Annotated in this window: 57 protein-coding genes and 1 tRNA gene (1 of these 58 running past the window's edge); 16 read left to right on the top strand and 42 right to left on the bottom strand. The window is 42.1% G+C overall.

Annotated elements, in window-relative coordinates:
- The 3 genes from AACZ11_RS03955 to AACZ11_RS03945 all read left to right on the top strand — a co-directional run.
- Window positions 1–833 carry the 3' portion of an AMP-binding protein gene (locus tag AACZ11_RS03955; protein ID WP_290626927.1) on the top strand. It extends 247 nt beyond the left edge of the window, so 833 of the gene's 1080 nt are visible here — the last part of the coding sequence; the start codon falls outside the window, past its left edge; its stop codon occupies window positions 831–833.
- Between the two features lie 123 nt (window positions 834–956).
- Window positions 957–2804 carry a von Willebrand factor type A domain-containing protein gene (locus AACZ11_RS03950; protein WP_290626925.1) on the top strand — a complete coding sequence of 616 codons (1848 nt, stop codon included), beginning with the start codon at window positions 957–959 and terminating at the stop codon, window positions 2802–2804.
- A 97-nt stretch (window positions 2805–2901) separates the two neighbouring features.
- Window positions 2902–4218 carry a M24 family metallopeptidase gene (locus AACZ11_RS03945; protein ID WP_290626923.1) on the top strand — a complete coding sequence of 439 codons (1317 nt, stop codon included), beginning with the start codon at window positions 2902–2904 and terminating at the stop codon, window positions 4216–4218.
- Window positions 4219–4221: 3 nt separating this feature from the next.
- Here the strand turns inward: AACZ11_RS03945 and AACZ11_RS03940 are convergent, their stop codons facing one another.
- The 3 genes from AACZ11_RS03940 to AACZ11_RS03930 all read right to left on the bottom strand — a co-directional run bounded on the left by AACZ11_RS03940 (window position 4222) and on the right by AACZ11_RS03930 (window position 7775).
- A complete protein-coding gene (locus AACZ11_RS03940) occupies window positions 4222–4644 on the bottom strand; it encodes a DoxX family protein (protein WP_290626920.1) in 423 nt (140 codons plus the stop codon).
- A gap of 87 nt (window positions 4645–4731) precedes the next feature.
- The gene (locus AACZ11_RS03935) at window positions 4732–6033 is read right to left on the bottom strand and encodes an MFS transporter (RefSeq protein WP_290626918.1); all 1302 of its coding nucleotides are present in this window, start codon (window positions 6031–6033) and stop codon (window positions 4732–4734) included.
- 113 nt (window positions 6034–6146) lie between these two features.
- Window positions 6147–7775, bottom strand: coding sequence for a carboxyl transferase domain-containing protein (locus tag AACZ11_RS03930; protein ID WP_290626916.1), 1629 nt, complete (start codon window positions 7773–7775; stop codon window positions 6147–6149).
- A gap of 225 nt (window positions 7776–8000) precedes the next feature.
- Between AACZ11_RS03930 and AACZ11_RS03925 the strand changes: the two genes are divergently transcribed.
- Together AACZ11_RS03925 and ettA are read left to right on the top strand one after the other, a co-directional pair.
- A complete protein-coding gene (locus AACZ11_RS03925; RefSeq protein WP_233273971.1) occupies window positions 8001–8177 on the top strand; it encodes a CAL67264 family membrane protein in 177 nt (58 codons plus the stop codon).
- Between the two features lie 120 nt (window positions 8178–8297).
- Window positions 8298–9989, top strand: coding sequence for an energy-dependent translational throttle protein EttA (ettA, locus tag AACZ11_RS03920; RefSeq protein WP_339831540.1), 1692 nt, complete (start codon window positions 8298–8300; stop codon window positions 9987–9989).
- Window positions 9990–10067: 78 nt separating this feature from the next.
- Here the strand turns inward: ettA and AACZ11_RS03915 are convergent, their stop codons facing one another.
- Window positions 10068–12605, bottom strand: a complete 2538-nt coding sequence (locus AACZ11_RS03915) for a T9SS type A sorting domain-containing protein (protein ID WP_290628123.1) — start codon at window positions 12603–12605, stop codon at window positions 10068–10070.
- Between the two features lie 90 nt (window positions 12606–12695).
- On the opposite strand from AACZ11_RS03915, the gene AACZ11_RS03910 reads away from it, so the two are divergent.
- The gene (locus AACZ11_RS03910; RefSeq protein ID WP_290628125.1) at window positions 12696–14732 is read left to right on the top strand and encodes a S9 family peptidase; all 2037 of its coding nucleotides are present in this window, start codon (window positions 12696–12698) and stop codon (window positions 14730–14732) included.
- Window positions 14733–14743: 11 nt separating this feature from the next.
- Here AACZ11_RS03910 and AACZ11_RS03905 read toward each other — a convergent pair whose 3' ends face one another.
- From AACZ11_RS03905 to hutI, 5 genes are all read right to left on the bottom strand, one after another.
- Window positions 14744–15655, bottom strand: a complete 912-nt coding sequence (locus AACZ11_RS03905) for a DUF4350 domain-containing protein (RefSeq protein ID WP_290628127.1) — start codon at window positions 15653–15655, stop codon at window positions 14744–14746.
- 4 nt (window positions 15656–15659) lie between these two features.
- A complete protein-coding gene (locus tag AACZ11_RS03900; RefSeq protein ID WP_290628128.1) occupies window positions 15660–16454 on the bottom strand; it encodes an MBL fold metallo-hydrolase in 795 nt (264 codons plus the stop codon).
- Window positions 16455–16516: 62 nt separating this feature from the next.
- Window positions 16517–16972, bottom strand: coding sequence for a GNAT family N-acetyltransferase (locus AACZ11_RS03895; protein ID WP_290628130.1), 456 nt, complete (start codon window positions 16970–16972; stop codon window positions 16517–16519).
- On the bottom strand, window positions 16969–17982 hold the full coding sequence (locus AACZ11_RS03890) for a formimidoylglutamase (RefSeq protein ID WP_290628132.1): 1014 nt from the start codon (window positions 17980–17982) through the stop codon (window positions 16969–16971). Before AACZ11_RS03890 ends, AACZ11_RS03895 begins: the two co-directional genes overlap by 4 nt.
- A complete protein-coding gene (gene hutI / locus AACZ11_RS03885; protein ID WP_290628134.1) occupies window positions 17979–19214 on the bottom strand; it encodes an imidazolonepropionase in 1236 nt (411 codons plus the stop codon). The genes AACZ11_RS03890 and hutI overlap by 4 nt, the downstream gene beginning before the upstream one ends.
- Window positions 19215–19273: 59 nt before the next feature.
- Between hutI and AACZ11_RS03880 the strand changes: the two genes are divergently transcribed.
- From AACZ11_RS03880 to AACZ11_RS03870, 3 genes are all read left to right on the top strand, one after another.
- Window positions 19274–20455, top strand: coding sequence for a PLP-dependent aspartate aminotransferase family protein (locus AACZ11_RS03880; RefSeq protein ID WP_290628136.1), 1182 nt, complete (start codon window positions 19274–19276; stop codon window positions 20453–20455).
- Window positions 20452–21168: a bacillithiol biosynthesis deacetylase BshB1 gene (gene bshB1 / locus AACZ11_RS03875; protein ID WP_290628138.1), complete on the top strand. Its 717-nt coding sequence runs from the start codon at window positions 20452–20454 to the stop codon at window positions 21166–21168. Before AACZ11_RS03880 ends, bshB1 begins: the two co-directional genes overlap by 4 nt.
- A gap of 76 nt (window positions 21169–21244) precedes the next feature.
- A tRNA-His gene (locus AACZ11_RS03870) sits at window positions 21245–21320 on the top strand.
- Between the two features lie 82 nt (window positions 21321–21402).
- Here the strand turns inward: AACZ11_RS03870 and AACZ11_RS03865 are convergent.
- Both AACZ11_RS03865 and AACZ11_RS03860 read right to left on the bottom strand, forming a co-directional pair.
- On the bottom strand, window positions 21403–22425 hold the full coding sequence (locus AACZ11_RS03865; RefSeq protein WP_290628140.1) for a M28 family metallopeptidase: 1023 nt from the start codon (window positions 22423–22425) through the stop codon (window positions 21403–21405).
- A 6-nt stretch (window positions 22426–22431) separates the two neighbouring features.
- Window positions 22432–22761 (bottom strand): hypothetical protein, encoded by a 330-nt coding sequence (locus AACZ11_RS03860; protein ID WP_290628142.1) that lies wholly within the window; start codon window positions 22759–22761, stop codon window positions 22432–22434.
- 139 nt (window positions 22762–22900) lie between these two features.
- Between AACZ11_RS03860 and AACZ11_RS03855 the strand changes: the two genes are divergently transcribed.
- On the top strand, window positions 22901–24286 hold the full coding sequence (locus AACZ11_RS03855) for an MBL fold metallo-hydrolase (protein WP_290628144.1): 1386 nt from the start codon (window positions 22901–22903) through the stop codon (window positions 24284–24286).
- A gap of 115 nt (window positions 24287–24401) precedes the next feature.
- A complete protein-coding gene (locus AACZ11_RS03850) occupies window positions 24402–25412 on the top strand; it encodes a DUF4397 domain-containing protein (protein WP_290628146.1) in 1011 nt (336 codons plus the stop codon).
- A gap of 82 nt (window positions 25413–25494) precedes the next feature.
- Here AACZ11_RS03850 and AACZ11_RS03845 read toward each other — a convergent pair whose 3' ends face one another.
- Complete coding sequence (locus AACZ11_RS03845; protein WP_290628148.1) at window positions 25495–25980, bottom strand: PA2169 family four-helix-bundle protein; 486 nt, start codon at window positions 25978–25980, stop codon at window positions 25495–25497.
- A gap of 169 nt (window positions 25981–26149) precedes the next feature.
- Here AACZ11_RS03845 and AACZ11_RS03840 point away from each other — a divergent pair, with 169 nt between their 5' ends.
- Both AACZ11_RS03840 and AACZ11_RS03835 read left to right on the top strand, forming a co-directional pair.
- A complete protein-coding gene (locus AACZ11_RS03840; RefSeq protein WP_290628151.1) occupies window positions 26150–26305 on the top strand; it encodes a hypothetical protein in 156 nt (51 codons plus the stop codon).
- A gap of 10 nt (window positions 26306–26315) precedes the next feature.
- Complete coding sequence (locus AACZ11_RS03835) at window positions 26316–26456, top strand: hypothetical protein (RefSeq protein ID WP_290628153.1); 141 nt, start codon at window positions 26316–26318, stop codon at window positions 26454–26456.
- 368 nt (window positions 26457–26824) lie between these two features.
- On the opposite strand, the gene AACZ11_RS03830 is transcribed toward AACZ11_RS03835, so the two are convergent.
- Genes AACZ11_RS03830 through AACZ11_RS03815 form a run of 4 tightly spaced genes read right to left on the bottom strand, consistent with a single transcriptional unit; the run spans window position 26825 to window position 31932 of the window.
- Window positions 26825–28324, bottom strand: coding sequence for a TolC family protein (locus AACZ11_RS03830; protein ID WP_290628155.1), 1500 nt, complete (start codon window positions 28322–28324; stop codon window positions 26825–26827).
- The gene (locus AACZ11_RS03825; protein WP_290628157.1) at window positions 28246–29601 is read right to left on the bottom strand and encodes a biotin/lipoyl-binding protein; all 1356 of its coding nucleotides are present in this window, start codon (window positions 29599–29601) and stop codon (window positions 28246–28248) included. Before AACZ11_RS03825 ends, AACZ11_RS03830 begins: the two co-directional genes overlap by 79 nt.
- A complete protein-coding gene (locus AACZ11_RS03820; RefSeq protein ID WP_339831531.1) occupies window positions 29594–31267 on the bottom strand; it encodes an ATP-binding cassette domain-containing protein in 1674 nt (557 codons plus the stop codon). The genes AACZ11_RS03825 and AACZ11_RS03820 overlap by 8 nt, the downstream gene beginning before the upstream one ends.
- Window positions 31264–31932, bottom strand: a complete 669-nt coding sequence (locus AACZ11_RS03815) for a TetR/AcrR family transcriptional regulator (RefSeq protein WP_290628162.1) — start codon at window positions 31930–31932, stop codon at window positions 31264–31266. Before AACZ11_RS03815 ends, AACZ11_RS03820 begins: the two co-directional genes overlap by 4 nt.
- 117 nt (window positions 31933–32049) lie before the next feature.
- Here AACZ11_RS03815 and AACZ11_RS03810 point away from each other — a divergent pair, with 117 nt between their 5' ends.
- Complete coding sequence (locus tag AACZ11_RS03810; RefSeq protein ID WP_290628164.1) at window positions 32050–32367, top strand: hypothetical protein; 318 nt, start codon at window positions 32050–32052, stop codon at window positions 32365–32367.
- Window positions 32368–32389: 22 nt separating this feature from the next.
- Here AACZ11_RS03810 and AACZ11_RS03805 read toward each other — a convergent pair whose 3' ends face one another.
- Window positions 32390–32695: a hypothetical protein gene (locus AACZ11_RS03805; protein ID WP_290628166.1), complete on the bottom strand. Its 306-nt coding sequence runs from the start codon at window positions 32693–32695 to the stop codon at window positions 32390–32392.
- A gap of 754 nt (window positions 32696–33449) precedes the next feature.
- Between AACZ11_RS03805 and AACZ11_RS03800 the strand changes: the two genes are divergently transcribed.
- Window positions 33450–34250 (top strand): hypothetical protein, encoded by an 801-nt coding sequence (locus AACZ11_RS03800; protein WP_290628168.1) that lies wholly within the window; start codon window positions 33450–33452, stop codon window positions 34248–34250.
- A gap of 184 nt (window positions 34251–34434) precedes the next feature.
- Here the strand turns inward: AACZ11_RS03800 and AACZ11_RS03795 are convergent, their stop codons facing one another.
- The 20 genes from AACZ11_RS03795 to AACZ11_RS03700 all read right to left on the bottom strand — a co-directional run bounded on the left by AACZ11_RS03795 (window position 34435) and on the right by AACZ11_RS03700 (window position 52753).
- Window positions 34435–35223: a hypothetical protein gene (locus tag AACZ11_RS03795; protein WP_290628170.1), complete on the bottom strand. Its 789-nt coding sequence runs from the start codon at window positions 35221–35223 to the stop codon at window positions 34435–34437.
- 171 nt (window positions 35224–35394) lie between these two features.
- Window positions 35395–37401, bottom strand: coding sequence for an ATP-binding protein (locus AACZ11_RS03790; protein ID WP_290628172.1), 2007 nt, complete (start codon window positions 37399–37401; stop codon window positions 35395–35397).
- Between the two features lie 137 nt (window positions 37402–37538).
- Window positions 37539–38195 carry an MAE_28990/MAE_18760 family HEPN-like nuclease gene (locus AACZ11_RS03785; protein ID WP_290628174.1) on the bottom strand — a complete coding sequence of 219 codons (657 nt, stop codon included), beginning with the start codon at window positions 38193–38195 and terminating at the stop codon, window positions 37539–37541.
- On the bottom strand, window positions 38195–39304 hold the full coding sequence (locus AACZ11_RS03780; RefSeq protein ID WP_290628176.1) for a DUF262 domain-containing protein: 1110 nt from the start codon (window positions 39302–39304) through the stop codon (window positions 38195–38197). The genes AACZ11_RS03785 and AACZ11_RS03780 overlap by 1 nt, the downstream gene beginning before the upstream one ends.
- Before the next feature lie 159 nt (window positions 39305–39463).
- The gene (locus AACZ11_RS03775) at window positions 39464–40261 is read right to left on the bottom strand and encodes a hypothetical protein (protein ID WP_290628178.1); all 798 of its coding nucleotides are present in this window, start codon (window positions 40259–40261) and stop codon (window positions 39464–39466) included.
- 133 nt (window positions 40262–40394) lie between these two features.
- Window positions 40395–40958: a tetratricopeptide repeat protein gene (locus tag AACZ11_RS03770; RefSeq protein WP_290628180.1), complete on the bottom strand. Its 564-nt coding sequence runs from the start codon at window positions 40956–40958 to the stop codon at window positions 40395–40397.
- 666 nt (window positions 40959–41624) lie between these two features.
- On the bottom strand, window positions 41625–42401 hold the full coding sequence (locus tag AACZ11_RS03765; RefSeq protein WP_339831522.1) for a methyltransferase domain-containing protein: 777 nt from the start codon (window positions 42399–42401) through the stop codon (window positions 41625–41627).
- Window positions 42368–43105 carry a DUF2071 domain-containing protein gene (locus tag AACZ11_RS03760; protein ID WP_290626638.1) on the bottom strand — a complete coding sequence of 246 codons (738 nt, stop codon included), beginning with the start codon at window positions 43103–43105 and terminating at the stop codon, window positions 42368–42370. Before AACZ11_RS03760 ends, AACZ11_RS03765 begins: the two co-directional genes overlap by 34 nt.
- A gap of 1 nt (window position 43106) precedes the next feature.
- Window positions 43107–43541, bottom strand: coding sequence for a DoxX-like family protein (locus AACZ11_RS03755; protein WP_290626640.1), 435 nt, complete (start codon window positions 43539–43541; stop codon window positions 43107–43109).
- Window positions 43542–43550: 9 nt separating this feature from the next.
- Window positions 43551–44147 (bottom strand): hypothetical protein, encoded by a 597-nt coding sequence (locus AACZ11_RS03750; protein WP_290626642.1) that lies wholly within the window; start codon window positions 44145–44147, stop codon window positions 43551–43553.
- A 362-nt stretch (window positions 44148–44509) separates the two neighbouring features.
- Window positions 44510–45034: a permease prefix domain 2-containing transporter gene (locus AACZ11_RS03745; protein WP_290626644.1), complete on the bottom strand. Its 525-nt coding sequence runs from the start codon at window positions 45032–45034 to the stop codon at window positions 44510–44512.
- A complete protein-coding gene (locus AACZ11_RS03740) occupies window positions 45035–45367 on the bottom strand; it encodes a helix-turn-helix transcriptional regulator (RefSeq protein WP_290626646.1) in 333 nt (110 codons plus the stop codon). It lies immediately after the preceding gene.
- Window positions 45368–45669: 302 nt separating this feature from the next.
- On the bottom strand, window positions 45670–46542 hold the full coding sequence (locus tag AACZ11_RS03735; protein ID WP_290626648.1) for a T9SS type A sorting domain-containing protein: 873 nt from the start codon (window positions 46540–46542) through the stop codon (window positions 45670–45672).
- Entirely contained in the window at window positions 46539–46829 is a 291-nt protein-coding gene (locus AACZ11_RS03730) for a hypothetical protein (protein ID WP_290626650.1), read from the bottom strand. The genes AACZ11_RS03735 and AACZ11_RS03730 overlap by 4 nt, the downstream gene beginning before the upstream one ends.
- A 17-nt stretch (window positions 46830–46846) precedes the next feature.
- The gene (locus AACZ11_RS03725; protein WP_290626652.1) at window positions 46847–47878 is read right to left on the bottom strand and encodes a serine hydrolase domain-containing protein; all 1032 of its coding nucleotides are present in this window, start codon (window positions 47876–47878) and stop codon (window positions 46847–46849) included.
- Window positions 47879–48112: 234 nt separating this feature from the next.
- Window positions 48113–49846, bottom strand: a complete 1734-nt coding sequence (locus tag AACZ11_RS03720) for a tail fiber domain-containing protein (RefSeq protein WP_290626654.1) — start codon at window positions 49844–49846, stop codon at window positions 48113–48115.
- Between the two features lie 435 nt (window positions 49847–50281).
- Window positions 50282–50713, bottom strand: coding sequence for a hypothetical protein (locus tag AACZ11_RS03715; RefSeq protein ID WP_290626656.1), 432 nt, complete (start codon window positions 50711–50713; stop codon window positions 50282–50284).
- 264 nt (window positions 50714–50977) lie between these two features.
- On the bottom strand, window positions 50978–51190 hold the full coding sequence (locus AACZ11_RS03710) for a helix-turn-helix transcriptional regulator (protein WP_290626658.1): 213 nt from the start codon (window positions 51188–51190) through the stop codon (window positions 50978–50980).
- A gap of 3 nt (window positions 51191–51193) precedes the next feature.
- The gene (locus tag AACZ11_RS03705; RefSeq protein ID WP_290626660.1) at window positions 51194–51739 is read right to left on the bottom strand and encodes a DUF2975 domain-containing protein; all 546 of its coding nucleotides are present in this window, start codon (window positions 51737–51739) and stop codon (window positions 51194–51196) included.
- A gap of 408 nt (window positions 51740–52147) precedes the next feature.
- Entirely contained in the window at window positions 52148–52753 is a 606-nt protein-coding gene (locus AACZ11_RS03700) for a TetR/AcrR family transcriptional regulator (RefSeq protein ID WP_290626662.1), read from the bottom strand.
- 51 nt (window positions 52754–52804) lie between these two features.
- On the opposite strand from AACZ11_RS03700, the gene AACZ11_RS03695 reads away from it, so the two are divergent.
- Window positions 52805–53260, top strand: a complete 456-nt coding sequence (locus AACZ11_RS03695) for a cupin domain-containing protein (protein WP_339831510.1) — start codon at window positions 52805–52807, stop codon at window positions 53258–53260.
- Window positions 53261–53415: 155 nt separating this feature from the next.
- On the opposite strand, the gene AACZ11_RS03690 is transcribed toward AACZ11_RS03695, so the two are convergent.
- From AACZ11_RS03690 to AACZ11_RS03670, 5 genes are all read right to left on the bottom strand, one after another.
- Window positions 53416–54495, bottom strand: a complete 1080-nt coding sequence (locus AACZ11_RS03690) for a two-component regulator propeller domain-containing protein (RefSeq protein ID WP_290626666.1) — start codon at window positions 54493–54495, stop codon at window positions 53416–53418.
- A 250-nt stretch (window positions 54496–54745) separates the two neighbouring features.
- Window positions 54746–55456, bottom strand: coding sequence for a membrane or secreted protein (locus tag AACZ11_RS03685; protein WP_290626668.1), 711 nt, complete (start codon window positions 55454–55456; stop codon window positions 54746–54748).
- 222 nt (window positions 55457–55678) lie between these two features.
- Window positions 55679–56083: a hypothetical protein gene (locus AACZ11_RS03680; protein ID WP_290626670.1), complete on the bottom strand. Its 405-nt coding sequence runs from the start codon at window positions 56081–56083 to the stop codon at window positions 55679–55681.
- The gene (locus tag AACZ11_RS03675; RefSeq protein ID WP_290626672.1) at window positions 56080–57024 is read right to left on the bottom strand and encodes a M28 family peptidase; all 945 of its coding nucleotides are present in this window, start codon (window positions 57022–57024) and stop codon (window positions 56080–56082) included. The genes AACZ11_RS03680 and AACZ11_RS03675 overlap by 4 nt, the downstream gene beginning before the upstream one ends.
- A 448-nt stretch (window positions 57025–57472) precedes the next feature.
- Window positions 57473–57671: hypothetical protein (locus AACZ11_RS03670; protein WP_339831504.1), on the bottom strand; the 199-nt coding region annotated here is incomplete at its 5' end.

The following is a 57671-nucleotide window of genomic DNA, read 5'->3' as shown; positions in this document are numbered from 1 at the left end:
TAGCGACCGGCACGTTCTTTAAATTGGGCGCTAAGACCTCTGCCTTGTTATGTCTACCGCCTAATTTTATTGCCGGAAAGATGATGTTGGTGCGGGCCATGGTTTTGGGTTGGGAACTTCATGTCGTGGCACCGGAAAAAGATGCACTCACACAATACGACAACGACTACAATTTTGCAGCCATGGTTCCTTATCAGGTACTCCATTCTATTAAAGCATTAGCCAAGGTCAAAAAATTGATCATTGGTGGCGGCCCCATCTCTGCGGCGCTGGAAGAAAAACTGCAACAGGTTCCCACCGAAGCCTTTGCTACCTATGGCATGACCGAAACGAGTACGCATATTGCCGTTCGCAGGGTCAATGGCCCGGCGAAATCTGATCTCTATGCCGCTTTACCCAATGTAAAGTTCGACCTAGATCATAGGGGCTGTCTGGTAATTCATGCCCCCGAGATCCTTTCAGAACCGATCGTCACAAACGATCTGGTGCAGTTAGAATCCCCTTCTTCCTTTCGGTGGTTGGGCAGGTACGACAATCTTATCAATTCCGGCGGAATAAAATTGTTTCCCGAAAAGATCGAAGAAAAACTGTCGGCCTTTATCAAACTCCCTTTTATCATTACTTCGGAAAAAGACCCCGAATTGGGCGAGCGTGTTATCCTTATTTTTGAGAGTGACCGAAGCGGAAGTGTTCCAAACTATTCTGAAGCATTTGCAAGTCTGGACACCTACGAACGCCCTAAAAGGGTATATTCCATTTCAAAGTTCCCGTACACAGAAACCGGGAAGATCAAGCGTGCCGATGTACTGCAAGTTTTGCAAAGATATCGATAGCCCTACGCCTAAACTCATTCGCCGTATTTGTTGACTAATCAAGAATAACGGTTGCCTCAATACTGTTTTTATCCAGATATGTAACAATGTAGCTTTATACCATAACCATAAAACCACAACGTTATGAAATCAACAGTACTCGTATTTATTTTTACATTAGTTGCCTTTCAACTTTCAGCCCAACAAATCACGGTCTCAGGCACTGTCACAGATGATTCTGGGTTGCCTTTGCCTGGTGTAAATATCATTGAAAAAGGAACCCGTAATGGGGGACAGACAGACTTCGACGGACATTACAGCATCACGGTAGCTGTAGGTAATACGTTGGTATTCTCCTACGTAGGATTTAACTCTCAGGAGGTTAAGATCAGTTCTAAAACGCATACCCTGCATATCGTTTTGAATGCGGATAACGCTCAATTGGATGAGGTAGTTGTAACTGGCTACGGTTTTTCGGGAAGATCAAATAAAATAAGAGTTCGGGGAGTAAGTTCATTAAGCGGAAAGACTGCTGGCATTTCAATGACCAGAGCAGAACGGAAGAACATACAACGGTACAGAAATACGAATACAGATAATGAATCGTACGGAAGGATTCAAGAGAACATCTTCAAACGAGTAGAAACAGCTCCGCTTAGCACCTTTTCAATAGATGTAGATAGAGCAGGGTATAGCAATATCCGAAGGTTCATCAATAATGGTCAGGAAATCCCGAAGGATGCAGTGAAAATAGAGGAGATGATCAATTATTTTGATTATAACTACCCGCAACCTGAAGGAGGTGTTCCTTTTTCAATAACTACCGAGATTGCGTCCTCGCCATGGAACAGCGATGCGAAGCTTGTACGAATTGGTCTTAAAGGAAAGGATATTTCGGTATCCGGAGTCCCTGCATCGAACCTCGTTTTCTTATTGGATGTTTCAGGATCTATGGAAAGTCCCAATAAATTACCTCTTTTAAAATCGGCCTTGCAAGTACTCGTCGAACAATTACGAGCAGAAGATAAAGTAGCTATTGTTGTCTATGCGGGTGCTGCGGGATTGGTACTGCCGCCTACGGCAGGAAGCAATAAACAACTTATATTAAATGCTATTGAAAACCTTACCGCAGGAGGTTCTACCGCCGGGGGTGAAGGTATAAAACTGGCATACAGAATAGCAGAAGAGCACTTTATCAAAGGAGGGAATAATAGGATCATTCTAGCTACCGACGGTGATTTCAATGTTGGAGCGTCCAGTGATCGTGCAATGGAAGATCTCATTGTGGAAAAACGAAAAAGCGGTGTGTTCTTAACGTGTTTAGGCTTTGGAATGGGAAATTATAAAGACTCTAAAATGGAGACTTTGGCCGATAAAGGTAATGGGAACTATGCTTATATCGATACCATGCAGGAGGCTCGTAAAACATTGGGCAGTGAATTTTTCGGTACGCTGTACACCATTGCTAAAGATGTTAAACTACAGATTGAGTTCAATCCGAGTAAGGTACAAGCTTATCGATTGATCGGGTATGAGAATCGCTTGCTCAATGACGAAGATTTCCAGGATGATACCAAAGATGCCGGTGAGCTGGGAAGCGGTCATACGGTAACGGCACTGTACGAGATCATACCGGTTGGCGTGAAAAGCATGTATGTAAAGAATGTACCAAAGCTGAAATATACCAATGCGAAGATAGCCGGCGCATCTGATGAAGTCCTTACTGTAAAGTTTCGATATAAAGAACCGGACGGAGAAATAAGCAAACTGATAGAACGAACCGTCTTAGATACCAATACCGCCTTTCAGGCGGCATCCACCGACTTCAAATATGCAGCTTCGGTGGCCTTATTCGGGATGCAATTGAGAAAATCGGTTTTTATCAATACTCAAAGACCGGCAGACGTTATAGCACTTGCAGAGGCAGGAAAAGGAGATGACCCCGAAGGCTATAGAGCAGAGTTTATAAGGTTGGTAAAGAGTTACCAATAGCCTGCATTCAATAAAGATGAAGAAAAGAGGAGTGACTGTGTTCACTCCTTTTTTTATTTCTGAAATCTATTTACTTTTAAGGTGTAAAACTAACACTATGAAAAAGATCGTATTTATTCTCTTGCTGGCTTCATTTTCTCTCAACGCCCAAATTCTTTCAGAACGTGATCGTGCATCTTTAAGAGATGAAATTCTAGCAGACCGATTTACAAACTTGCTTCCTAAATTAATGGATGCTACTCAAATAGACATGTGGTTGGTCATTGCCCGAGAGTATAATGAAGATCCTGTGATGCGAACCATGTTGCCGGCTACCTGGTTGAATGCTCGCAGACGAACGATCTTGGTTTTTTACAGAGACAAAGAGCAAAATACCATAGAAAAATTGGCCGTTGCGCGCTACGATGTTGGAGAGAATATCACATCGGCTTGGGACAAAGAAAAGCAACCCGATCAATGGGAACGACTGGTAGAGATCATCAAGGAACGAAACCCGAAAAGAATCGGAATTAACACTTCAGAACATTTTGGAATTGCAGACGGACTCGTTCAAACCGATTATAAGGAACTAAAGAATGCGCTGCCCGACACCTATAAGGAGCGGCTAGTTTCAGCAGAGAAGTTGGCGATCGCATGGATCGAAACCCGTACACAAAAGGAAATGGACCTTTACAATACCTTGGTCGCCATTACCCACGATATTATTGATGAAGCGTTCTCTGCCAAGGTGATCACCCCGGGTGTGACTACTACAGACGATGTGGTTTGGTGGATGCGTCAAAAGGTAACAGATATGGGTCTGGAGACTTGGTTTCATCCAACGGTGGATATTCAGCGGGACCAAGAAGCACTTAAAAGTCATATTGAGTCCTTCAGTAAGGCAAAAAAGGATGCCGTGATCCAACGTGGAGACCTGCTTCACTGTGATTTTGGTATAACCTACATTGGCCTCAACACCGATTGTCAACAGCATGCCTATGTTTTAAAGGAAGGGGAAACCAAAGTGCCGGGGTTCCTGCAACAGGCATTTTCGAAAGGGAACCGGGTGCAAGATATCTTTACCGCCAATTTCAAAGAAGGGAAGACAGGGAACGAGATTTTACTCACTTCCTTGTCTCAAGGCAGGGAGGAAGGACTTCAGCCCTCTATTTACACGCATCCGTTAGGAACCTACGGGCATAGTGCCGGTACCACATTTGGAATGTGGGACTCTCAAGAAGGTGTTCCGGTGAATGGAGATTATCCACTACACCTAAACACCGTCTATGCAATTGAACTCAATACAACGGTCTACCTGCCCGAATGGGGGAAAGACATACGCATCATGCTGGAAGAGGCCGGGTATTTTGGCCCTGAGGGCTTTCGCTATGTGAACGGCCGACAGGAAGCCATCAAGCCAATACAGGTGAAATAACGCTTATTGTTGCATCTTTAAATATTTGTCTACGGAATGCTTACCCGATCCATAGAATAAAAAGAAGATACAAATAAATAAGACCACCAGTGCCAGTATGAGATTCATGGTGTTCATTTCTCCTAAGAAATTGATGAGTACGGCTCCTATAAGTATCGGTAATTGAGCGATGACTGCCCAGCGTGTCAATAGACCGAAAGCAATCAACAGCCCACCAATAAAGTGTGCCGGAGCCACATAGTGTACAGCGAGCATTCCGCCGGCATAGCCCTGCAAAGGTTTAAACAGTTCCATAAGCATGGCTGCATCTGCCATAAAGTTAATCCCTTTGATAAAAAGGAAAACGCCCAGACCAATACGCAAAATATCCAACGGATAATAGGTGTGTGCATTGGCCCATTTGTTCAATGATTTGATTGTTCCCATGATTGAAAAGATTACGATTGCCTATCTAAGATACTCATTATAAGAACAATACGGAAACAATTTTTGTATTTCTAAAGAAATAGACTTTCAGTCCTGAAGTGTTCTCGTTGGCGATGAACTTTTGGTGAGCCAATAGAATCGAACCGCAGCCAGCAATCCTACCACCGAAAAGCCCGCTAACAACCAGAACACATGTTGATGTCCGGGTTCTCCCGGTGAAGCATCTAAGAGATACCCCATGGCCGGACCCATAAAGATGTCCGGTGTATAGCCGATAAGTGAAATGAGACCCACCGCGGTACCTGTTACCGCAAGCGGAATATAACCTTCCTGCAAGGCTGCGAAATATAATGTTCTAAAGGCATAGACACCCGTAGCGGTAATTAAGAGGGAGAGTAAGAAATAGAATGACAAGGAAGGGCCTAACACTCCCGAAGCAAAGAGGAGTGCGCCCAAAAGCATCACCATAAATCCTAGGATCATCATCAAAGAGGTTCTGGTCTTGTCAGCTAAAAGACCAATTCCTACACCAATGACAGGACGGATGTAAAGCAGATAGGTACCCACTTGAGCCGATTCGATTTCGTTATACAACATTACCTCTCTGGCATAGAGCGAAAAGACATCGGTGATCTTATAACCAACATAGGCGCATAAGATAATAACCATGAGAAGCCACACAGTGGGAATTTTTATGACAATAGCGTAATTAAGGAGAGTTTCACGGAAAGAGTGTCTAGAGCGAGTATGGTTTTCTTCGGAAGGGTCACTTCGCAAGAAAAAAAGCACCAATACACCTATAAAGCCAACCATCGCAGAAGTGATTAGGATTACGTTCCGAAACGCTTCTTTGCGTTCCGAATAAACAGCTTCTGCAATTTCCGAAGTAATGAAAAGAGAAAATATGAACACGCCCAAGGATCCGAAACCTGCGGCTACAAGTCCGCGTCCACCGTCTAAGAAACCAAAAGCCAATCCTTGTCGGTTGCTGCCGCCCCATACACGCGTTGCCTTGATCATGGCCGCCCAAAAAAGGAAAATGGTGGTGAACCCCCAATATCCATAGAGAAGTTGTAAGACCGGATAGGCAGGATAGGTAGCCAAGACTACCCCTCCTGCAGCAGTGAGGAACAATGCGACTGCAATAAGTATCTTAGGTTTAAAGGTATCGGCCAAGCTGCCACCAAAAAGATAGGAGATAAAAGCTACGATACCATACATCGAAAAACAGGTACCCAGTTCCAGATTGTTCAACTGAAAGACATCCAAAAAAGTAGGACGAAAGACCCGCGCGAGGACAAAAGGCAGTATGAACACAGCTTCGCCTGCCAAAATAAGCAGAATGATAGTAAACGTTTTATAAGAGGTAAAGGAACTACCGGTTTTCATCCCTGAAAGATAGTAAAACCGGAACTAGTGATATACCCAGACTTCTAAATCTTCCTCAATTAAAAATCTATGGAGAGCTTACCCACTTTTTCTCGTATTGTAACGATTTAATATCATACTTGTATCACCCCTAAATTAAACGCTTTTTCTATGGGAGCGTGATTGGCCGCTTCAATGCCCATGGAGATCCACTTTCGGGTATCCAACGGATCGATCACCGCGTCTGTCCACAAACGGGAGGCTGCATAATAAGGTGATATTTGTCTGTCATAGCGTGCCTTGATACGATCATACAATTCTTTTTCAACTTCGGGAGTGATGGTCTCGCCCTTCTTTTTTAGCGAAGCAGTTTCAATTTGTAACAATACTTTGGCGGCACTGTTACCGCTCATGACGGCCAATTCGGCACTGGGCCAGGCTACAATAAGACGTGGATCATAGGCTTTTCCGCACATGGCATAGTTACCCGCACCATACGAATTGCCTATAACGATGGTAAATTTAGGAACCACACTGTTGCTAACGGCATTTACCATTTTCGCACCATCCTTAATGATACCACCGTGCTCACTTTTACTGCCCACCATAAAGCCTGTGACGTCTTGCAGAAAGACCAAAGGGATTTTTTTCTGATTGCAATTTGCGATAAAACGCGTGGCTTTATCGGCACTATCACTGTAGATCACTCCACCAAACTGCATTTCTCCTTTGGTGGTCTTTACCAAACTACGCTGGTTCGCCACAATACCCACAGCCCAGCCGTCGATGCGTGCATAGCCGGTTAGGAGGGTCTTGCCGTATCCTTCTTTATATTGTTCGAAGGTACTGTTGTCCACCAACCGTTTGATGATCTCCACCATATCGTATTGGACGGCTCGGGAGCGTGGGAGAATACCGTGAATATCCTCCGGATTCTCCTTTGGCTTAGCCGGAGCCTCCCGGTTATAGCCTGCGGGGGTGTAATCACCGATCTTAGAAACGATATTCTTTATGGTGTCTAAAGCATCTTTGTCGTCTTTTGCCTTATAATCGGTGACACCGCTTATCTCACAGTGCGTGGTGGCACCACCAAGGGTTTCGTTATCGATACTCTCTCCAATTGCTGCTTTTACGAGATAGCTTCCTGCCAGAAAGATACTGCCGGTCTTATCTACGATGAGCGCTTCGTCACTCATAATAGGCAGATAGGCTCCTCCGGCGACACAACTCCCCATGACGGCAGCGATCTGGGTAATCCCCATGCTGCTCATGACAGCGTTGTTCCGAAAAATACGTCCGAAATGCTCCTTATCCGGAAAGATCTCATCCTGCATGGGTAGATAGACACCGGCACTGTCTACGAGGTAGATAATGGGTAAGCGGTTCTCTATGGCAATCTCCTGCGCCCGAAGGTTCTTCTTGGCAGTAATGGGGAACCAAGCACCGGCCTTTACGGTGGCATCGTTCGCAACCACCATACACTGCTTTCCTTTAATATAACCCATCTTTACTACCACACCACCGCTGGGTGCCCCTCCGTGCTCTTCATACATTCCGTCTCCTGCGAAGGCCCCAATTTCAATGGTGGGTTTTTTCTCATCCAAAAGATAATTGATACGCTCCCGAGCGGTCATTTTGCCTTTGGCATGGTGTTTAGCAATACGTTTTTCACCCCCACCTAATTTTACCTCAGAGAGGCGTTTTCTTAAATCGGACAGTAAGAGTTTATTGTGATCTTCGTTTTTGTTGAAGTTAATATCCATGCGTGCTTGAGATTTGTTCAAAAATACAAAAGTATGGTATTTTGCATACTGAAAAATCTATTTTATTACCGATATTTGCGATAGGTTGCCATACGTACCTAATGGCAACAGAGTAGAACTTGCGTTAGCGATCGAGCCATTGTTGAAGCTCTCCGCCCCGGCGGAAGCGACTGGTGAGAGCGCGGTGCGCCTTTGCGCGCAAACGCCCAAAAAACAAATAACATGATGAATAAAAATACAGTATTAGCATGGGCCACCTTTATTATGATCGTGGTTGGCGTTGCCCTTATTGCCATGGGAGCGTTTCGATATGACGATGTGGCGGGCTGGGGCTTTGCTGCCGTTGGGATTGGCTTCTTTGCCATTGCCTGGGTGTTTAACGCCCTAAAAGGGAGAGTGTAGCGGGTTTGATGGTGATAGCTCGAAGCTAAAGAAAGGAAGCAAGAAGCCGTCAAATGCTGTGAGCAGAGAGCTGAACCAAGGCTCCAAGGAACAAATAATCTAAACTAATTTTACAAAAAAATGTCTGACGATAAGAAAGTGATCTTTTCGATGTCCGGGGTGACGAAAACGTATCAAAATGCACAAACACCGGTACTAAAGAATATTTATTTAAGCTTCTTCTACGGCGCCAAGATAGGCATCTTGGGATTGAACGGAAGCGGAAAATCTACCTTGCTCAAAATTATTGCCGGGGTGGAGAAGAACTATCAAGGAGATGTGGTCTTTGCACCCGGTTACAGTGTAGGGTATTTGGAGCAGGAGCCGAAACTGGATGATGACAAGACGGTGCTTGAAATAGTGAGAGAAGGGGCAGCCGAAACGGTTGCTATTTTAGATGAATACAATAAGATCAACGATATGTTTGGTCTGGAAGAGGTATACAGTGACCCCGACAAGATGCAAAAATTAATGGATCGTCAAGCCGTCCTTCAAGATAAGATCGATGCCAGCGATGCCTGGGAACTAGATACGAAACTCGAGATCGCCATGGATGCGCTACGTACGCCGGAACCCGATAAGAAGATTGGGGTGTTGTCCGGTGGGGAGCGTCGCCGAGTGGCGTTATGCCGACTCTTGCTTCAGGAGCCGGATGTTTTGTTGCTTGATGAACCAACCAACCACTTGGATGCCGAGAGTGTACACTGGTTGGAACATCATCTGGCCGCATACAAAGGAACCGTGATCGCCGTGACGCACGACCGTTATTTTCTGGACAATGTGGCCGGATGGATCTTAGAATTGGATCGAGGTGAGGGCATTCCATGGAAAGGAAATTACAGTTCTTGGTTGGATCAAAAATCGAAACGACTGGCACAGGAACAGAAACAAGCCAGTAAGCGACAAAAAACACTCGAGCGTGAGTTGGAGTGGGTGCGGATGGCTCCCAAAGGTCGCCAAGCTAAGCAAAAGGCCCGATTGAACAATTACGATAAGTTGATGAGTCAAGACCAGAAGCAACTGGACGAGAAACTGGAAATCTACATCCCTAACGGTCCTCGTTTGGGAACCAACGTGATCGAAGCCAAGGGTGTGGCGAAAGGGTACGGTGATAAGCTGCTTTATGACGACCTCAACTTCAAACTACCTCAGGCAGGGATCGTGGGAATTATTGGTCCGAACGGAGCCGGAAAGACGACCATCTTTAGAATGATCATGGGTGAGGAGACTCCGGATAAAGGTGAATTTGTGGTGGGAGATACTGCTAAGATCGCGTATGTAGATCAGGCGCATTCCAACATCAATCCCGATAAAAGTATTTGGGAGAATTTTAGCGACGGTCAGGAATTGATCATGATGGGCGGCAAGCAGGTAAATTCCCGTGCGTATCTCAGCCGGTTCAACTTTAGCGGAAGTGAGCAAAACAAGAAAGTTTCTACCTTGTCCGGAGGCGAACGTAACCGTCTACATCTGGCAATGACTTTGAAAGAAGAAGGGAATGTACTCTTATTGGATGAGCCTACCAACGACTTGGATGTAAATACGCTGCGAGCTTTAGAGGAAGGTCTGGAGAATTTTGCGGGATGTGCCGTTGTTATTTCTCACGACCGCTGGTTCTTGGATAGAATTTGTACGCACATCCTTGCGTTTGAAGGAAATAGTGAGGTCTATTTCTTCGAAGGAAGTTTTAGTGACTACGAAGAGAACAAGAAGAAGCGTTTGGGCGGTGATCTTTTACCGAAACGAATCAAGTACAAGAAACTGATCCGATAATTATCTTCTGAAGCTTACTTGATAAACTTTCACATGTCGAAGGCCGAAATGTGACAGTTTGTTTTTATAAAATTTCTGCTACTGAATGATGAGTTTCTTGGTTATTGCGCGTCCGTCACTTATGATAGTAACAAAGTAGATTCCCTCTGAAATACCTTCGGTGGAAAAAGACAGCGGTTCGGGACTGCTGAAGGTTCCTTCGAACAATACTTCAATTAGTTTTCCCCGGAGATCGTACAGTGTGACGGTTCCTTCCGAAGTAAGGGTATGAGATACCGTAAATCTACCACGAGCAGGATTAGGATAGAGTGAAATATTGTTTTCTGAAAGCACCTCTTCTGAAACATCTAAAACGATATTTGAAAGGTCGTATTGATGGATGGACCTTCCAAAGGTTCCGGCGTATAACATATTAGTGGGTTCATGGAGCTTTAAATCTCTGATTACCGTAATAGGCAGGTCGTTACCTAAGATATCCCAGCTTGCGCCATCGTTTGAAGAATACCATACATTGGTATCTGTTGCGGCAAAAAGTAATTGTTCATCTTGGGTGAGTAATATGTCGTTTACGGGAATGCTTGGAAGATTCCCTGAAATATCTGTCCAGTTCTGTCCGGCATCGGTAGTCTTAAAGATATGTGGCGTATAATCCAGCAAACTAAACCCTGAAAAAGTAACATATGCCGTCGCATCGTCACTAGGTGAAATAGCAATAGCGGTTACGTAGCGATCCGGAAGTCCGCCACTCACATTGGTCCATGAAGCTCCTCCGTTTGTGGTGACATGCACATTCCCATCATCACTGCCTGTATAAACAACGTCCAGGTTATTGTAGGAAGGAGCAATGGCTGTTAGGGTCCCATAGGATAAAGAACCACTGGGATGCTGCCCATTGGTGAGATCGGGGCTGATGGCATTCCAAAAGACGGCCCTGTCTGAGATGTACAGCCGATTGGTCCCATAATAAACTTTCTCCGAATTGAAAGGGGAGAGGACTACCGGGGTGTTCCAGTTGTTACGATCACTTCCGCTGATCCCGGCCGTGGCACTTGAAAAGCTAGCCCCGCCATCGGTGGAGCGGCCTAGATTTCCAAATTGAGATTCTACGTATATAAAATTATTATCGACAGGATCCACATTCACGTGGAATCCGTCACCTCCCCAGATCGCATTCCAATCGTTGGTACCCGCTGTTAAGGTTCTGATGGTGTTGTTGTCTTGTGTTCCGCCATAGACACCGTTGGGTTGCAGGTAGTCTACTTCAATATTGTAGAATTGCGTAATGGGAAGATTCGTAAATTTTGTCCATGATGTTCCTCCATCTTGTGAGGTATAAGCACCTCCGTCGTTTCCGGCCAAAAGGAAATTTGGATTTGTGGTAGAATATTCCAGCGCATGATGATCTACGTGCATACCATTGATAGGCTGCCAACTTGCACCACCGTTGGTGGTACGTGAGATACCTTGGCCCAGAACGAATACTTCGTTAGGGTCTGTAGGACTTACCCGTATATTTCCAAAGTACCACCCGAAATTTGCATCAATACCGGCGAGCTCTGAAAGCGTGACCAACGACCACGTAGTTCCGTTATCATTCGAGCGGTAGAGTCCGTTAAACGTATTGGTGATCTCATTGGTGGTATAGCGTGCATAGACGGTAGCAGGATTGGATTGTGAGATCGCCAGTCCGATACGTCCGGTTTGTGCATCTGGGGCGGGAAGTCCGTTCAATGCGCCTAATTGGGTCCAAGTCGTTCCTCCATCTGTAGAACGGTGTATCGCAGAAGTCACACCGCCATAATCGCGTTGCCAAGGCTTGCGCGTTCGTTCCCACATGGCTGCGAAAAGGATATTGGTATTTTGGGGATTCATGACCACATCGATGGCAGAAGTGGAATCGGTAACAAAAAGTACTTGTTCCCAATTAGCGCCGGCATCGGTAGAACGATAGATACCGCGTTCATTGTTATATCCATATAAACGCCCGGTGGCAGCTGCGAAAACCCTGTCGGGGTTTGTTGGGTCTACCACAATACGTGCAATATGATCTGAATCGTTCAAACCTACATTCGTCCAGTTACTTCCGCCATCATCAGACCGATAGATTCCATCTCCAAAATAAGCGCCGTCGGTAGCACTACCGTTTGCTTCACCGGTTCCTACATACAGCCGTTGTGTATTGGAAGGAGCAATGGCGATGTCGCCTATTGAAGGCTTCCCTATTTGATCGAAAATAGGAGTCCAGCTGGAACCTCCGTTGGTCGTTTTAAAGACACCTCCTGTGGCAGCACCCACATACAGAATGTTGTCATTGGTAGGATCGATGGCCACATCGGTAATTCGCCCTCCTGTATTTAGCGGTCCCACAAGCGTCCAGTCGCTTCCGTTACCTTCGGAGCGTGATGAGAGGATCGCTCTTGATTGCTCCAAAGCACGTTCCATGGCGCTCTTATTCATGATATTATTCGGATAGGCACGTTGATTGTACATCCACTCGTGTGGGTATTCTTTAAAATTTTGAGAGGTGATTTCTGTAGCAAGCGGTTCTTTTTCTGAAAATAGAAGAACGCAAAAGACCAACAGAGCAATAGAAACAAGGAAGACACTTTTTTTCATACCATAGCAATTTGTTCAAAGATAGGGGAATACATCTTAATTTGAAAAACCCTAACAAAAGGAGTATCTTTCCGTTCCAAAAATTTATACATGATGCCAACATTGTTCCGTTCCCTTATTATTATTGTCTGCCTTTCCGGTTTTTCTCTAAAGGCACAACTTCAGAAAAATTTCGAATATCTGGATGTATTTCAGTTGGAATATGCAGCCGATCCTCAAATATCGCCAAACGGGGATTACGTGCTGTATAGACGTACGGGATTTGATATCATGAAAGATCGTTCCAGCGGCAATTTATGGCTGCTGAGTACCGATGACCGAAAGATACATCACAAGCTAACCGTCAATGAAGGAAATGAGAGTTCTGCCACATGGTCTCCATCGGGAGATCGTATTGCTTTTGTAAGCAGCACGGACGAAGGCAGTGAAATCTATATCTACTGGACCGCAACCGGTTCCATTGCAAAGCTCACACAGTTAGAAAACAGTCCCGGTTCTCTTACTTGGTCACCGGACGGTACCGAGATTGCCTTTACCCTAAAGATCGATGCAAAACCACCAGTTTTGGCCAAAATGCCGCCGAAGCCTAAAGATGCCAAGTGGGCGGAGGCACCGCGAATTACCGACAGATTAAAGCATGAGGCTGATGGTGCAGGGTACATAAAACCCGGTTTCACACACATTTTTAAAATTCCTTCGGAAGGAGGGACTCCCTTACAATTGACGAGCGGTGATTTTAATCATACAGGGTCATTGTCGTGGACGCCCGACGGAAAAATGATCCTTTTTTCGGCAAATCGGAACGCCGATTGGGAATATGAATTTCGAAATTCGGAAGTGTATGCAGTGAGTACCCGAACGGGTGTGATCACACAATTGACCGACCGAAACGGACCTGACAGTGCGCCGAAAGTTTCTCCGGACGGACGCTACGTTGCCTATACCGGCTTTGAAGATAAAGTGCAAGCATACCAAGTTCAAACCCTGCAACTAATGAAGCTCGACGGTACTGCGAAACGTACTGTTTCTGAAAATTTGGATCGAGATGTGGATGCAGTTGTATGGGCTTCAGATAGCAAAGGAGTCTATTTTATGTACAACGATCTGGGGGTCACGAAGATCGCTTATATGGATTTAAATGGTACCGTGGAGGATATTGTTTCGGATGTAGGCGGAACCACCTTGGGGAGGCCGTATGCTAGCGGGAGTTTTAGTGTTTCAGAAAAAGGAAATATCGCTTATACACGTTCGCGTCCCGATCGTCCTTCCGATGTGGCGGTCACCACATCCAAAGGTAAAAACATACGAGTACTTACCGATCTCAATGCAGACCTTCTCGGTTACCGCACCTTGGGAACCGTTGAAGAAATTTGGTATACGTCCAGTGTAGACGGGCGAAAGATACAAGGATGGGTTGTTTATCCACCCAACTATGTAAAGGGTACTAAAGTGCCCTTATTGGTCGAGAACCATGGAGGTCCCATCTTGAATTACGGGCCGCATTTTTCGGCGGAAATACAACTCTATGCAGCTGAAGGATATGCCGTATTTTACCCAAATCCGCGTGGGAGCACCAGTTACGGGGAGGAGTTTGGTAACTTGTTGTTCAATAATTATCCCGGAGAGGATTATAACGATGTGATGGACGGGGTCGATGAGCTGATCAAAAAAGGCATTGCCGATGAAAACCGCTTGTATGTCACGGGCGGAAGCGCCGGCGGGATCATGACCGCTTGGATCATTGGGAAGAACAATCGTTTTAAAGCAGCTGTAGTGGCCAAACCGGTTATGAACTGGATTAGTAAGACCTTGGTGGCCGACAACTACTACGGCTATGCAAACTCCAGGTATCCGGGTCAGCCGTGGGAGAATTTTGAGAACTACTGGAAATTCTCACCTATTTCATTGGTTGGAAATGTAGAGACCCCAACGATGGTGATGGTAGGAATGAACGATCTACGTACACCGCCAAGTGAAGCCAAGCAATTGTATCATGCATTAAAACTTCGAAAGATCGAAACGGTCTTGGTGGAGATCCCGGAAGCCTCTCACGGTATTGCTTCCCGCCCCAGTAATTTAATTACCAAGGTAGCGCATACCCTAGCGTGGTTTGAGAAGTTTAAGTAAAATAGCATGTTCTATAACTTGCCATCCAACCAATGAATGATATTTAACAGTAGCTGGTAGTTCTGCGGCGCGATGGGGTTGTTCATTCCCATCTTTTCTTGTTCCGGTCCGGCTAATTGAGCCGAGAACATGGCGGCTTCCCCAAAGACCACGAGGCGGCCTTTTCCAACTTTTCGGTAGGCGCCCTGTAACCAGCCATTCGTATTACGTCTTGGCGTATTTTTATGAAAGACCCAGGCCGTATCGGGAAGGAGGTTTACGTAGCGTTCGTCCAATACCAGCACTTCTTTTATGGGAGCGTTGGACCGAAATGCCTGACCTGTGAAACTAACAACCTCTGTTACTTTTTCAGAGTTGAACCTTCCATTTGTGATGGTGTTTGCAATAAGGCTCCCTTCCTTTCGATTGAAGAATGCAGGGCCTTGCGAGATGGTATCAAATACAAACCCATTGGTGAATTCAATATCAAAGGCAGAAGCAAGGCCTGCTGCTGCACCGGCCAATGGCATGTGATCTGCGATCAAGAAGAGGCTTCCACCTTCTTCCACCCAGTTTTTTACTATTTCAATTTCCTCGTTCGTAAAAGCAGATAAGGTAGGGTTGACCCAATTTCCGATGCTCTTTTCATTTAGTGCATTGGAAATGACAAGAATCTTTCCTTTTTGTAAACTTTCTTTGGTAAAGTTTCCTTTGTAACTTTCAACAGTATAGCCGTCTCGCTCTAAAAGATCTGCAAACGCTTTGTACCGGCCTCCCTTCGTATGAAAATTAAAATGGCCCTCGTCAATAAAGATAACAGGACCTGTTCCTTTTTGGTATGCAGGTGTTGAGATGGGAGGATTGTATAATGAATCTGCCACTTGCTGTCCAAAACCGAAGGAAGTGGCCAGCAAGCACAAGAAAACGAAATGCCGGCTTTTCATATCCTTATTTTTTTGGGTACCAGTCCAACTGAGTTACCTTTATATCGTGGTTTTCCATTTCGACCAATCTTTTGAATTTGTCGACATCACTAAGCCCATCTTTCCCGCGATAATGATAAGGATAGACCGTATCGGGTTTAAAATCCAGCACCGCATCGGCGGCACGCTCTACAGTCATAGTATAGGGAAGATTCATACATACAAACGCTATATCGATATTCTCCAATTGGCGCATTTCCGGAATATCTTCGGTGTCACCGGAGATGTAAACGCGGCGCTTGTCCTTTTCGATCACATAGCCGTTGCCACGTCCTTTAGGGTGCCGACTGTCTTCTGATTCCGGTAGGTTGTACATGGGAATCGCCGTAATTGTGAACTCAAGTTTGTTTGCTGAATTTCCATTGTTAAGAACCATGGTTTTTTTCCGAAGCGCTTCAGGAAGTTCATCCACAACCGCCTGCGGGGCAAAGAGATGTGTTTTCTCTTTTACAACAATTTCTAAGGTTTCAATATTAAAGTGATCACCGTGTATATCGGTCACCAGAATAATATCCGGCTCCGCTTGTCCTTCAAAAGCAGCCATACCGCCCACAGGATCGATATATACTACACTTCCATTCCAAGTTAATACCATAGTGGCATGGGAAATGGGTTGAATATTGAATGCGACTTCCTGAGGCTCGAAATCAAGTGTCGTACTGTCCACTACAATGGCGCTGTCTTTTCCTGAAGTAGTATTCTTATTGTTACAGGAAACAAAGGCAATGGCGACGCAGGCAAGAATGCTTATTTTGTGCATAGGTGTTAGTTTTTTCTGAAATTACAAATTTTTCAGAAAATAGATGCCTGTGTTACACTATTTTATGAAAGCAGAAGTTCCATTTTGATATTACTTCGCTCATAAGGACTGTTCGCTTCCACCGGAATTTCAATGAACCCGTATTTTCGATAGATGTAAATAGCGTTTGCTAATTTAGTGTTAGAGTACAAGAAGAGTTTCTTAAACTGCTGCACCTTGGCAAAGTCGATACAGTGTTGCATGAGTTTTTGACCAATCTTTTTACCGCGTTCCTCCGGCCGCACCGCCATTTTGGTCAGCTCATAGATCCCTTCTGCTCTCTTTAATAGTGCTACCGTGCCCAATACGCGATCCTCTTCTATAGCAAAGAAAATGTGTCCTCCGGGATCAAGTATGTAATGTTCGGGGTTGCGTAACACTTCCCTGTCAAAATCCTCTACGTAAAAGAACGTTTCCAGCCACTCGACGTTAAGGTCGTAGAAGTGTTGTTTGTATTGAGGCTTAAAGGAACGTATCATGATGTTTCACCGGAAAGCACATCGCTTATAAAGTAAGCAATGGTCTTTGCAACTTGATTAGGAAAAGATTCTGTTTTCGGATTTCCTTCGCAAATATGAATATAAATGCAGTGTTCTTTTTTAGAAAAATAGCGTAAGAAGTGTCTCGCTTCCGTCACCGAAAACCCGCTGGGCGACTGCGCACTGCTGCCCATCTCTGCAATGGCATCCATGTCCAATTCCAGTCCAAATGGTTTTTGTCCACAAAAGGTATCTGCCTTTTGTAAAAATACTTCAAAGGAATTGCCTTTATCCTGAAGAAGTGAGTCGAAGAGTGCGAACTGGATACGGTCCTTATGTTTTTTCATAGTGTCGAACACCGATTGTGAGGTATAATTTCGGTGCAATCCAAAAACAAAATATTTTTCCAGATACCCTTCATTGTATGCGTAAGAGAATCCGTTGCCGCTGTGCCTGTGTTCCAAGGCCCTGAAATCGGTGTGGGCGTCAAAATTGATACAATTGAGAGGGCCGCCCAAGGCTGTACTGGCTCCGTTTAAGTTACCGTAACTGTTGTTATGTCCGCCGCCAACAAGGATGGGAATTTTACCTGTTTTAATTATAGCAGCTACCGCTTCCGCAACTTTAGTATCTATATTGGATACCAAAGCACCTAATTGTTGCGTGTTCAATGCATCATCTTTTGCAACAACGCCTAGCGCACTTACTTCGTCTCGGCAATCGATCTCACCCAATAGTAATACTTTTTCGGCTTGCGTGAATTCATTCTGCTGAATATTACACAACACTCGCAGTGCTTGTGTCCATGCTTGGGAAGTTCCTGAAATTCCGAAATTAGCACGAACACCAATGTCTTCAGGAATACCCAGCAATACATACGGATGCTTGCTGTTTTGAAGGCTTTGCCAATCATGGGCGATCGACAGAACCTCTCCAAACTTCACTTCTCCGTCTCGCTTATTTACAAGCGAACGAACCTCATCTTCAGCATAAAAGGTCACCGTGCTCATAACCGTTCTCCATTTATAATTACAGTATCGATTAGATTGCTACCAAAAGCGTAGGGGAGATAGCCGTAGGAAGGAACCTCCTTGGTAATAATGATACTTGCCTTTTTTCCTTTTGTAATGCTGCCATGTGTTTGGCTGAGGCCCATAGCATAGGCACCGTTAATGGTAGCTGCATTGATGGCTTCTTCCGGTGTTAGTCTCATTTTGATACAGGCAGTGGCCACTACAAAGTTCATATTCCCGCTTGGTGTCGAACCCGGATTGTAATCTGTGGCAAGCGCTAGCGGTAACCCGGAATCAATGAGCTTACGTCCCGGGGTGTAGGGGATGCTTAAAAAATAGGAGCAGGAGGGAAGTGCGACAGGCATAGTCTTACTGCCATGAAGGGCGGCGATATCAGCTTCGGTGAGTACTTCGAGGTGATCGACACTTAACGCATTGTGTTGAACACCCATGGCGATCCCACCCAACGCCGTGAATTGGTTGACGTGAATCTTGGGGATAAGATGGTATACAGCCGCTTCAGAGAGGAGTCTGTGCGTATCTTCAACTGAGAAATAACCCTCTTCGCAAAAGATGTCTACATAGTCGGCCAGATTTTCAGCAGCCACCTTTGGAAGCATTTCATTACAGATCAGATCCATATATCCCTCTTTGTCTCCTTTGTATTCTGAAGGAATGGCATGTGCGCCTAAAAACGTAGTTCGTACCGAGATTGGATAATTCTCAGCTAATTTTTTGGCTACCCGAAGCATTTTCAGTTCTGCTTCGGTGGTGAGGCCATATCCGCTCTTGATCTCAATGGCACCGGTTCCCAATTGCATCACTTCTTCCAATCGGGCTGCCGACTGGCGGTATAGCTCCTCTTGGGAAGTCTCTTGTAGTTTTTTGGCGCTATTCACAATACCGCCTCCTTTTTGAGCGATCTCTTGATAGCTCAATCCATTTATGCGGTCGACGAACTCTTGTTCCCGATTGCCGGCATAGACCAGATGTGTATGAGAATCGCACCAAGTTGGCAAGACCATTTTTCCGGAGCAATCGATGGTTTCTGAAACCTCCAATTGAGGTAACACATCCATGCTACCGTAGTCTGCGATACGATCTCCATCAAGCAGTAACCAAGCATTTTTTAAAGTTGGGAGCTTCGCCATGTCCTTGCCGGAAACCATAATGGGGGCCGAGTCTCGAACTTGCAACAGTTCTTCGATGTGAGTAAGTAAAACTTTCATTGGCTAAAGATAGCAAACCTTAAAAGGAATTTATACCTTAGAGCTTCAAAAAATTTGAGATGAAGCCAACAAAAAAACTCGGTGTGAATACGGTTTGCACTCACGTGGGTGAGGTTGCGGACAAGCAATTTAAAGGAGCGATCTCCCCGTTGTTTATGTCAAGCTCCTATGCGTATGAGAATGTTGAAATAAAACGCTATCCGAGGTATTTTAACACCCCAAATCAAGAAGCATTGTGTAAGAAGATTGCAATGTTGGAGCACGCCGAACGAGGATTGATCTTCGGAAGTGGTATGGCCGCAGTGAGCACTGCTATGCTTGCCTTTTTAAATAAGGGCGATCACGTAGTCTTGCCAAAGACCTTGTACGGTGGGACGTATAACTTTGTTTCTGAAGAATTTGAAAAATTTGGAATTGAGTATACTTTCGCCGAAGGATTTTCGGAAGAAGATTTCACAAAGGCCATTCAGAAAAATACAAAGGTGATCTATGTGGAAACACCATCCAACCCGTTAATGCTGATCACCGACCTTAAGATGATCGCCCGTATTGCGAAACAACACGGATTGGTGTCTATGATCGACAACACATTTGCTTCGCCAATTAATCAAACCCCATTGGATTTCGGTATCGATATTTCCATTCACAGCGCAACCAAATATATGGGGGGACATAGTGACATTTGTGCAGGAGCGGTTGCAGCAAGCGAAGCACACATCGAGAAAATATGGCATAAAGCAAAGAACTTAGGAGGAAGTCTGAGCGATTACACCGTTTGGTTGTTAGAACGAAGTATGAAAACGCTGGCATTACGGGTGAAGGCACATAATAAGAACGCAAAGAAAATGGCAAAATGGCTGGATAAGCACCCCTTGGTAGCTAAGGTCTATTATCCCGGACTCCCCTCGCATCCCGATCATGCATTGGCTAAAAAGCAAATGCGCGGTTTCACCGGGATGTTGTCTTTTGAATTGATCGATTCTGTGGACGCCGGTGCCTTTATGAATGCTCTTCAATTAGTGAAGCAATCCATGAGTCTGGCCGGTGTTGAATCTACCATCCTCTCGCCCACCAAAACATCTCACGCATTGTTATCTCCCGAAGAACGTAAGAAGCAAGGCATTATGGACGGACTATTGCGCTTTTCGGTAGGTATTGAAGACAAAGAGGACCTTATAACCGATTTTGAACAAGCCTTTGATACGGTTGGAAAGGAACAATTACAAAAATTACTTTCATGAAATTAGATATACTTGCCATTGGAGCACATCCTGATGATGTTGAATTGGGCTGCGGTGCTACACTGGCCAAAGAGATTAATAATGGCAAAAAAGTAGGTATTTTGGATCTCACCCGAGGCGAATTGGGGACAAGAGGTTCTGCCGAGATTCGGGATAAAGAAGCCGGGAGAGCGGCCAAAATACTAGGGGCTTCCGTACGACTCAATCTTGAATTTGCCGATGGCTTTTTTGTGAATAATGCAGCTTCGCAACTGGAAGTCATTAAAATCCTCAGAAAATATCAACCGGATATTGTCTTATGTAATGCCATAGACGATCGTCATATTGACCATGCCAAGGGAAGTCGCCTAGCTAGTGACGCTTGTTTCTTAAGTGGATTGGCGAAGATAGAGACCATCTTTGAAGGCAATCATCAAAAAGCCTGGAGACCTAAGCAGGTCTATCATTATATTCAATGGAAGAACATAGAACCCGATGTGGTAGTGGATGTTTCCGGTTTTATTGAAAAAAAGCTTGAAGCTGTCTTTGCGTATGCAAGTCAGTTTCATCGCGAAAATGCGGTTGAGCCCGAAACGCCAATTTCTTCAACCAACTTTAGAGACAGTATCACCTACAGGGCGCAAGATCTTGGCAGGTTGATAGGAGTGGCTCATGGCGAAGGATTTACGGCAGAGCGCTATGTTGCGGTGGATTCTTTGTTTAAATTGCAATAAAATTGTTGGAGAATGGTATTGCGCATACGTAGTAAATGCGTTATATTTGCAACCGTTTTCTAAGGGAAACATACCTGGTGGTTGTAGCTCAGTTGGTTAGAGCGCCTGATTGTGGTTCAGGAGGTCGTCGGTTCGAGACCGATCTTCCACCCAAAAAGACAAGCTTCTCCTTCCGATAGTATCGGAGATGAGAAGCTTTTTTTGTGGCTGTTTTTAAGTGTTCTTAGAAGTTTCCTAGAGCTTATCGGCAATAATTCGTCCTTCCCTGTTTGCGATTTCCCAAGCAGTTTGAAAAATGAGTTGTGCACGCTTCGCCAATAACGGGTATGCTATCTTATCCGGTGTATCGGTAGGTTTGTGATAATCCTCGTGAACTCCGTTAAAATAAAAGATCACCGGAATATTGTTCTTGGCGAAATTATAATGATCACTGCGGTAATAAAAACGATTAGGGTCGTCCTTACTATTGTATTTTTCATCTAGTTCTAAATCGCTGTAGGTTTCATTCACTTCGAAAGCTAGATCATGCAATTCCTGACTAAGCATGTTGCTGCCAATTATATATACGTAATTGGGATTTTCTTGTCTTTCAGGATCAATGCGCCCTATCATATCTATATTTAAATTCGTAACCGTATTCTCCAGCGGAAATATGGGATTGTCTGTATAGTATTTAGAACCCCATAACCCTATTTCTTCTCCTGTGACGTGTAAAAAAAGAATGGATCGCTTTGGACCGTTACCGTCTTTTACCGCTTGCTGAAATGCTTCAGCGATCTCCAGTATTGCTACCGTTCCACTGCCATCATCGTCGGCCCCGTTAAAAATCTCGCCGTCCTTACCAACGCCAACATGATCGTAATGCGCAGAAAGCACGATAATTTCTTCCGGTTTTTCTGAACCTTTAATAAATGCTACGACATTTTCGGAAGCTTTGGGTTCTTTCATACGTTGAAAGTAACTTGCAGGAATGATCTGATAGTAGTTATTCTCTTCTATGGGAGACGCGATTCCTGTATCCATATAGAAATTGCGCAGGTATTCGGCGGCAAGTTTTTGCCCCTTGCTACCTGTCATTCTTCCCTCCATGGCGTCTCCGGCAAAGGTGTACAAATGTGTCTTGAGTTCTTCGGCGGTTATGGTGTTTGCATAATCCACACGGGTTAGCGTTTTAGAGTTGTTTGTTTGAGTTGAATTTTGAGCCGAATTACACGAAACCGCAAGCGCTGCAATGGCCGATAAAAACAGGTATTTCATAGTATATTATTCAAAGGATATTAATTCATAATCTGAAGGGTCCAGTCCGCCGTCCCCAATCTTTTGATAGGTGAGTGTATAGACCTTTGCCTCTTCTGTTCCATACGTATCTTGGGATCGTATGGTGAATGTCACGACGTACCGGGCATCAATTTCGGCGACGTCTTTTGCTTCGGAAATTTCAATGGCCTCCTCTTGAAATACCGTACCTTCCGGTAACTGAAGCTGTGTGCTGAGATCTTCTATTGCAAGAGAGCGAAGTGTCTCCATTTGTTGTTTTTCCGTAGAACATCCAACAAGTACTATCGAAAAGATCCATATGCGTAAAAAAGCCATTTTATTTTTCTTTCAAGCAGTTGTAAATATATAACATGCATTTTGTCTAGGTCTAAAATTTATGTGAAAATTAGTAAAATTGGAGACTGGAAGTCTTCGGCTGAATCTCATTGGCTATATTTGTTGAAAACTTCAGACCATGAATATCGAACAACTATATACGGGGTGTTTGGCACAGGGGGCCTATTATATTGAGAGTGACGGTGAGGTAGCCATTATTGATCCCCTGAGAGAAACAGCACCCTATCTTTCACGAGCAAAGCGAGATAAGGCAACAATCAAGTACATTTTTGAAACACATTTTCACGCCGATTTTGTAAGCGGACACCTAACCTTATCGAAACAAACCGGAGCGCCAATAGTGTACGGGCCCAACGCCAATCCCACATTCGAAGCCGTTATCGCAAAAGACGGACAAGAATTCAAACTGGGAAAGGTTACCATTGTGGCCTTACATACCCCCGGACATACCATGGAGAGTACTACCTATTTACTCAAAGATGAAACAGGAAAACCCTATGCAATCTTTAGCGGAGATACTTTGTTCTTAGGAGATGTAGGCAGACCGGATCTTGCACAAAAGGGGAATGAGCGCACACAAGAGGACTTAGCCGGAATGCTATATGAAAGTTTACGGAGCAAGATCATGACCTTACCCGATGATGTGATCGTTTATCCCGCTCATGGCGCCGGATCTGCTTGCGGAAAGAACATGATGAAGGAAACCGTCGACACACTGGGGAACCAGAAACAGATGAACTATGCATTGCGGGCCGATATGCGCAAAGAAGAATTCATCAAAGAGGTAACCGATGGTCTGTTGCCGCCGCCGGTGTATTTCCCACTCAATGTACAGATGAATCGAGAAGGGTATGAAGATATAGACGCTATTATAAGTCGCGGTACGGAGCCGCTAACACCCCAATCGTTTGAAGACTTGGCCAATACAACGGGCGCTGTGGTCTTAGATGTGCGTCATCAAAGTGATTTTATTAAGGGACATATCCCACGTTCCATTTTTATTGGATTGGATGGTAGTTTTGCGCCTTGGGTAGGGGCTCTTGTTGCAGACGTTACACAGCCCATCCTGTTAGTAGCTCCGGAAGGGAGAGAAGAAGAAGCTGTGACGCGCTTGTCCCGAGTAGGATTTGATAAAACGTTGGGCTATCTAAAAGGAGGTATTGCGGCCTGGAAAGCTGCGGAAAAAGAAGTAGACAGCTTAGTATCCATTACGGCGGAAGAATTGAAATCACACCTCATTGATAAGATACCTATTGTTGATGTTCGCAATGACAACGAATTTGAAGGAGCCCACATTCCTGATGCCATACACGCACCCCTAGGATCACTTAATGAGCATCTTAAGGAGCTTCCAAGGGAGACGCCGTTCTATGTTCATTGTGCAGGAGGATATCGATCTGTAATCGCAGCTTCCATCCTTAAAAGTCGAGGTATTCACAATGTGGTGGATGTAGCCGGAGGCTTTAAGGCGATCAAGGAAGCAGCTATTCCCGTCACCAATTAAGTTGCTGAATAGCAACCGCTTATAAGACAAGTCATTATTTTGTTAAACATTTTATAAAAAACATTAAACAAAAAGATATTTTCATAGTTTTGAGGAAACTATAAAAACAAAAGCTATGAAAAATCTAGTACTCTTTACCGCAGTCTTGCTCTTTACAGCAACTGCATTTTCTCAAACCGCCCGTGTACAAGTGATACACAATTCTGCAGACGCTGCCGCCTCAGAAGTAGATGTCTATCTGAACAGTGGAATTGCGATTGATGACTTCGCCTTTCGAACAGCTACTACTTTTCTGGACCTTCCCGCCGGTTCTCCAATAGACCTGTCGGTGGCCCCGGGAAACAGCACGGGAGTAGGGGATGCGTTATTAACGGTCACGGTTACGCTTATGCCGGACGAAACCTATATTGTAGTTGCCGATGGTATTGTGAGCGGTTCCGGATACAACCCGGCACCTCCGCTCTCTTTACAAATTTATCCCATGGGTCGTGAGACTGCTTCAAATACAGCAAATGTTGATGTTCTAGTACATCATGGTTCCACCGATGCTCCCACGGTAGATGTTGTAGAAACAGGTGTGGGTGCAGGAACAATTGTGGATGATATATCTTATTCAGAATTTGATGGATATTTGGAATTGCCAACGGCAGATTATACCCTAGAGGTTCGATTGGCCGATGGGTCACAACCGGGTGTGGCTGCTTATCAGGCACCACTCTCCACCTTAATGTTAGACGGCGCTGCACTGACAGTTTTGGCTTCCGGATTTTTGGATCCTTCACAGAATTCAAACGGACCTGCTTTTGGGTTGTTCGTTGCGAGTCCGTTAGGAGGCGATTTGTTGGCACTGCCAACGGCTGCTTTGGGTATTGACGAATTCGGATCGAATGCACTACGCGTATTCCCAAATCCGACAAGCGATTTTATTACGCTTAGTGCAGCGGGATATGATCTTAGTAATACGTCGCTTCAGATCACAGATATGCTGGGACGTATCGTTGCAGAAGACGTAATCGTATCAGAAAATCAAGCTATTGATGTCACTAGACTAAAAGCAGGCGTATACCAAGTAAATGTATTGCGAGACGCCGCTTTTGTTTATACAAAACGTTTTGTGAAGGAGTAAGTGAACTTCATAATTATTTGGTTGATATGAAAAGCCCACTCAATTTGAGTGGGCTTTTTGCATTTACTAAGACTTCTGTGTTCTAGCTCCAGTTATCTTCCAGGTCTTCCAATTTCTTCACGGTGTTCAGCGTTGATTTGATCTGACTCAATTGATTCGTAAGTACCGATGAAATCTGCGGAGGGAAACGGTTGTCGTTCAATTTTTCTTCATATTCCTCCACACTAGCCTTTTCTCCACGAATGCATTCTTCCAGTACAGCCTCGTCATCATTACCGGTGAAGGCAGTCTTTACGTCGATCCAAGTTCTGTGTAACGCTCCGGTGGTGCTTCCGCTTTCTTTTGGCGTTTCATTAAGCGATCGGATCTCTTTGTCCAATTCAGTGGCAAAACGATTGCGTTGCGCAGCTTGATGTTTCAGAAATGATTTTAAGCGATCGTCTTTGGCATTCTGCATAGCTTTGGTAAAGCCTTTTTCTGCATCGTAATTCTTCTCTAAGAGACCTTGTAGATTATCCACTAGATTGTCATGAATGTTTTCTTTTGCTTCTTCTCGTGTCGTTTTCATAGTTTTTTAAATTTAAGTTATGGATTAAAAGTACAACACATAATTACCTTACTGTCTTAGGGAATTCCTAATTGAGAAGCCTTTAACATTCGATGTTAAAGAGTTATAAAGACACACCGATTCATTATTTTGAATTGTAATTTTAGGTGTAATCATAAAACTATCTATTATGGACAAGAATCATAAATCGGAAAAAGAAAAGAAACGCGATCAAGGAATTGAGGAAAGTGCCATCAACCATAAGGAAAAAGAATCTGATGGAAGAGAGATCAATTATCAAGAGAAACAGCGACGAGAGAAACATCAACCGCGGGATACTGCCTAACAGATTTTCTATGGACAAGAAAAAAAAGAATGAAAACGATGATCCAAAATTAAAAAGTTTGGATCCCAGCAGGGAGAAAGGCCCGCAAAAGAAGAAACACCCCAATCAATATGGGGAACAGAACGAAGAAGGCATTGATCGAAATGCCTGATGTATGAAGACCCTAAACAAAAACTCTCCGAGTGTGCTACACACTCGGGGAGTTTTCATTTCGGCTAACTCGAAGTAACCGAGCATGCAAAAACTACTTGCGATTTTTTGATGGCTGCGGCTTTTGCTTAGGATCCTGCTGCTGATTACGAGCCTGTGGCTTGTTCTGCTGCTGTTGCTGATCCTTTGGACGATTTTGTCTTTCCTGAGTGCTCATAGCAAATACATTTCAATTAATACTCCGTTTATTAAATCGTAGTATGAAGATACTTCAGAAATGAAAAATGCCTAGCGTTGCTAACATTCTGTTAGGCTATATTTAGAAGATATTTAACGCGGTGTTAAAGCTGTGGCAAAAGGTGATGAGGATCATTGGACACGTTGCTCTAAGGTTCCCAAGACATTAAAGAGGGTTACCTTCGCGATGTAATTCTTTGCAAGGAGATCGTTCTGTTTTAGCTGTGCATCGATCAATTTCTGTTCGCGTGAATTAACAAGAAACAATGAGCTTTCTCCTAAGAATAATTTACGTTCTTCAGCGGCAACCAGCGTACCGTAATCAGTGATCATCGCTTCGCTTAGATCCACCTGTCTTTCTAAGGAAGCAATCTCCATGTACACACTTTCGATCTTATTCTGAAGGGAAACTTCTGTGGCCGTACGCTCAAAGGTTGCATCCTGTAACTTCAGGTTGGCCAACTTAAGGTCGCCGCGTTCCTTTCTCAAAAACAGCGGGAAACTTACGTTCAACAAGGCTTTGTAGTTGGCGGTATTGAATTGGTCCAATGGTTCGTATTCCTCTGACAAGAAGTTATACTGAAGGTCTACTTTAGGCAGCAACCTATTACGCAACAAACGTCGGTCCACCTTTAATCCTTCAATGGCGGCGCTTTGGCTTTCCAAGATGGGGTGATTCGTGAGCGCGTTTACGATATCTTTAGGATCAACTTCCAACTGGGATAAGGCTAGGATATTATCGTTCGGAGCTTGGGGTAAGACTGAATCTTCCAGCTCTAGAGGAACCGACTCAAACCACAAATAGTTACTTAGCTCAAGTGCAGCTTTCATTCGTTTCAAGTCGGCGGCTTCCAGTTGAAGGATCCTATCCTGCAATATGATGCGCGCTTCGGTGATGTCTATACTAGCCTTGTCACCGGCTTCTACACTGCGTTCCACGGCCTTAAGACGCACCGTTGCGTTATCCACGAACGAACGAAGGATGATCGCTTCGTTTACAGCCTCCATCCAATTGAAATAAACAGTACTCGCATCGAACAGTAATTTGTTCAACATACTACGCCGATCGGCTTCCGATTGTTGGGTGAAGAGTTTTGCTTTCTTAAGTGCGGCCATTCGTTCGTTGATCAAAAATCCTTGCGCCAGCGAAAGACTTACACCGGCACTGTAGAGTCCGTCTTCAGGGAGTGTGTTCTGCGGATTGATAAAAGCACCCGTATTCTCTTCAAAGTTTCCTTTGAACTCAATGCCATACCATGTTGGGATTTTAAAAGTGGTGTTGAGCAGATCGTAGTATTCGGTATCCTTAAATTTCTTTCGTTCATAATCCACTTCCACCTTAGGATCGAAGGCACCTCTTGCTTTCAGTACGGAAGCTTCGGCCATATCGAGCTTAATGGAAGCCTGCTTGGCATAGGGGTGGTGCTTCTTTACAAATCCCATGTATTCTTCAAATGTGAGAATCGCAGGGCTTTCCAAGTCCAAATCTTGGCCGTGGAGCAAAAGACCTCCCAACAAGGTCATGAGCAGAACGCCATATGTGCGAGCGTTCATCATGGCGTTCGGTTCATTGTGGCTGTTGTTCCCTTGGGAAGGTAATAATCCGGTGGGAATCCATTTAATTTTCGCCATAGTTCGTACCAAATTGGGACATCCTTCAGCAATGCTATGGTTCGTGCTCCCGATCCCATGCGTACGTTCGGCGGCCACGGTTCTTCTTTGGGATCGGGTGCTACCAGCACTCTGAATTTTCCATTCGGACTAATAAAATTCTCCACGGCGACAACTTTTCCGCCGTAGGTCCCGAACGACGCATCCGGCCAGCCACTAAAGACGATCGCCGGCCAGCCGTCAAACTGTACCCGAATGGATTCGCCTACATGAATCAACGGTAAGTCAATTGGCGTGACGTAGGTCTCCACGGCAAGATCGTAGTTAGCAGGCATGATACCCACCAGTCTCTCACCTTCTTTAAAGGCTTCACCAATACCCGATCGGAGGGCTTTATTGATATATCCGTCCTGTGGTGCTACGATGTACTGCAACTTTGTACGCATTTCGTAGTTGGTAGAGGCATTTTCAAGTTTAGAGACTTGTGCTTCGGTATCGAATTGTGCCGAACTTGCCGTAAACTTATCACTTTGCGCCTTGCTTAACTTCTCTGCGTACTCTGCCGCTGTTCTGTTGATGTCGATCTTTGCATTGATCAATTCATTCCTGCTTGCCAGAAGTTTGTTCTCCTGACTTAACAGCTTGGCTTCGGTTTCCTGAAGCTTGAGGCGTTTGTCTTCGACTTCAGCCATGGACTTTAAGCCTTCCTGCTGAAGGATCACCGTACGGTCGTACTGTTTTTGTGCGATATCCTGATTCGTTCTGGCGGCAATGAGATCCACACTGTCACTCTGTACCTTGTACCGCGCTTGTTTGTACTTGTTCTCCGCCTGTGCGATCTTCAGTTTTCGTTCTGTAGTGATGGCATTGATCTGTCCTTCCAATGCTTTTACCTTTTCCTTATAGGAATTGACGGCATTGGACTTGGCATCCCGCTGCTGATTGGTACGTTGCACCAATTGCGGGTCCTGATATTCATTCTTTATTTCTGAAATGAATAAAATAGTATCGCCCTTGCGTACAAAATCACCTTCCCTGACAAACCATTTCTCAATACGTCCCGGAATGGGGGATTGAATGGTCTGCGGACGTTGGTCCGGTGTTAGTGTGGTCACAAAGCCCGTACCCGACACATTTTGTGTCCATGGCAGGAAAAGCACGATCATACCAAACAAGGCCGATGACAGCAACAAGATGTTGAACACTTTGTAGTGCTTGGTCCTGTGTGCCTTTTTAAAGGCTGAAAACGTTTCCACTTCTGATTTAGAAGGGACCGGATTGTTAGAAATATTAAGCATAATTCGATTTCACTTTTGAGATCTCTCCCTGTTCAAGATGTATGCGTTTGGTTGCGATCTTATTCCAGTCGTGATCGGAGCTGGAAGTAATGAGAAGCCACGGGCGGTCCGGGTGGCCCAAGTATTCAATGATCTTGGCAGCTTCCTTTTTATCAAAGTGCTCCAATGCATCCTTTAATATTAGGATCTTTGGATTGTGAACAATGGCGCGCGCCAGCAGTATGCGTTTCGATACACTGTGGGGAATTTGCTTTCCTTCTGAAAAAACCCCACTGTGAATTCCTTTGGATTGTTTCCGTACAAAATCCTGAAGCCCTATCTGTTCGATCACACGATTCACGGCATCGACACTAATCTCCGGATTTCCGAAGGTAATGTTCTCCAGCAAGGTACCTTCAAAAGGCATTTGTTCGGGAAGTACCTGACCTATATGCGATCGATATACGTTGATATGCATTCCCTTCAGAGAGAAATCATTCACGTAAATGTCCCCACTGGTGGGTTGTATCAAGCCTGATAACAACTTAAGCAAGGTAGACTTTCCCGAGCCCGATTTCCCTTCGAGCAGCACCCGGTCCTTAGGCTCCAGCTGCAGGCTTATGCCGTTCAGGATTTGTTGCCCTTCGGGGGTCGTATAGCCCACGTCGTCAATCACAATATGGGCCGTATCTTTATGCTGAAAGGGCTCCGTACCTTCCTGTTCCTCCAGTTCCTTATCCACTACCTGACCAATCTTTTCCAAGGAAGTGAGCACATCGTAGAAGCTTTCAAGGCCCGTGATAAGTTTTTCAATAGAAGCAATGATCAATAAGATGATGATCTCTGCCGCGACGAACTGCCCGATATTCATTTGCTGATTGAGCACCAGAAACCCTCCCACAATGAGGAGTCCGGCTGTGATAAGGACCTTGAAGGCGATCATTTGCAAGAACTGGAACATCAATACCTTAAAATGTGATTCGCGCGCCTCCAAATAGGATTGAGTGAGCTGGTTGTTGCGCTCCATGGAGAGCTTGGTCCTTCCGGAGATCTTGAAACTGATAAGAGACCGTGCGATCTCTTGTAACCAATGCGCTACCTTGTACTTGCTTTTGGATTCCCTTAAACTTGTTTCGAGTCCTTTACGGGCGGTGTATCGAAAAGCGAAGTAGATAAGCGTTACCAATAAAAATCCATACAGGATAAAGAACGGATGATAGAAGGAAAGTAGTATGAGTCCGAAAAAGATCTGCAGGATGGCCGCGGGGAAATCCAATACGATCTTCGACAATCCTTTTTGCACCGTAAGGGTATCGAAAAAGCGGTTGACCAGTTCGGGGGGGTAGTTGTTACGCAGCTCACTCATACGTATCTTTGGCAATCGGTACGCGAATTCAAAAGAAGAGCGCGTAAAGATCTTTTGCTGAACGTTCTCCAGAATACGGAACTGCATAAGTTGTAAGATGCCTTGAAAACCCACACCCAAGGTCACCAGCACCACGAGCACAATCCAGGAGGTCGTTACCTGTGCGCCTTGTATCAAGTTCACAATGGCTTGAATCCCCAAAGGAAGCGTAAGCGCCACGAGTCCGGCGAAGATGGCATAATAGATGATCTGACGGATATCCCGTTTGTCGAGTTGTAACAAACCGATAAAACGACGCCAGGGGGTCATTGATTTTTTCATAGAATGGCAGTAATAACAAGGTGTTGATAGAACCGAAGGATGTTGTTCTTTCCTTCTTCCACATTGGTAAGGGAGGGGAGGTGTTCAGAAAAATAACGTTGGTGGTGTGCCCCTTCGATCACGGTAGAAATAAGCATGTGAGGGAATTCGAAGGTAGGATTTACCTCCAGCACCATGTCGCTTACCCGCTGAACCACGCGTTTGTAGGTCTTGTAATAGCCTTTTTCGTTCTCCTTATCGACTTCCTTGGTGTGATAGGCCTTTGAGAATTCAGCGATCACGATTCGGTAGAGGATGCTTTCATTGATGAAGGAGAAGGAGGCGTCGGTTTGTGGTTTGTCGGTAAGCACCTCAATGGCCTTCAATAACTTCACCTTAGGGTCTTGAATGTTGGTGGTTTGAAACACCAGAATGTACTCCATCCAGCTCCAATACCAGTTCACCAGATAGATGAGCAAGGCGTGTTTGCTTTCAAAATAGCGATAGACAGAACTCTCGTTCGAGCCGATGCGCTCTCCCAGTTTCTTAAAGGTAAACCCTTCAAACCCCAATTCGTCAATAAGCAAAATGCTATTCTCGACGATCTTCTTTCCCAGATCGGTCGACTCCGGGTTCTTGGTGTAGAGCTCCGGGTTAATGGAAAAATGTATCTGTAACTGTTCCACGTACTCAAATTTTGGACAAATATATAATAGTAATACTATTACATACAAAAGTTTAACTTTTTATTTTGAAAGTTATAGTTTCGTTGCTCTATTTTTGAGATCAAAACCGAAACAACTATGATGGTATTACAAATGGTCTCGACCAATGAGGCCCTTCTGGAAGAGATCGCTGAGTATCTGTTAGCCGAGAAATTATTGTACAATGTGATGTTGCGAGAGGTGTTCGATTACCGAACCGGTGACGGAAACGGTGGTATCGTAACCACCCAACGGTACGGACTGAAAGGTATTTCGAAATCGTTGCTGTTTGGACGTATCAATGAACTGCTGCGTAAAAAATATAAGGATAAGATGCCGTTGCTGTATTCGGAGCCTATTATTCTTATTGATCCGGAACAAACGGATGTTATTGCGGAGTCTCTTGTGAAGATTTAGGTTCTTTCTACTTTTTCAAAGGTTATTTGTTTTTCTTTTTTTCCTTTTTTGCCCCTCCAAAAAAGAAACAAAAAAAGAGGCCTTTTACGAGGTATTTCTCGGCATCTGATGCCGAGAACCGTCCCCCAAAACTTCGCGTCAGCCGTTTACATCGGCTTCCTGAATCTCGAAGTTTTGTTTGTGCCTTCCTCTCATCGCCTGCGGCGCTTCGTCGGAGGCAAGCTGGCGTAAAAGGGACTTCCCTCAATTTCAAATTCATTTCTAAACCTGATGTTTTAGCATCCTTTTCTTCAGCATAAGCGTAAAAAGCTGTGAGATTCAGCTCCACGACGTGGAGCGCACAGTTTTTACGGTGGTTTGGAATGCGGGAGCATTACAAAATGCATAAGAAAAGGATAGAAGGTCATTTTCTTTGCAACTTTCTTTTGGACCAGCAAAAGAAAGTTGAATAATCATACGAATGTCGCTTCTAGTGATGCGCCGTAGGCGCATTGTATCGAAAAGCATTTTAACCAATTACTCTTCACCCTTCACCATTCACGCTTCACCATCAGGCTGCTCACTGCTCACTGTTCACTACTAACCCTTCACCACTCACCACTCACCATTCACCCTCCTAACTCCTAACTCCTAACTCCTAACCCCTTCACTCTTCACCCTTCACCACTCACCATCTCCTGCTCACCGTTCACTATTAGCCCTTCACTCTTCACCATTCACCCTTCACCGATCCCCTAGGTTACTAGCTGGTAACTGTATGGTAACTGTATGGCTAGTGTATGGAGAGTGTATGGAAAACAGAAAGTGACACAAAGGAACATAAAATGGCAAAAAGTGACAAAAAGTGACGAAAAGTGTCAAAAACGGACAAAGTGACCATAATCGGACAAAACCGGACAATTTCGGTAAAAAGTGTCTTTTTGTGTCGATCTCGGACACGCGATTTGCATACCCGGCTTTTGGGCTCTATGTTTGGCCTATCGGATTCCGGAACAGGTGTTTGGAAACGGGTTGCAAAAAAGAAGAACCGCGCTACAAACACACCGATGCACTGAATGCTTAACTTTTAATACCTAGAAAGTATGGCAAAACAAGAAAGTTTTATCAAGTTCAAAGGAACGCTCGATGACCTTACGTTCTACCGACTTAGGGGAAAGTATATTGTAAAGAAGAAGGGCGGGGTGGACCGCGAGCGGATCCTTACCGATCCCAATTTCGCCCGGGTGCGAGAGAATATGAGCGAGTTTACGGCTGCTGCCAAGGTGGCGACCACGTTTCGAAAGTCGTTGAACTCCCTTATCAAACAGTTAGGGGGCACGACGGTACAGGCACGGCTGATGCGCATCTTTAGAAAGGTGCTGAACACAGTCGCCGGAAAGGCCGGACAGCGGGATCTCGTTTTGTTGCCGAACAAGGAACTTTTTAGCGAGTTCCAGTTCAACGAGGCCAAGCGTTTTGACTCCATCTTTACGGCCTTATTTGATGTGCCAGTGGTGGATGCGAACCGAAACGAGGTGACTTGGACCGTGCCGGTGTTTGACCCCGCACACGAATTGGAAATGCCCGGCGGTACGACGCATTACCGATTTGTCTTGGCGACCGTGGTCCTGAGTGATCATCGTCATAATGAACTCACTGAGACCTATACACCGCGTACCGATGCCGCCTTTATAAAACGGGCGGTGACGTATAGCGACTATCTGGACGCCGGGGTGGCACCCGAGGCACCGTTGCCGCTAGTGACGGATCTGGGACTGGAAGCCCCCTTACCGGATACGGCGATCTCGATCACCGTAGCGGGGGTGTTCTTTTACAAACAGGTGAATGGCGATTATTTAACGCTACAAAGTGAACAGGCCCTGCAGGTCCTAGTTGTAGCGTAGCTTTTGTTTTCCCAGAAGGGGACCGGAAACGGTCCCTTTTTTTTTGTTGTGGAAGTATCCTGTTCAACGGCACGGTATAAGCATAGTAGCATTTGGCTTAGGATAAATGTGTCTCAAATTTAATGCAGAAAAGCGTTAGTTTTTACCTCAGTTCTTTTTTATAAACTGTTTTAGAAATATAAGATTATTTTTTACTCACAATATAATTTTGATATAGACTTGCCATAAAAGTCAATAGAAATATACCTATAACTAGGCTATGTATGAAGTAAATTACGTTTGCTACCTTATTATGAGGAATAAAATTATCAGTAAATAGAATATTCATAGTATATGGTAATATTTGTCTATAACTCCAAAATTTATCAGATTCTATTTTCTTTATCCGTTTATGGAAATTTCTTTTTTCAACATCTATTTCCTTAAGAATATCAGTTAAAACAATGGCTAAAGTACTTGATTTACTGTATGTAATAGTTTCTACTATCTTATTACCGTTTTTATCGTAAATAGTGATAACTTTATGAACAACATCGCTCGGTATATTCCTCCCCTGGGTATAACCTTTAATAAAGAATGAATCAAGAATAATCAGTTTTTTGTTGTCTATTGCAGCCCATTCAATTCGATGAAGAGAATCATTCTCAAGACTTAAAATTTCTTGAATTACATTATTTTGATTTTCTCTCTGATTTAGAGAATCGTATTCTTCGTTTGATTTATAGGCCTCTGTAAGCTTTATTTCTTTTTCATTACGTATGATATTTTCCTCAATTCTAATACTGTTAGTATTTCCATGAATAAGAATGACATATCCTATAGGAAACACAATAAAGTGAAAAACTATAAATAATGATATTGCTTTGAATAAATTCTTAAGACTAGTAGTTTTTTTTCTCTTATGCAGTTCCCAAAATATCCTAGAGCTGAAAGCAAAAGCAAATACTACAATAATATCAAGAAATATCTCCAAAGTTTGATGTTTACTATAAGTTAGTCTAAGATGTTTACATCGATGCGTGTAATTTAGTTCTGAGGACAGACATGAGTCGTTTTCCGCTAAGTACTAAGTTAATCGATTTTGAAGATTTTTCGCTAGGGTAATTAGCAGAAATTATCTGCACCCATTGTTTCCCATTGGCTGTTATAATTCAACTATCTTTTTTAATAATTCTGTTGGTTTATCTTTATCTAAAGTTATTCCTTTACTTTCTAAATCTTCAATTACTGAATTTTTAAATTCTAACTTATTTATTAAATGATTATGTCTAATATCAAAAACCTTAAATAAATCATCCCAAGTCATTGCATATATTTCGTAATTCCTAACAGACTCAACTAGAAAACGTTTCCCTTTTCCCTTATTTGATTCGTACTTGTCTTTAATCCAATCATCTACTTTTTTTCCAACGAGTATTAACTTCCAAGTTCTTAATTCACTAATAAATTTTGGTTCATTTATAATGAATCGAATATAATCTTCGATTTGGTCGAATTGAGTTTTACCGATAATTACACTTGGCCTTTTTAGTTCAACAATAATATTTTCTTCTATAGTATATTCGTCACTACTTGAATCTAGGGTTTCTGCTTGTCTAGCAATAAATATATCAGGTCTTTTTAATTTATCTTTTGATTTTAGCTTCTCTTTATTTTTTTTGCCAGATTCAATGAAATCTAAAAAATTATTTAACGCAATCTCAAAATTTTTGTCAGCAGATACTAAATGATATTGTTCACCAAATAACCAATAATTGTTTTCAACAACCTTTTGGATATGGTCCCTTTCATTTGTAAATTTATCTAATTCAAAAACCATTTCTTTCAAAACGTTTATGACTGTAAAGCGACCTTCTAGCAAATTAACTAACTCGACGATACTTGAAATTTTGGTCTTTTTTAAAGTTTCGGAGAGTTCTTGTCTTTCTTCATCCGATAAATCAGTAATGTTTTCTAAAATTTCTAAAATATTCTCTCTTTGATCTGTATCAAGAAGTAAATTCAAAAAGCCAACTAGAGTTTTACTTTGAGTTTGTTTTAATCCTTGAAAAATTTTGGGTTGAATACAATAAATTTCTTTAACTACATTTTCTAAATCTTTCTTTCTGATTTGGTCGTAAGAATTATTTTTAAATACCGGGAATATTTTCTTTGAATTATAATGTTCAATTAGCCTTTCTGCTTTTTGGTCTCTAATAAATAATTTTTCTTCTTGCGATATGAAGTCATTTAAAATAGAGATTAAACGCTTAAATGTTATATCACTTTGATTGTTGCCATTCATTCCAAGTGTTGGATGATCGGTTTTAGTAAATTGAAATTCATCAAAGTATTCTGATATAATGTAAATGGAATGATGAAAATCCACAGCTTTATTATTAAATGAAGTATGCTTTCTTCCTACTTCTTTTTGTTCTTGATTTAAAAAGTAATAGTAATATTTATCTCCAATATTTTTATTCCATCTTATGTAATTGATTTTAAAAATTTGGTCATTGATTGTTTCATCGAATTCTCTGAAATCGCCTATAATATTCCAATAATTTATATCATTATTGTTGACTTTAATTTTATAATCACTTTCTTTATTGAGAAATAGAAACCATCCAAATTCGCTGGCTAAAAAGTTTTCGAACTCTTCACTTTCTAATAAATCTCCTGTTAGTGAATGGAAGGATTCAAAATGCACAGTAGTTCCAGTCTTTTTTGACAGGGAAACTATTTTGTCAGAAGTTTGAAAGTCTTGTAGTTTCTCTTTTGAAATTGTGATATTATATTTCAAATAATTTGATTGATCACTCTTAAATGTAGTTTCCCAAATTGCTTTATTACAGAAATTTGTAAAAGAAAACCTTCCTTTTCCTGCTTTACCTTTTATAAAGCCATTTTGATCAAAGGTTTTAGTTTTTTGAGAATCTAAAAATTGTCCGAATGTATCTTCAATTTTGCCAAGGTTTATTCCTGAACCATTATCTGAAATTGAGAAAGAATGAATATAGCCAACAGGATTAGAATCATAATTCAATTCTATCATTGTAGCATTTGCATCAAATCCATTCCAGATATATTCTGCAATTGCCTTTTTGAAATCCGCAGGTAATCCGCTTTGTTCTATACTTTTTGATGTGATTTTTGCTGTGTGTTTTTTCATTGGCTATTATTTTTCACGCTTGTGGCTAACGGTCAAGTATAAGCGTAGTGCGGGTTAGAAGAACTTTACTTTCGGTTTGACTTTGTGTTAGTTAATATCAACCTCGTTTAAATTTAGCACTTTAGCCTGCATTACGCTTATACAGTTTTGGGCGCTGACTTTTTATAAGATTCTAAGAGAGCACTATTTTCAATTTTCGTCTTCAAATATTCCATAAGTGAAATTGTATCATCAAAAAATTCTATAAATGTATCGTAGTCAATTAATTTATGCTCTCCGTGAGCGATATAATTTCGTTCGTTAACTAAATCATTAATTAATGTTTCTTGACTTTCAAAATAAACATCTTTTAAATCCATAATAAATAAGATTTCATCTAAAACATCATACCTTAAATTCGATTTTGTGTTTATAATATTTTTGGTTGGTATGTTGGATTGTTTTTCTGAGCTTGAAAAAATAAAATCGATAATTTGAGTCTTACTCTGTATGTTGTTTTCTTTTAAGGCACCAATTTTCTTTTGTAATGACAGGGCAATAAACTGAGTTTTTAATTCATTATGCTTTAATCCCTTATAGGAAACAAATTCGAGATAATATGAAAGTGATACTTTTACAAAGCCCTCCCAATGTGCATACAAAAGAGGCAAAGTGGCCCTGATCATAGCACTTTGTAAAGAATTCTTAATTGACGGAATCTTATTTTTTAACAAAGTCAATTCCTTTCTCCTCCAAGAAAATTCACCAATAACTTTATCTGATAAAACATCAAAGGATAATTGATTTCTGCTCATTACTTTCTAAAGAATTCTTTAGTGAATGGAATAATTTTAGGAATTCTTGTTCTTGCGTTTGAGCCTGAGCCTGTATACCTTATGAACGTTTCGTTACTGTGAAGTTCTTTTACTTTGTTCAATAAAAGATTATTGTCAGCGGGGAAATCGTATTGCTCAATATTCTCTGCTAATCCAATCGTAACTGCCTCAAATGCAGATTCTAAGAATTTACCTTTGAATCTTGTTCCATCATATCGTTTAAAAGCATCATCACCCAAAACCTGGTTAATTGTGCTAAATACATTCTCGAAATCTATTTTAGCGTTTGCATAGTCAAAATCATCATCCTGTAATATTTTTTCGGTGATTTCGTCAAAGAAATCACTTAATTCTTTTTTCGTTGTATATTCATATTTAGTTAAGGAAATAAATCGAAGGACTAATTCCAATGGGTACTGCTCATCGTAAAGCCTATCACTCAGAGAAATTGTATTTGCAAAGTTTTCATCATTTGCTAGTTCTTTAAACCACGTAAATGTGTCTTTTTTTATCATAATCATAACACTATTGCGTACTTCTTGGTCAGAAGCAAATGAACCACCCGTGTTTAGTCTTTGAAAAACATCAAATTTTGCATTCGTTCCTGAATCACTTAAAATAATTGAAAGGTTAAGTTTAGACCTTTTAATAAATAGCTTCAATGGATTTGGTAATTCAAGGTCTTCATCTTTTTGTTTTTCCCAAACCATTCCTTCTAAGTGTGGTAAATATTTGGTTCCTTCTAGCACAAGTCTTCCTTTTTTAGGAACATCTTCAACTTCAGGAAGCTCACTCATAAATTGTAAAAGAGTTGAAATTCTTTGAAGTCCATCTACCACTTCCCAAATACCATCTTCCCTTTGAAATAGAAATATCGAAGGAATAGGAATACCAAGCAAAATAGATTCAATTAAACGTGATTTTTGTGTATTTGACCATCTGAAATATCTTTGAAAATCTGGATTAATAATTAATTCTCCGTTTTTATGAAGATTAATAAGCTCTCCAATAGACATCGGGTAACTTTCTGTCTTAAATTCAGTCTTTTTAGATTCTATTTCTTGTAGTAGATTTTCTTGTTTCGTCATTTGTTTTCTGTTTTTTAGCTTGCAACGACTCGTTATATTCCTATCAAAAATACTTCAATCCCATGAATGGGTCCGGAATATCGTTACTAGCATAAAATTAAAAAGGGGAGAAGACCAAATATAGTAAAATATCTTTTGTCTTTTTTAGGATCTTACTTTTTATCGCAACCGGAAGTGGATGTGGTCGTCGTGGCGAACGGCCTTACAGCCGTGAAATCGAATCTTGTTATGTGATAGCTGTAGGCGTTCTTTTAAATGCGGTTCGATGAACAGTTTGCCGACAAGGGGTTGTTTTACGATGCCTGTGACTAATTCTCGTGTGCCTTTTTCGGAGAGGGTAAGTTGGTTGTTGATGGTACCTAAGGTCACATATTTGGGATAGTCGTATTGCCAATAACCGCGGTCTTTGCAGACGGTGGTTTGATCGTACTCCCTTGCCGTGGGGCCTTCGAACGCACCGTATCCGCTCACCGACCGTTTCCGGTTGGTTGTTTGTCCGTTGGTATCCTTATAGATGAGCGACACATCCACCTTTTTCCCGTCGTTATGACTCAGGTGCGGGAGCAGCGGGAAGCCATCGATAAACGGGAAGTTCGCATCCAGATATACCAATTTGATGCCCGGATTGTCTGCCTCGAATGCGGTTGCGATGTCCTGTATGGCCTTGTTGAGTTGGGGTGAGACATAATTTCGGTTGGCCAATTTGTACAAAAAGGAATGCGCCTGTACGGCTTTGTTCTCCTCAATGCGTATGCGTCCGAATAAAGGGGCAATGGCCGGAACCAACATAAAGGTTGCGAGCACGTAGAGTCCAGCAAAGATACCGAAGCGTTTCAGTCTTCTTCTATGGGTGCTCCTCTTAACTGCCCAAAGGGCGATGAGGTATATAATTCCGCCGACCTGCGTACCGATGGTCAGGAGGATGCATATAACCGTATGAAGCAGGAACTTTAGCACAAAGGAGCGGTTAGGGTGTTTGTGTGGATAGGGTGTTGCTTCGGTTCGTTATACACGTATTTGTCAATTAGAGTAGGGGATTTTGGTTTCTATAATTTATTTCAATCGTTTGTCTGACCAACTCCAATAGGCGTTATATGTTGTTGACACAGTTCTTGATTCTGTTTTCTAGTTTTTCTCTATTTTTCCTAAACTGAGGAAACTCATCCAAATCGGTTTTTATTTTTATATACAGCTGTTTTGCTCTATCGCAGTCATTTTGGCTAAGGTATACCCTGACTTTGGCGTATTCTGAAATCATTATCCTATTTGGATCGTCTGTGTCCTCAATTACCTTCTGAAGGATCTTCAGGCTTTTATCATATTCACCAAGATTACAATATGCTATTCCCATATTATAACCGGCATTAAAATACGTTGAGTCAGAGGCTATGAATGATTCACTATAGTATTCAAGTGCCATTTTATTCGTTCCAATTTCTCTGTAAATATTTCCCATATTGTTCAAAATAATTGGGTTCTCAGGTTCAATTCTGAACGCGGCGATGAATTTTTTTTCTGCTTTTCTGTATTTACCTTTTTTAGCAAGTTGAACACCTGCGTAATTTAGTTCTCGGGCCTCTTCATTCACAATAACTATATCTTTTAAAACAATATCCACATCCGTACTGTCATTGGTTTTAATTGTAACTTCCATTGTATTTGATTGAAAAGAATCACTTTTTCCGGTGTCTTGTTTACAGCTATAGATCAATAAAATAGAAGCTAGTAGATACAATATTTTCATTTTCTCAATTTGTATTGTGTACAACGGTCTCGGTTATCGCCAGTTGGCGGAGTATGGAGCGCGGATTTGTCGGCTTAGTATTAGTTTGTTGGTCAATTTAATTATTTTCTTTTTAACGCTACCGTCTATTGGCGATGAACCGTTGTTATCTGCTTGCCGGTTTTAATAATTTTGAATATAAGTAAATAGAAATATTAAGCTAAAATATGACCACATACAAGTAAATAAAATATGAATTGAGGTCTCTAATTTTTTACCTCGCCACAAGGAAGGTGAATAAACAAAGAATTGAATGAATAGTCTTGCAAACCAAAAAACTGCTAATCCAACGGTTATTTTATTACCGAGGTCTGTTTGTACCAATTCGTTTGAAGATGTCAAGCATAATACACCCATTAAAAAAACGGTTAGCGCAATGAAGAACGTGTGCACTGTCATCATTTGTCTATTGATCAAACTCAGCGTTTTTAATTCCGTATTCCAGTTAAAATATCTAGGAAAAATAATATGTACTAAAGCAAGGATTATTAATAATACCCCAGCAATTTTCAAGTGGATTTGCATATTATAATGTGATTAAGGAGTTGTAATAAAAATTGACATAAATGGCGTGAATTTACGCTCTTTGAATGATGAGAATCCAGCTTTTTTAAAAGATTTCTCCCACACCTTTCTTGAAAAAAAATGTGTAAATCCTATAGAGAATGCAAGGAAGTTTGCAGTATCCCTCAAATGTTCCACCATTATAACTTTTCCTTCTGGTTTACAGATTCTATGACATTCTTTTAAAAACAATATCTTTTCATCATTGGATCTTATCTCGTGAACCGCGGAGAGCATAAAAATTAAGTCAGCAGAATTATCTTGATGTGGGATATGATTGGTTGAAATTTTAGAAGTATTTGGATACACTAAACTGACTTTTCTTGCTCGAATAATTGCTGCTTCGGTATGGGATGCTGGATTATAGAAATCTAGAACAGTCAGTTCCGATTGTGGAAATTCTTCCTTAATTAGGAAACTGGTTTCATCAAAACCTGCATTAATATTTATGATCTTTTGGTTCTCTTTATCCTTTAAATTAAATTGATTTAACCATCTAAGGGAGTAGTAATCTGAAAAATCATATACGTATGCGGAAACAATCAATGGCATTACCAATCCATATAGAAATGCTACAATTATTATCCAAAAGGCAAAATCTGGGATTGAAAAATATACTTTTATTAAGATGATCACTAGAAGCGCTACTAAGCCATAAATATAAAAATGTCGATTAAAGCTAAGTATGTTTAGTACTCCTTGAAATTTTCTACGCCTTAGTACCATTGCTCTTTTTTTCCTTTTTTCCAATAGTATGGAATTTCCTCAATAATGAAAGCGTTTGCTAGTATTGGATTTTTGAATTGGAATGAATCTAAAAACGAAAAGTTGTAATTTTTTACGGCAATTGGTTTCGGTTTCCATTTCTGTCTTACTCCTTCTATTATTAAAACCTCTTTTGCATCTTGATTATAGGTGAAAGTGAATGGTAATGGACCGGCAAATCTTCTTGCCTCTTTCCAATCCTTGAAGGGAGAATTAGTAGGTAATTCAACAATTTCCTTTGATTTATCAATATGAAGATGAAAATCTGATTTAGATGAAGATATTTGCTTTAGTTCTTTATCTTCACTTTGATTGATATCAGTTGTTGTATAATTATAATGAGTGAAAATGTTACCGAAAAACTCCATTTTCTTTTTGTTAGTTTCCGACTTAAGAATATAAAGTCCTCTTAAATTTTTGCCTCCGTTATTTTTATATCTGACAAATACTCTGTAACCAATTAAAAAGAAATCATTTCCCATAAGCTTTGGGAATCCCTTAGGTCTAAGATTTTTAGTCTGCACCATTGCGACTGCAATAAAAGCCCATTTATCTAGAAATGTATCTAATGTTAAGCACTCCGGAATTAAATGATTTAATTCATCTTTGTTTACTGCAAACGTTAGGACAGTTGAACTTTCAAAATATGCTTCAACTGCAAAAGGATGGTTTTTTAAAGTTGAGAGCATATTAAACTGTTTTAATTTTTTTATTTCTTAAATGAAACTGATTGTAATATATCAACAAGATAAATAAAAGCGCAAAAACTGAATTAAATCTACCCCACATTAGTAAGTCCGGAACTAAAATAAATTCCAATATATTCATGATACCTATACCGACTATTTGAGTTATTGCATTCAATTTTCTTTTATATCCAGATACAATCCAAAAAGCCATAACTATTTCCGAAATACCAATTAAGACGGTCAATTCTCTGGAATACTCATTTCCTAATATTTGACTTACGATCTCTTGATGTCTTGGAACCCAATTTAATATTTTGCAGAAAAGTCCGTTAACGATCCAGACTGTTGCAATTAAATATGTTATTAAAGTAGCTATTCTTTGTTCTGTCATTTTTAGTAGCATATCGTTCCTGCTTGCAGGTAGCTGTTGTTGCAAACACCTGCTTTATCTTAATATTTCCGTCAGATAAACAATACCGAATATCCAACCAACATAGAGTAGCGTATAAGTGAGCGCGTAAACTGCCGAAATACCAATATCTCCTTTTGTATCTTTTGATTTAGTAAAAACAAATTTTAAAGCCCTAAAGAAAACCCAGTAAAGCATAGATAAAATTATAAATAGCGAAAACCAAAAAACGGCATCCAATACTAGTAGTAAAACCACGAATAATATTGACATCGCAAACCATAGAAAAACAGACAAAATCACTCCGCCTATTCCATCTCCAACTATTGGTAAATCCATAGTTGGCCCTGTTCCGCTATTTATAACGAAATGCCCACTTTTAAAATTCCTATATTTTGGAAAATTGTCAATCAATCTGCTTCCGGTGTAAAGGCCATAAGTCATAAACAGAAATAGCGCTGTCGCTATAATTCCAAGTGAAATATAAAGATTAGAAGTCAAACTCCGATTGTAATTTATTCCAGTTAGATAAACTGTCAAAATTGTAATTCCGACTGCGAGTATTGAAACTATAAAAACAGATTTTCCTTTTAGGTATGGTTGAGTGGTTTTCAATTTAGAGCGTTTTTTCAACTTGTTGGCAACGTTTTATATCCTTATTACCAAACACCCATCCCATGTATGGATCCGGAATATCGTTACTAGCAATAAATTTAAAGGGGAGGAGACCAAATATAGTAAAATATCTATTGTCTTTTTTAGGATGTTACTTTTTATCGCAACCGGAAGTGGATGTGATCGTCGTGGCGAACAGCTTACCTTTGTGACATCGAATGGTGCTGTGTGAATTCTGCCGGCGCGTTCGTGAAAGCGTCTGTAGCTAGAAAAGGCGTTAACGTTTTTCCGTCGGCGCAACTCATTTAGAGACAACGGCTGAATTTCCTATTAGGAAATCCAGCCGTTACTGTCCTTACATGTTGCTATGCACGGTTTTTTTAGCTTCCGGCAAAAGGGGTTCCAAAAATCCCCACCGCAAGTTCTGCCCAAATAAGAAAAAGAACTAGGAATAAAACAATGCCTAAAAGGATTCTATAACGTAACGATTTGATCTTTCTTAAGATAAATTCAAGTATCAATCCTGTCCCAAGTAACAAACCACCGACAACGATAAAATCAAAAAGAGACCAATTCACTTCGTTGGTAAGGTTCATCGCTACAAGCGGAATTAGAAGTATTGATATTGCTATAGCCAAAATAGTTGCCAATCTTTTGTTTTGATTCATGATTTCCATAGTGTTTGTATGTGTTAAATGATTAAAATTCCCAATGATCGATGGCCGGAACAAAGACATGACCTCTTTTATAAAAAGTAGATTCGCCTTGTTAGATCCGTACTTTATATAATGTATATGGAACTGTTCCATTAGATCCCCTTCGATCTCTTCACGAAAATCCGGACGGCAAAACCAATGGAAAAATCGCATTACTATTGGCACGGGTTTCTTTTCTTTTTGAGTCATTTACCAGAAGTTGAATGAAAGTCTGGGCATTGCTTGCCAAAGTGAATTTCTTTGTGCTCTTGTGAGGTCAATTATTTCTTGGCCTTCAGCGGTGATCTCATATAAACGTTTTCGTTTACCGCCTCTTTCGTTGGTAGCATGACCAAACGCTGATCTTAACAGACCTTTTTTTTCCAGTCTCTTTAAAACGGTTTGAATCGCACCCAAACTTACCTCACGATCTAATCGCTTTTTTATTTCATCGATAACGCCGACACTGTACGCATCACCATTGAGTATAGCTACGATCATCACTACAATTTCTTCAAGTTCTCCCAATGTTGTTTGACTCATTTCAATATATTTACCACAAATGTAGTTTAAATAGTTTTAATAAACTACATTGTAGTTAAAATAATTAAAAATTAAATCAAGTTGTTTTTTAATCAGCCGTTTTTCAAAGTGCGAACAGCTCATACTACCCTTGCGAACCTACACTCGTCCCGGGAATCGATTCGGGACCCGGTTGTATGGCGTACACTAGAAAGGGCAGAAGATCAAGTATAGAACACTGTCCTTTGTCTTTTTTAGGAAGTTACTTTTATCGCCAATGAATGAGACTTGACGTAGAACCAATGGATTCCATAATGCCCGTGTTATTCTTTGAGTATTTTCCTCGTCACGATTCCATTTGAAGTCTGTATGCGCACAATCAAAATCCCATCTGCCAATCCGGACACATCCATACTATTGAATTTATTATTCTCTTCCCATATTCGTCTTCCCGAACTGTCAATAATCGATATACGCTCGATTTCCGATGCTCTACTGTTCTCAATGATGAGCGTGTTCTTTACAGGGTTCGGATACACAGATACATCTGGCGAGTCATATTCTGAGACAGTCAGGGTACAATCTTCTGAATACACAAAATCTGCCTGTATAAACCAGCCTGCATAGGGTGGATCATTATTTGTTGCCGCAGTTTCGTCATCGACCATCACACAGTTTAAGGGAAGTTCGCAAGGTATTCCTTCTTCCTCACAAGGCAATGTGACGGTGAGTATAGCGTTATTCCCGTTCTTTAGGTTTAAGCTTTCTAACAAAAATAAATTTTCACCGTAGAGTACTTCTAAGTTTATATTATTGCTTACATCTAAAGCGGAAATCAATAGATTATCAGTACCTGTATTACTAACGTACAGCTCTTTTAATTGTGTGTTATTACTGATGTCAAGAGTAGTGAGGTCATTGCTGGAGACATCTAACATTTCCAAGGCCGCAAAATCGTGAATTCCGGTTATATCACTTATTCCTTTTAACGACAGATCCAGTGTTATCACCATATCAATATCACTCGTGAGTACTTGTCCGTTAACGATTCCGTCACTGTCAATTCCTAAATCAATCAAAGCTTGTTCAAAATTTGTATCCGGGATATTGGTGGTTTGAGCCAAAAGAGTATTTGGCACGAGGCCATGGAAAAAGAATAAGATAAGAATATACTTCGTAGTTTTTGATAAGTTCATTTGGAGCTTTTTAACGTAGGTGTCCATGGCTCTATTTTTAATGCTTGTAGTACTGGGCAATTCTTTATATCCTTACTACCATACACCCATCCCGTGAATGGGTCCGGGATATCGTTAGTAGCAGTACATGTAAAAGGGGAGAAGACCAAATATAGTAAAATATCTTTTGTCTTTTTTGAGAAGTTGCTTTTATCGCAATTGGAAATGGATGTGGTCGTCGTGGCGTAGGGCATGACTGCGCCCACAAGGTTCAACCCCATGGCCGGGGTTGGCATTGCAGGAGCCAAGTACGCGAGCTGTTACCTTAGAGTTGTTGTTTCAGAATTTTTAGGATCCGTTTGTTGATAATTTCCGACAGGTTCCAATAGTACAGGTCGGGGTCGGTGGTGTTATAGAAGGCGACCATCACGGCATCGAGGTCTTTATGATAGGTGGCAAAGCTTTGGTAGCCCGGGACCCATCCGGCATGTTCGTATTTGTAGACCGTTGTATATAGTTCCTGTTCTTTGGGATCCAATAAGGAGCCATCATTCAACGCCCTTACGAATATCCCCACGTCTTCGGCAGTGGCCAGCATGCCGTGGTCGTCTTCCTTTAGATCGTACGGATGCCCCACATGATAGCCACTCATAACCTCTTCTAGATCCACTTCAGCAAGCGATCCGAAGGTATGGTGTAGCTGCAGCGGTTCTAGAATTTCTTCCTTGGTATATTGAAAATTATCATACCCCAGGGCATCGTCCATGATCTTGTTTAGGAGCAGGTAGTTGGTATTGCAGTATTCGTAGGCCTCGTCCGGCTTAAAGTTAGCAGGTTGGTCCAGTATAAGGGCCAGACTCTCTTGATAGGACTGTGTAGGCGCTGCCCAAAAATCGGGTGTGTCTGTAAAGTTGGGGATGCCACTTCTGTGTTGCAGAAGCAATCTCAGGGAAATATGCTCTGCGTTCTCGATGCGGCCCACAAGTTCCGGCAGGTATTGGGCGAGGGTCTTATCCAGTGAAAGCCGACCCTCCTGCACCAGTTTGGTCACCGCCACAGCGTCATACAATTTGCTAATACTGGCGATCTTGAACAAGGCGTCCGGCCGTGCCGGGATCATGGCTTCTCGATCGTGCCAGCCCGCAGCCAACAACTGCGGGGGTTCGCCCGCTTGGTCTATGTAGACGAGCATCCCTTCAAATCCGTGATCTACCGCTTCCTCCAGCTGTTCTTGTACGGTATCGGGCAGGGGTAGTATCCACGCCTTTACGAGAAGCCAAGGAACGAAAGATAAGGATACGATCGTTGCCAGTATCAAGGTGATCTGAACTATGCGTTTCGTTCTTTTTTTAGTCACGTATTGTTGGTTTCCATGCTATACCACGGCTGATTATGGTTTAGGCAAGCCGGGGGTTTTATCAATTTTTACGGTTCGCTCTCGATAGCCTACGACCCGTGCAATTCCTACGAAATGAATCCATTCCCGTGAAGGGTTCAAGGATATCGTTACTTTGAATACCATGAACATGGCGTACTCAAATATAAAAAAAAGTATAGGAGTAGGAGGATGGGTGTGAAAAGGATGACGCAATTAATTTGTTTGACCTCTAAACGTATTCATTTCTGCTTTAAGCGCTTGGATCTCCATACGTAATTCTTGGATCATGTTTTGTTGCTCCTGAATTGCCTTTACCAAGGGCGGGACAAATTCAGCATAGCGCAAACCATAGTGCGATGTGTCCCCTTTAGGCGCATCGACACCGTGGAAATCAAATCCTATTTCCTTGGCAGCTTTTTCAACGTCCTGAGCGATAAAACCGATTTGCACTTCGGTACTTTTCTTCGTTTCGGCATCCCTTATTCTGAGCTCGTCGGGTGTGTTCAGAAAACGTGCTAAGGCCTGTAGATCCAGTTGATAGGTTACGGGTTTGAGTTTGAGGATAAAGTCCAATCCGGCGACGTTCTCACTGACATTCGTTTTAAATCGCCCGTCACTTACATTGCTCCAGTTAGCATAGCCGCCTATGGTGGTTACCGCACTGTTTCCTAAGCGAATGGTATTGCTGGCACCCGGCTGGGCATTGTAGCCAATAGCCGTTGAATTATCAAAGTACTCAATGGAATTCGCTTTGGTCGTGAAGGCATTAGAACCCAAAGCTGTAGCATATTCTACACTGCCCACACCGGCTAAAGCTAAACTCCCTATGGCAGTACAGTGGCCATCATAATTAGTGGACAACGTATTATATCCCACTGCCGTATTATCTGAAGAGGTTACATTCTCATCCATACTTTGTGTTCCCACCGCTGTGTTTCGAAGGCCGGTCGTATTCGAATCCATGGCATTTGATCCGATAGCCGTGCTTCCATCGACTGCATTGTTTTGGAGGGACCCGTTCCCCACAGCCGTATTAAAGGAGCCAAGGTCGGCATTTCTCATTGAAAGTTCGCCGACCGCAACATTATAGGAACCTGATGTATTGTCGTGTAAGGCTCTTCTTCCAAAAGCACAATTGTACTCTCCGGTGTTGTTTTTTAAACTGTCATGACCAAAAGCACAATTATATCTTGAGTTGGTGGCGTCTCTCATCGCGTCGTATCCAAAGACACAGTTGCCGTTGCCTCCGGCCCAATTGTTGGAAGAAAGCGCATACGCTCCAAAAACAGCATTTTCCTGCCCCGCTTCGTTGCTTTCCATGGCTCTGTAACCAAAAACGCTGTTCTCTTCACCTCCCAAATTGGAATACAGAGCATAATGGCCAAACGCGCTGTTATCATCGCCATTGGTGTTGGAATGCAAGGCATAGTAGCCAAACGCACTATTGTGATTCGCAAAGGTGACGGACTGAAGGGTAGCTGTTCCGAAAGCCGTATTCTCTACACTTGACCCGGAGGAATTCAAATCCCTCATACTGGATACACCAAACGAGAGGTTGTTTGCGTTGAGTCTTCCGGAAAGTATATCATTCCTTTTGAACACCACATCCTGATCGTCTGCCGTTCCCATAAAATCGGTCCCCGGCGAGGTGCCTACATTTCCTTGTAATTCCCATGAAGGATTTATGGCGGGTGCGGAAAGAGACGTCCATGCACTCCCGTCATAGAACCAAAAGCCTGCAGTATTGTTGGTTTGATATACCAATAATCCGGTGGCCGGTGTTGCGATGGAGGTACGTTGCGCCTCCGTCATTCGAGGTACTAGGACACCCGCGGTTGTGCTACTGACATCCAAGGCAGCCGATGCGTCCGGGGTTGTTGTGCCAACTCCCACTTGGGCATAGCTCAGTGTCGACATGAATACTAAGACAAATAAAACACTTCTCATAACGTACAATTTTATGAGCATGAACAGGTATGCAGGTAGGGTTGAGGGGCAATACATTTGGTGCAAGACCAAAGTGTCTCTACACATACATCGAATGAATTGTAGGATGTCATCACTCTTTTTGAAAGCCTCTAAACACACCTTATAAAGGGAGGCCCCTACGGAAGGAATCACTGCGAATCCTATCTACATCTTTCACCGAAGTGCCTTTCCTGCACCGTTACGCATGCAGCTGGATTGCCAAAGGGGATATTTCGGCTGAAACTTTTGAATGTCCTTTACAGTGGTTTATATTGCCGTTACCGAAGGTATGAGGATGCCCTAAGGCTACGGAATTATTTTTTTTGAGACAGAAGGGTTTCAAAGACTCTATACAGATATTTTTTTCTGAAAACACATCGCTGCCGGCAGTACTATTCGTACCGGGTTATCTTCTCAGTCTCCTTCACTTAAAGAAAAACTACCATCACCGTTAAAGTCAATAAGTATTATGGTTACAGACCAAGTGCCGGATGTTCCGGCTGATGTGACTCCTGAAAAACTATCGGGTTCCATAGTACCATTCAGCGATCTATCTAAAACGATTGTTCCGTCTGCATCTTGCACTATCATTTGGAATATTCCATTGGCCGAAACAGTAATATCAGCATTGTAATCTGCCGTTGTTAATCCGTTCTGATATTCGAAAGTTTGTGAAGTACTTCCGCCATTTCCGGTAAAATCACCTCCAATGTCGCCATTTGGTCCTTCATTGATCGTTATATTTGCGAACAAGTGTTGGTCATCATCGTTATTGCAACCAACTAGTAGAATCAAGGCTGAAAATACTGTAAGAAAGATATATTTCGGTTTCACGGTCTTCATCATTCTTGGGGAATTCTAGATCACAATGTTAGTATGCTAATAGAACGCTAAAGGTAGGTTGATATTGCCGCTATGAGTCATGTATAAATCTTTGTAGCATGACTTCGTCCGGTGCGGCTCGTTCCGGAAGCGTCAGGGTGAGAACCAGCCAAGGTCGAAGTATCGCAAGTTCTTTTTATCAGACAAAATGTAGAAACCATCTTTTGTCTAACCTATACAGCGATAGAATTTATGTATTCTTGAGACAAGTTTTTGATCTGTGTATCCTTAACTTTCCTCTTTCGAATATTCTAAAATATCTCCCGGCTGACAGTCTAATGCTTCACAAACTAATTCAAGCGTACTAAACCTAATGGCTTTGACTTTTCCTGTTTTAAGTTTAGAAAGATTCGCTAATGTGATATCAACCGTTTCTGATAATTCGTTCAGTGACATTTTTCGTTTTGCCATCATTACGTCAAGATTTACAATTATAGGCATAGCTTATACAGTTTCTTCAAGTTCTTCTTGATATTCAACTCCTTTTGAAAAAATAGTCGCAATTATATAAATTACAGCAGACATAAGAATAAAGGCTTGACTATCCGTCCAAAACTGGTTTAAATTGTCAATTTCCAATCCATTGTGTTGTAAATTGGCAGTTAATTGTCTTGCCATAAAACTTAACAGTCCAATTGAAAATGTGTAGTAGCTTATCTTATAAATCTGTCTTGAAACAAATCTGCTGAAGGGCTCTGCAAGATTTATTTTGGTCACTAATACTATTACAATGTAAAAAAGGACCGCTTTTAAAATCGAAATGGTTAGGATAAAACCGTACATCCCAAAAAAGGCTAATTTGCTATTTTCATACATTTCACTTAAGTCCAATTTTTGATATAGATTTTGAACAAATTCCGGATTGAACAGACTGAAAATAAAATTCACAATTAACCCTCCTGCTTCAATGCACAGACCAACGAAAATTATCCAGGTAACAATTTTCAGTCCTTTAAAAACAATATTTTTAGTTTTTAGTTTCGTTTTCATATTTTATGATGCTAGTGATAATACGAAGCGAATATAGATAAATATTTATTGATAAACAATAAATAATTTTCATAAAGTGATAAATTTTTTTTCTTAGGGGATAATGTCTTGCACGAACTTTCAGTTCAATGATTGAATGGAAGGATTTATGGATATGAACGTTTTGATCGAAGGTCCTAGTGGTTTGCATCTGTACTTACGATCACTTCTAATGTACTTCAGTCCCATGCTTGGATCACGATCGTTTTAGCTATTGTGAAATAAACAGCGAAGCAATGCTATATGGAAAATTAGAAAACTGGGGAGGGGTACGCTAGGAGCCACAGTAGCAGGTGGCTATGCATTGTTCTTTAAATGATAGCATACAAGTCATATACGTATCGCTTTAAACGCATTTTGTCGTATGAATTATGGCAGGTCCTTTTGTTGCTGTGCGAAATAGCCTTGTAAGAGTAACTGTGCGCCCCATGCCATGATGTCCATAGATTGATCGTCGTTCAAGCCCGAAACATCCTTGGCGACAATAAGAGGCTCTATTCCCATGAGCATGGTTAATACGGTCACCAATTTATCCCTATCATTTTTATGAATATCTGTTTGCTCAAAGACCAATTCCAGCGTTTTTGTCCGTCGTGTCCCGCGTTTTATTTCTGCCGCATCCGCTGCCAGCACAGAACACAAGTACTTCCGGAACGCACTCTCATGGTCAATCGCAAGGGTGTTGTAATACGACTGAATACCGAGAATCTTGGTTTCGAGATCTGTGTCCTTCCACTCCTCAATAATAGACTCGGGAGATCTTGTGTTGATGTTAAGGCCGGCCTCGTTGACGAGGATATCGATGTTGGAGTAGTACCGATACATGGTGGCTCTTGAGATTCCCGATTTCTTCGCGACCTCTTCCAAGGTGAATTCCAAGCCCTTATTAATGAAATATTGGGCACTGGCCAGAATCTTATTTCTCGTTTCCAACTTCTGATTGATACGACCGGATGTGATATGGTGTTTTGTCATGAGACAAATATCTCATAAAATTTGTTCGATTCAAAATTATATTCTAAGTTTGTGAGACAAAAATCTCATAAAATGGAAAAACAGACGACAAAATGGGTCTTGGGACATAAAATCACCACCCATGCTACCGATGGGGATTACGATTTGATGATGGCCGAAACGCCGCCCCAGATGCAAGGTCCCCCGCCGCATTACCACGCACACTTCAAAGAGACCTTTCTTATCGTAGAAGGGGAAATGGATTTTGTGATAAACGGTGAGACCAGGAAGGTGAAGACGGGAGAATCTATTTCTTTACCTCCTAACACCGTCCATACCTTTAGTAATAACAGTACGTCTTCCTGTAAGTGGATCAATATCCACAGCCCGAAAGGCTTTACTGGCTTTTTTGATGCCTTAGGCATTCCTGCGGAGCGCAAATCTGCCCGGGAGGATTCGCTGACGCCTGAATGCATTCAAAAAGTCATGAAAATCGCCAACGACTTTGACATGATCATTACGGTCTGAGGTAGGATGCTCTAAAACACAGCTACCCGCGTCAGTGAGCGGTGCTTATCCTTCGAAAATTCACTGTAGAGCTCCTTCCTTTAGACGCAGGGAATGGATCCATGTCCTAATTGGGAGGGGCACCATAGCTTGGCGTCCGGGTTGGTTACTTCCCCTTAGTGCGCATTCGTGCTCTTTCCATTCTCAACGGTAAATTTTTCAAACGTAGTCCCATTGAATTTGTAAACTCCGTTCTCGTGCGTACCCAACCATAGCTCACCATGGTTGTCTTTGTATATACTGAATAGCGAAATGTTTTGTGAATTTTCCTGAACGGTATAATGTGTAATCTTGGTGCCATCGTATTTCCAAACACCATCAAGATAGGTAACAAACCACAAATTGTTCGAATCGTCTTTTACCGATGACAGATACTCATCCAAATGGCTGTCCTCTTTCCCGTCTAAACCGCCTATGCCTTTATGTCGTGTGTAAAATTTGCCGCTTTGTAAGGTGGTGCTATCGTAGATACTGTAACGATATTCGGTGTTGAACCAAAAGTCCCCGTATTTATCTTCCAGGATGGAGCGTACTCCGTTGGCCCCTTCGTTGCGAAATTCTGTTACATCCTCTTCTGTGATCCATTGAAAGAATTTCCCGTCGTACCGACAAACGCCCACCGGATTTGTACCAAACCAAATAGCACCTTTTCGGTCTTTATAAATGCTATAGACATCAAACGGATTGGATAAATTCTGGGGGTAGGGCAACGTCAATTCAAACAAAGTACTACCATCATAGCGATATACTTTTCTTGTATTTCCATACGAATATTTAAACCACAAATCGGTGGGTTCAAGTGTCCAATTTTCACTGGGAACTGCGTTTAAGGTCGTGAAGTTTGTTCCATCAAATTTTGATATGGCAGCCGTTGTGTTTGCACTTACAAAATACTTGTTGCCCTCTTTATCTTCTTGTATTTCATCAATTCTGTTGTTAAGTAACCCGTGTTTTGTTGTGTAATTCACTACTTCTTTTCCATCGTATCTATACACTCCCGTTTCCCAACTTCCAAACCAGTACACATCCTTTTTGTCTTGATACACAACCATAATGCTATTGCCAAGTTCATTTACGGCATCTCCATGGGCACGATGTACATCACGAGAAAGGTCAAAATTTTTTTTCGTAGATGAAGGTTGTCCGTTGCACGATACCAGCAGCGATAACATGGTTAGCACTAAAAGTAAGTTCATTTTCATTGTTATAAGTTTGGTAGTTACAGTTTCGTCTTTATATGGTCTCTGGAGTCCTTGTGACGGGTAGGTAGTTCTTTCAGTGGTAGGATCGGTTAGCCTTTGTTTTTTTAGTAGTAAAAGCTGAAACGATACTGCGTGAAACAGCCTTAGATATATGTCGAAAGTTATTTATTAATGAAATAGGGTTGAAGACTACAATCATTGAAGGTATCTTAGAATTACGTTATACGGATCATTGATAGAACAATTACTCTCGTATACTCCAGATCTCATGCATGGGATCTCCTTTACTGGACAAACCTGAATGATGCCAATTTCCATCGATCAATTCGTAATTGAACTTCAGACTGAGTCCAGCCTTGGAATCGTCCCTTGAAAAGAATTCAATGTTCTCAACATAGTCCCCATCTTGGGTGGTATATGTTCCCCCGCCGGTGCCCATAAACTCCTTGGTTTCCGTATTGTAGGCGATCCATTGAAATCGGGTACCGGACAGAACCTTCATGGTCTTTCTGGGTCGGTCGGTATCCCTTAATTGCGTTTCGCCATCCCGTATTCTACCCGACATGAGCCAGGCCCCTTGTAAGGCACCGGGAGAGCCATTATCTATTCTTTTAAAGGTTAATCCGCTGTCAACAATTTTAAGTTCATCATGGGTAATGTCTACATCAAAGCTAACTTGTGTTCCTACCCGTTCGGGATCTTCGGTATGAAACTCAATTGTTTCGGTCATAGTATTCCCGTCCAATTTCCAGGAGCCCCCTTTGGTGCTAATGAATTTGCCGGTGGCAGCATCGTAAGTTGTCAAGACCTGATACTTTTCTGCGTAGATTACAACCTGTTTTAACAGGTCTCCATTCTCTATATAGGTGACGGTTTCCCAAGCACCTACAAGTCCTTGCGAATGAAGTATCAAGGGAAGAGATAACAGGAAGAAAAGGATGTTAATTTTTTTCATAGATCACTATTTTAATAACCTGGGTTTGGTATTACGTATGCACATCACGCGTTTGGAGTCTGCTTGCATGCTTGTCGAATTACAGCGCACCGATGACAATACAATAAGCCAATCCTGATAAATATACCAAAAATAATGATTCTGTGCATATAGCAATGAGTGAACCATTTCGTCTATAAGGATATGATCTTATACGTGAGGAAGGAGGAGAAAGCCTGTGTACTAGTATTGAAAAATCCGTTTTCTGTATTTCCAAAGATAGATAGCGCCCAATAAAAAGAGTAGGCTATGGATGGTACCCAATACCCCTACTTGCCCGGCCACATGACCTTCAGGGACCGGTTTTATAAATTGATGAGTCAAGCTTAGTAGCAAACGAACAGTAGACCAGAGTAACACTAAGATGGACCAGGTAGCGATCACGATCCTGAATGCTTTAGCCGACTTTCGGGAGCTCCACACCAATAAGGACAGGATAAGCGCTATTAGAATGAATGGAACATAACTACCCAACAGTAGGTACCAAATGCCTTTATAGAAGAAGTAGGCCAGTGAAAGGATAAGTATCACGCTAAAAATTGTGTTGCGTTTCAAGGTCTTTACAATATGCTGTTGGACTTCGTTCATTCGGTCACGATCGTTTTGATGCTATTTTCGATTAGATGGGTACACGAAAGGAGGTATTCAAAATTTACGGTATCGAAGGTATCATCGGGGCTGTCCTTGTAGGGCGTAGAATCACGATGATAGAAACATTCGCCTGCACCAATCACGTTAAATCCCAGCGGAACAAAGGCATCGAAATCGGTAGAACTGTTGTCATAGCCCACGGGATCGATGTGTATGATCTTCAGAGGAATTCCTAGTTCTTCGGCTTCAGCTTGATATAGATCAAGTAAGGAGTCGGTTCCGGAGAATACTTCCATGGCCTTATCGTTATCAGCGTCCCAGCCCACCATATCGAAGCAATGAATGGAATGAATGTTCCATTCCTTTTGTTTTAAAAATTTGGCGAAGGCACTGCTGCCAATCAGTTCTTCCTCCTCCTGATCGAAAAAGACGATAAGTATGTTCTTATTTCTAGTTTGAACCTTTGAAAGTTCCTTTACCACACTGTATATAAGTGCTATTCCCGTGGCATTGTCAATGGCCCCCGGCGCATTTCGTTTACCACTGTCGTAATGGCCGCCCAGCACGACGTATTCTGAACTACCATTTGTTGCAGGAAGTATTCCGTAGACATTGGTTCCGCTGAATGGATCGAGGATAAGATCTATTGCGGGATTCAGATTTGGAGCTCTATAATGGTGTTCTTTGGCTTCAATGCTCAAGGTAGCGATGAGTTCCTTAAGATATCTTTGGGTGATCTCACGCTCGTCTTTAGACCATCTGCTTTTAATAAGCGTATTATTTCCAAAAGTCTGTTTGCCCGAAAGCTGCCCTACGATGGTCTTTTGATATTCCGCTTTGGAATTCGGAAGGCTTTCATGGATCAACACAATATTCTCTTGGTCTTGGCAGGCAATCAATATCAGACAGCAAAGAATTGTTTTGAGTAAGTTGTTCATTTCAACGGTTTATTGTATCAGACGAGATGGCATGACACGTACTTTATCCTGTTGGTAAGTATTCGATAGTTTCGGAAACCCTAACAAGGCGAAGATTAAATATAGGAAATTAAATGAATATCCTTATTTGCAGTGATATAGTAGAGAGGAAGATACTTTTGTCTACTATTTACAGTACTTGCTTTGTCTGTGAACCTAATTTGGGATACAATGCGAAACCCACACCAAGCTTCGCTTGCCTGGTTTTGTGTCACTGCTCAATTCAGGGGATTACTCGCTTTGCTCGTGATTCCGGAGGTGGGATCCAATACAATACGAAACCCTCACCAAGCTTCGCTTGTTGTGTCGTTCCCCAAGTAGTGTTAGAAGGATTACCCTTGGTGATCCCAAAAAAATTATCCTGAGCAAGCATAAAACCCACACCAAGCTTCGCTTGCTCGGTTTTGTGTCACTGCTCAATTGAGGGGATTACTCGCTTTGCTCGTGGTCCCGGAGGTGGGATCCAATACAATGCGAAACCCACACGAAGCTTCGCTTGTTGTGTCGTTCCATAAGTAGTGTTAGAGGGATTACCCTTGGTGATCCCAAAAAGTTTATCCTGAGCAAGCATAAAACCCACACCAAGCTTCGCTTGCTCGGTTTTGTGT

This window comes from uncultured Altibacter sp., assembly GCF_963972995.1.
GTDB lineage: Bacteria > Bacteroidota > Bacteroidia > Flavobacteriales > Flavobacteriaceae > Altibacter.
The sequence above is the reverse complement of the archived record's forward strand: the minus strand, read 5'-3'. Positions and strand labels throughout refer to the sequence as shown.

Excerpts from the sequence above, each read along its gene's own strand:
- AACZ11_RS03715 (WP_290626656.1), bottom strand. The coding sequence starts at position 50,713 with ATGATGAAGACCGTGAAACCGAAATATATCTTTCTTACAGTATTTTCA.
- AACZ11_RS03860 (WP_290628142.1), bottom strand. The coding sequence starts at position 22,761 with ATGGCTTTTTTACGCATATGGATCTTTTCGATAGTACTTGTTGGATGT.
- AACZ11_RS03865 (WP_290628140.1), bottom strand. The coding sequence starts at position 22,425 with ATGAAATACCTGTTTTTATCGGCCATTGCAGCGCTTGCGGTTTCGTGT.
- AACZ11_RS03770 (WP_290628180.1), bottom strand. The coding sequence starts at position 40,958 with ATGGAAGTTACAATTAAAACCAATGACAGTACGGATGTGGATATTGTT.
- bshB1 (WP_290628138.1), top strand. The coding sequence starts at position 20,452 with ATGAAATTAGATATACTTGCCATTGGAGCACATCCTGATGATGTTGAA.
- AACZ11_RS03740 (WP_290626646.1), bottom strand. The coding sequence starts at position 45,367 with ATGAGTCAAACAACATTGGGAGAACTTGAAGAAATTGTAGTGATGATC.
- AACZ11_RS03935 (WP_290626918.1), bottom strand. The coding sequence starts at position 6,033 with ATGAAAACCGGTAGTTCCTTTACCTCTTATAAAACGTTTACTATCATT.
- AACZ11_RS03720 (WP_290626654.1), bottom strand. The coding sequence starts at position 49,846 with ATGAGAAGTGTTTTATTTGTCTTAGTATTCATGTCGACACTGAGCTAT.
- AACZ11_RS03880 (WP_290628136.1), top strand. The coding sequence starts at position 19,274 with ATGAAGCCAACAAAAAAACTCGGTGTGAATACGGTTTGCACTCACGTG.
- AACZ11_RS03675 (WP_290626672.1), bottom strand. The coding sequence starts at position 57,024 with ATGAACAACTTACTCAAAACAATTCTTTGCTGTCTGATATTGATTGCC.
- AACZ11_RS03845 (WP_290628148.1), bottom strand. The coding sequence starts at position 25,980 with ATGAAAACGACACGAGAAGAAGCAAAAGAAAACATTCATGACAATCTA.
- AACZ11_RS03900 (WP_290628128.1), bottom strand. The coding sequence starts at position 16,454 with ATGCACAAAATAAGCATTCTTGCCTGCGTCGCCATTGCCTTTGTTTCC.
- AACZ11_RS03850 (WP_290628146.1), top strand. The coding sequence starts at position 24,402 with ATGAAAAATCTAGTACTCTTTACCGCAGTCTTGCTCTTTACAGCAACT.
- AACZ11_RS03950 (WP_290626925.1), top strand. The coding sequence starts at position 957 with ATGAAATCAACAGTACTCGTATTTATTTTTACATTAGTTGCCTTTCAA.
- AACZ11_RS03780 (WP_290628176.1), bottom strand. The coding sequence starts at position 39,304 with ATGACGAAACAAGAAAATCTACTACAAGAAATAGAATCTAAAAAGACT.
- AACZ11_RS03800 (WP_290628168.1), top strand. The coding sequence starts at position 33,450 with ATGGCAAAACAAGAAAGTTTTATCAAGTTCAAAGGAACGCTCGATGAC.
- AACZ11_RS03700 (WP_290626662.1), bottom strand. The coding sequence starts at position 52,753 with ATGACAAAACACCATATCACATCCGGTCGTATCAATCAGAAGTTGGAA.
- AACZ11_RS03895 (WP_290628130.1), bottom strand. The coding sequence starts at position 16,972 with ATGATACGTTCCTTTAAGCCTCAATACAAACAACACTTCTACGACCTT.
- AACZ11_RS03705 (WP_290626660.1), bottom strand. The coding sequence starts at position 51,739 with ATGAAAACGAAACTAAAAACTAAAAATATTGTTTTTAAAGGACTGAAA.
- AACZ11_RS03835 (WP_290628153.1), top strand. The coding sequence starts at position 26,316 with ATGGACAAGAAAAAAAAGAATGAAAACGATGATCCAAAATTAAAAAGT.
- AACZ11_RS03735 (WP_290626648.1), bottom strand. The coding sequence starts at position 46,542 with ATGAACTTATCAAAAACTACGAAGTATATTCTTATCTTATTCTTTTTC.
- ettA (WP_339831540.1), top strand. The coding sequence starts at position 8,298 with ATGTCTGACGATAAGAAAGTGATCTTTTCGATGTCCGGGGTGACGAAA.
- AACZ11_RS03890 (WP_290628132.1), bottom strand. The coding sequence starts at position 17,982 with ATGAGCACGGTGACCTTTTATGCTGAAGATGAGGTTCGTTCGCTTGTA.
- AACZ11_RS03810 (WP_290628164.1), top strand. The coding sequence starts at position 32,050 with ATGATGGTATTACAAATGGTCTCGACCAATGAGGCCCTTCTGGAAGAG.
- AACZ11_RS03855 (WP_290628144.1), top strand. The coding sequence starts at position 22,901 with ATGAATATCGAACAACTATATACGGGGTGTTTGGCACAGGGGGCCTAT.
- AACZ11_RS03745 (WP_290626644.1), bottom strand. The coding sequence starts at position 45,034 with ATGACTCAAAAAGAAAAGAAACCCGTGCCAATAGTAATGCGATTTTTC.
- AACZ11_RS03840 (WP_290628151.1), top strand. The coding sequence starts at position 26,150 with ATGGACAAGAATCATAAATCGGAAAAAGAAAAGAAACGCGATCAAGGA.
- AACZ11_RS03830 (WP_290628155.1), bottom strand. The coding sequence starts at position 28,324 with ATGGCGAAAATTAAATGGATTCCCACCGGATTATTACCTTCCCAAGGG.
- AACZ11_RS03945 (WP_290626923.1), top strand. The coding sequence starts at position 2,902 with ATGAAAAAGATCGTATTTATTCTCTTGCTGGCTTCATTTTCTCTCAAC.
- AACZ11_RS03790 (WP_290628172.1), bottom strand. The coding sequence starts at position 37,401 with ATGAAAAAACACACAGCAAAAATCACATCAAAAAGTATAGAACAAAGC.
- AACZ11_RS03940 (WP_290626920.1), bottom strand. The coding sequence starts at position 4,644 with ATGGGAACAATCAAATCATTGAACAAATGGGCCAATGCACACACCTAT.
- AACZ11_RS03690 (WP_290626666.1), bottom strand. The coding sequence starts at position 54,495 with ATGAACTTACTTTTAGTGCTAACCATGTTATCGCTGCTGGTATCGTGC.
- AACZ11_RS03915 (WP_290628123.1), bottom strand. The coding sequence starts at position 12,605 with ATGAAAAAAAGTGTCTTCCTTGTTTCTATTGCTCTGTTGGTCTTTTGC.
- AACZ11_RS03910 (WP_290628125.1), top strand. The coding sequence starts at position 12,696 with ATGATGCCAACATTGTTCCGTTCCCTTATTATTATTGTCTGCCTTTCC.
- AACZ11_RS03760 (WP_290626638.1), bottom strand. The coding sequence starts at position 43,105 with ATGCTCTCAACTTTAAAAAACCATCCTTTTGCAGTTGAAGCATATTTT.
- AACZ11_RS03785 (WP_290628174.1), bottom strand. The coding sequence starts at position 38,195 with ATGAGCAGAAATCAATTATCCTTTGATGTTTTATCAGATAAAGTTATT.
- hutI (WP_290628134.1), bottom strand. The coding sequence starts at position 19,214 with ATGAAAGTTTTACTTACTCACATCGAAGAACTGTTGCAAGTTCGAGAC.
- AACZ11_RS03685 (WP_290626668.1), bottom strand. The coding sequence starts at position 55,456 with ATGAAAAAAATTAACATCCTTTTCTTCCTGTTATCTCTTCCCTTGATA.
- AACZ11_RS03680 (WP_290626670.1), bottom strand. The coding sequence starts at position 56,083 with ATGAACGAAGTCCAACAGCATATTGTAAAGACCTTGAAACGCAACACA.
- AACZ11_RS03930 (WP_290626916.1), bottom strand. The coding sequence starts at position 7,775 with ATGGATATTAACTTCAACAAAAACGAAGATCACAATAAACTCTTACTG.
- AACZ11_RS03825 (WP_290628157.1), bottom strand. The coding sequence starts at position 29,601 with ATGCTTAATATTTCTAACAATCCGGTCCCTTCTAAATCAGAAGTGGAA.
- AACZ11_RS03710 (WP_290626658.1), bottom strand. The coding sequence starts at position 51,190 with ATGCCTATAATTGTAAATCTTGACGTAATGATGGCAAAACGAAAAATG.
- AACZ11_RS03925 (WP_233273971.1), top strand. The coding sequence starts at position 8,001 with ATGAATAAAAATACAGTATTAGCATGGGCCACCTTTATTATGATCGTG.
- AACZ11_RS03820 (WP_339831531.1), bottom strand. The coding sequence starts at position 31,267 with ATGAAAAAATCAATGACCCCCTGGCGTCGTTTTATCGGTTTGTTACAA.
- AACZ11_RS03905 (WP_290628127.1), bottom strand. The coding sequence starts at position 15,655 with ATGAAAAGCCGGCATTTCGTTTTCTTGTGCTTGCTGGCCACTTCCTTC.